Genomic DNA, 57,671 nt, shown 5'->3' with positions numbered 1-57,671 from the left:
CCCGGAGTAGATGCTCATCGGCAGTCCCGAGCGGGGCGGCGGGACCGCGCCGTGCGACGGCCGCGCCATGACGTCCTGCTGCGGCTTCGGCTCGAACACCACCGGCAGTTCCACCAGGTGCCGCGAGGCGATCGACGTCGTCCAGCGCAGGTCCTCCTCGTCGCAGTCGAGTTGGATGTCCGGCAGCCGCATCAGCAGCGCGTCCACGCCGACGTCGGCGATGGCGCGGCCGATGTCCTGGCCGGGGCACTCGTGCGGACCTCCGCCGAAGGCGAGGTGGGAGCGGTTGCCCTGCATGTTCGCGGACAGGTCGGGGCGCACCCGCGGGTCGAGGTTGCCCGGCGCGGGCGCGAAGAGCAGACCGTCCCCCCTGCGGATGCGCTGACCGCCCAACTCCGTGTCCTGCTTGGCGAAGTAGCCGAGGACGGTGCTGAACGGCGGTTCGTCCCACAGCGTCTGCTCGACCGCCTCCGGCACCGTCATCTGCCCGCCGTTGAGCCGTGCGACGAACCGGTCGTCGGTGAGGACCATGCGCAGCGCGTTGGACAGCAGGTTGACGGTGGCCTCGTAGGCGGCGAAGAGCAGGAGGCGCAGGTGCTCGCGGACCTCGTCGTCGTCGAGGTTCGCCGGGTCGTTGATGAGGTGGCTGGCGAGGTCGTTCCCGGGCCGGGCGCGGCGGCGGGCGGTCAGCCGGCTCAGCGCCTCCATGACGTAGGTGTGGCTGGCGATGGCGGTCTCGGTGCCCTTGAGCGCGTCGCGGGCCGCCTGGACCATCCGGTCGCTGTACTCGTCGGGCATGCCGAGGACATGGCACATCACGGCCATCGGGAGGTGCTCGGCGAACTGGCCGACGAGCTCGGCCTCGCCGACCTCGCAGAAGCCGTTGACCAGGTGCTGACTGGAGCGGTTGATGTACCGGCGCAGACTGCGTTCGTTGATGGTCTGCACGGCCGCGGTCACCGCGCCGCGCAGCCGCTTGTGCTCGTCGCCCTCGGCGTGGGCGCAGATCGGCTGCCAGGCGATGTGCGGCATCAGCGGGTGGTCGGGCTTGACCAGGCCCTCCAGGAGCGGGGTCCAGATGCGGCTGTCCCGGCTGTACTGCGAGGGGGTGCGGACCATGTGCAGGTTCTCGGCGTGGCCGAGGACCACCCACATCGGGACGTCGTCGTGGAGGAGGACGGGCGCCACCGGGCCGTGCTGGTCCCGCAGTTCCTCGTAGAGGGTGCTCAGGTCCTCCGCGCCGGGGCCGTAGAGGCGTTGCAGTCCGCCGGGTCCGCGGCCGTGCGCGGGACAGCCGGGAGGCGGGTCGAGGGCGAGGTCGCGCGGACCTGTCGTGGTGGGGTGTTCAGGCGTCACAGGGGGTCGCTCCGGGGGCCGGGGGATCCGGTGTCGGGGGTGGGGGTCAGGTGAGGCTGCCGGTCAGGTGCAGCGTCTGGAGGAAGGCCACCAGGGTGGTCAGCACGTCACGGCTGGAGGCCCGACGGCGCACGTCGCACTCCACGATCGGCAGGTCGGCCGGCAGGTCGAGGGCGGCGCGCAGGTCCTCCAGGGGGTAACGGGGCCCGTCGGGGAAGGTGTTGATGGCGACCACGAAGGGCACGCCGCGCTCCTCCAGCCGCCCCATGACCTCGAAGCTGACCTCGAGACGGCGGGTGTCGACCAGGACGACCGCGCCCAGCGCGCCTTCGAACAGGCCGTCCCACAGGAACCAGAACCGCTCCTGGCCCGGCGTGCCGAAGAGGTACAGCACGATCTCGTCGGTGATGCGGATGCGGCCGAAGTCCATCGCCACGGTGGTGGCGGTCTTCGAATCGGAGCCGTAGTTGTCGTCGACGCCGATGCCGGCCTGCGTCATGGTCTCCTCGGTGGTCAGCGGTTTGATCTCGCTGACCGACCCGACCATGGTCGTCTTGCCGACGCCGAAACCGCCCACGATGACGATCTTGGCCGCCGCCTGGGTGGAGTGCGGCAGATGGTCCTCGGCCCGTGGGCCGGGGATCGTGTCAGAGCCGTTGAAGTCCATGCATCACCGCTTCGAGAAGGGAACGGTCGGGGAGGTGCTGCCGGACGATCGGGGCGCGCGCCTGGACGAGGTCGGCCGCCAGCATCTCGGTGAGCAGCACCGTCACCACGCTGAACGGCAGGCTGAGGTAGGCCGACACCTCGGCCACCGACAGCGGGGACCGGCACATGCGCAGCACCGCGATCTGCTCCGGGGTGGCCGAGGAGGGCGGTTCGGCGTGCGCCACGACCAAGGTGACCAGGTCGACGGCCGCGCGATCGCCGTCGCCACCCGAGATGACGTACAGCCTTTCGAGGTCCTTGTCCTTCCCGCCCTCCTTCGCGGGTTGCTCGGTCACGTCCGGCAGGGGCTGTCGCCGTTGGCGCTGGGGAGGCGTCATACGCTCTGCCCGTTGCGCCGGGGCGGGCTGGTCAGGTGGGCGCCGATGCGCACCACGAGGTCGCGCATGGAGCCGCTCATCCGGCCGGGCTCGCAGCACACGTCGGCGAGCACCGCCAGGTAGGCGTTGGCGCCGGCGGCCATCAGGTAGAAGTAGCCCCCGTCCATCTCGATGACGACGAGGTTCATGTCGCCCTCGACACTGTGGATCTCCTGGGCGACGGCGCTCGCGAGGCTCTGCAGACCGGCGCAGGCGGCGGCGACGCGGTCGGCGGCGTCGGGGTCGCCGGCGTAGCGGGCGATGCGCAGTCCGTCGGCCGACAGCACCACGATCATCTCGATGCCCGGGACTCCGTCGTAGAGCTCCTTGAGCATCCAGTCGAAGTTGGCGCGCTGCTGGATCACGTGAGGTCCCCCTCGTCGTCGGCCTGGTTCTCGGCCTTGTCTTCGATCAGGTGCAGGTATGCGGTCGGGTTGCGGGTGAAGTCGGTCGGGTGGACACCCGGGTTGCCCTTCTTGAGCCCCTCCCAGAAGGCCTCGAACGCCACTCCGGGCTCGGCCTTCTTCCGCTCGGGCTGCGGCCTGTCCTCGGCCTCGGGGCGGGCCTGCCTGAACGGGTCCGGCTTGCCCTCGCGCTCGGCGCGTTCGGCGGCGGCGGCCTCGGCGTAGCGCTGGGTGAGGGAGATCTTCATCTTGCTGCGGCGCTGCGGCAGACCCTTGTCGGTCCACTCGGTGACCTCGGGCACGTCGTCCTCGAACGAGACGCCGGCGGGGATGCGCGGACTGGTGGGGCGGCGCTTCTTGGGCGGGCGCTTGGGGCCCTCGACCGCGTCCTGGAGGGTGATCTGCGGGACGGCGGTGGCGCCGATGCCGTGCGCGAAGCCGGGGGCCGGCTCGGTGGTCATCATCTCGCTCGGCACGATGAGCACGGCGCGGACACCGCCGTACGCCGACTTGCGCAGCGCCACGTCGAGCTTGTGCGAGGTGCACAGCCGGCCGATGACCGCCAGACCCAGGCGCGGGTTGCCGCCCATGTCCTGGATGTCGATGCCCTCCTTGGCCTCCGCCAGCATGCGCTCGACCCGGGCGCGGCTCTCCTCGCTGAGGCTGACGCCGGCGTCCTCGATCTCGATGGCGATGCCGGTCTGCACCTCGACGGCGTTGACGTGCACCTTGCTCTGCGGCGGCGAGTAGCGGGTGGCGTTGTCGAGGAGCTCGGCCAGCGCGTGGATGAGCGGTTCGACGGACAGACCGCGGATGTTGACCTTGGCGATGGAGTCCAGCTGGATGCGCCGGTACTCCAGGATCCGGGACATGGCACCGCGCAACACGCTGTACAGCGGGATCGGTCGGGACCAGCTGCGGCCGGGGCGGCCGCCGCCGAGGACGCCGATGGAGTCGGCGAGGCGCCCGATCAGCGCGTTGCCGTGGTCGATGCGCAGGAGGTCGTCGAAGACCTCGGGGTTGCGGCCGTGGTCCTCCTCCATCTCCCGCAGTTCTTTGGCCTGTTGGTGGACGATGGCCTGGACCCGCCGGGCGATGCTGACGAACGAGCGCTGGGCGGAGTCGCGCAGGGCCTGCTCGTACTCGATGACCTCGAACAGCTTGTAGCACAGCCGCCGTTGTCCCTCACCGAGCTCGCGGAACGCGGGCTCGGTCTCGTCGAGGTGGTCCATCACCTCGCGGGGCGACGCTCCCCGGCGCATCCAGGCGACCGCCGGAGGGATGAACTCCGCAGCGATGCTGTGGTTCTGCTCGTCCTGGGCGGCGAGGCGTCGCTCCAGATAGGCGACCCGTCGGTCCTTCTCCGCGCGCAGGTCCCGCAGGGTGCGGCCGCGGCGTACCGCCTCGGCCCCGGCCGCGATCACCAGGAGGGTGCCGAGGGCTCCGCAGGCGCCGACGGCGAGCCGGGCCGGTACCGCCACCAGGGCGACGGCGGCTCCGGACGCCGCGGCCATCAGTATCGCCGGCAGCAACAGCAGGCGTACGTACGCCAGTTCTCGACGGCCGGGCGGGGACTGAACTCGCACCATGTGGGCACCCTCTGTAGGGATCTGTCGGCATCTTCCGAACCTTTGGGAACAAGCGCACGAATTCGCCTCAACTCGGTGCGCCGCGGGCGAGCTTAGTCCGACGGGATCATCGCCGTGTCATATTCGGCAACCGCCTGAAACCGGGCGGACACCTCCAGTAATGTCGTCCCCATTTACACGCTGTGTTTATATTCGAACACGTCGAGTAACTACGAATGGGTATACGAAAACAGTTCACCGGGACGGGTGAACATGGGGGTGGGCAGACCTCAGGGGCGCGCGGTCGGGAGCTGGCGCCGTGAGGGCGCGTTCTCAGGAACTGCCGCCTTGAGGGCGCACTCTCGGAAGCTGAAGCCCCGAGCGCGCCTCCTCCTCAGAGACTCCCGCCCGAACGCACCCTCGCCGAGGCCGCCGCCCCAACGGCGCCTCCGCAAGGGCCGCCGTCGCAAGGCGCCTTCTCCACAGCCGACAGCCGTCGGACAGCGGTGTGGGGCCGCGCGAGCAACCCGCACAGCCCCACACCACGACCGACGACCGACGACCGACGCGGCCGGGGGTGTCACCCCACCGACGAGTAGGCGACGACTCCCCGCAGCAGTTGTTCGACCGCCTTGCGGGCGGCCTTCGCCACCGACGGCCCCTCGCCGGAGGCGGGCGCCGCGGCGGAGATCTGGCCCAGCACGTCGATGACCTGCTTGCACCAGCGCACGAAGTCCCCGGCAGGCATCTCCGCCTCCCGCAGCACCTCGTCGAGCCCCTTCCCCGAGGCCCACATGTACGCGGCCCAGGCGAAGCCGAGGTCGGGCTCGCGCTGCCCGACGCCCTCCGTCTGGCTGATCCGGAACTCCTCCTCCAGGGCGTCCAGCCGCCCCCAGATCCGGACCATCTCGCCGAGCGCCGCCTTCGCCTTGCCCGAGGGCAGCTTCGGCGCCATCGCGTCGTCGCCGGCGCGGGCCTCGTACACCAGCGCCGAGGCGCAGGCCGCGAGTTCGGCCGGAGCCAGCCCTTCCCAGACACCGGCCCGCAGGCACTCGCTGGCCAGCAGGTCCAGCTCGCCGTACAGGCGGGCCAGCCGCTTGCCGTGCTCCGTCACCTCGTCGGCGCGCAGGTAGTCCAGCTCGGTCAGCAGTGCCACGATCCGGTCGAAGGTCCGCGCGATGGTGTTGGTGCGCCCCTCGATGCGCCGCTCCAGCTGCGAGGTGTCGCGCAGCAGCCGGTGGTAGCGCTCGGCCCAGCGGGCGTGGTCCTCGCGCTCCGCACAGCCGTGGCACGGGTGCGCGCGGATCGCGGTGCGCAGACGGGCGATCTCCCGGTCGTCGGCGGCCTGGGAGCGCTTGTTGCGGGCGCGCTCCGGCGGGATGTGCCCGGCCTTGCTGCGCAGGGCGGAGGCGAGGTCCCGGCGGGACTGCGGCGAGCGGGGATTGAACGTCTTCGGGATCCGCATCCGCTCCAGCGCCTCGACCGGCACCGGGAAGTCGATCGAGGCGAGCCGCTTGACCTGCCGCTCTGCGGTCAGCACGAGCGGGCGCGGCCCGTCGTGGTGGTCGAAGCCGCGGTGGCCGTTGGCGCGCCCGGCGGGCAGACCGGGGTCGAGCACCAGGGCCAGCCCGGCGTACTTGCCGGTCGGCACGTGGATGACGTCACCCGGCTTCAGCTTCTCCAGTGCCACCGCCGCCTCGGCCCGCCGCTGGGCCGCGCCCTGCTTGGCCAGCTCCGTCTCGCGGTCCTTCAGCTCGCGACGCAGCCGCGCGTACTCCTCGAAGTCGCCGAGGTGGCAGGTCATGGAGGCCTTGTAGCCCTCGAGCCCCTCCTCGTTGCGCTGCACCTGCCGGGAGATCCCGACGACCGAGCGGTCGGCCTGGAACTGCGCGAACGACGTCTCCAGCAGCTCGCGCGAGCGGTGCCGTCCGAACTGCTCGACGAGGTTGACCGCCATGTTGTACGAGGGCTTGAAGCTGGAGCGCAGCGGATACGTCCGCGTGCCCGCGAGACCCGCCAGGTGGTCGGGGTTCATGCCGCGCTGCCACAGCACGACGGCGTGCCCCTCGACGTCGATGCCGCGCCGCCCGGCGCGCCCGGTGAGCTGGGTGTACTCGCCGGGGGTGATGTCGGCGTGTTGTTCGCCGTTCCACTTGACGAGCTTCTCCAGCACCACCGAGCGGGCGGGCATGTTGATGCCCAGCGCGAGGGTCTCGGTCGCGAAGACGGCCTTGACCAGGCCACGCACGAACAGCTCTTCGACGACCTCCTTGAAGGTCGGCAGCATGCCCGCGTGGTGGGCGGCGATGCCCCGCTCCAGGCCCTCCAGCCACTCGTAGTACCCGAGGACGTGCAGGTCCTCGGTCGGGATCGAGGCGGTGCGCTCCTCCACGAGGGCCCGGACCCGGGCCCGCGCCTCGTCGTCGTTGAGCCGCAGCCCGGCGTACAGGCACTGCTGGACGGCGGCCTCGCAGGCGGCGCGGCTGAAGATGAAGGTGATGGCGGGCAGCAGGCCCTCGGCGTCGAGTCGCTCGATCACCTCGGGGCGGCCCGGCGTCCACACCCGGGAGCGCTGGCGGCGCTCGCGCTCGCGGTCGGCCTCGCGCAGCCGCCCGCGCCGGCGGTCCTGGTACGACGGCCGGCTCGCCTCCATGCGGGCCAGCCGGGCGAGGTCGGGGTTGACCGCTCTGCGGTGTCCCTCGCCCTCCTCGAAGAGGTCGTACATCCGCCGCCCGGCGAGCACGTGCTGGAACAGCGGCACGGGCCGGTGCTCGGAGACGATCACCTCGGTGTCGCCGCGGACGGTGTCGAGCCAGTCGCCGAACTCCTCGGCGTTGGACACGGTCGCGGAGAGCGAGACGAGGGTGACCGACTCGGGGAGGTGGATGATCACCTCCTCCCACACGGCACCGCGGAAGCGGTCCGAGAGGTAGTGCACCTCGTCCATCACCACGTAGCCGAGGCCGAGGAGGGTCTGGGAACCGGCGTACAGCATGTTCCGCAGCACCTCGGTGGTCATCACGACCACCGGGGCGTCGGAGTTGACGCTGTTGTCGCCGGTGAGCAGACCGACCTTGTCGGCGCCGTAGCGACGGCACAGGTCGGAGTACTTCTGGTTCGACAGCGCCTTGATGGGTGTCGTGTAGAAGCACTTCTTGCCCTGCTGGAGGGCGAGGTGGACGGCGAACTCGCCGACGATCGTCTTGCCCGAGCCGGTGGGTGCGGCCACCAGGACGCCCTTGCCCGCCTCGAGTGCCTGACAGGCCTCGATCTGGAAGGGATCGAGGCCGAAGTCGTACATCTCGCGGAAGGAGGCGAGTGCGGTGGCCTGCTCGACTGCGCGCCTGCGCGCAGCCGCGTACCGCTCGGCCGGTGAGAGGTCCTCTGTCATCGTGCTTTCGAGCGTACCGGGCCCCACTGACAACAGGACGATCATTATCCGGATCGGATGCCGTTAAACCCGAGATAAACGCAGCTCACGGCCCCACGACCCGGACCGCCCCGGGCACGCAGCGCGCGGTCAGCGGCAGCGGCCCCAGCCGCTCCCCGTCGGCGTACCCCGTGATGCCCTCCGCGGCGATCTCCACCTTGGCCGCGCGGTGCACGGTGACCTTGGGGTGCTCGACGTGGGTCCCGCGGTACACCCGCGGGAACACCCGCAGCAGCGTCGCCCGCCCGCAGTCCCCGACGACGGTGACGTCGAACAGCCCGTCGGTGAGGTCCGCGCCGGGACAGATCCGCATGCCACCTCCGTACGACGACCCGTTGCCGACGGCGACGAGGGTCGCCTCGGTCTCGCGCACGGCGCCGTCGTCGAGCGTGATCCGGTAGGGGAACGGGCGGAAGGCGGCGAGTTCGGCGATCATCGCGAGGTCGTACTTGACACGTCCGGCGGGCCGTCTCATGCGGTTGCCGCGGTCGTTGACCCGGGAGTCGAAGCCGGAGGCGAGGACGGTGCCGAACCAGCGGCCGCCGGCCCGTCCGAGGTCGACGTCGCGGATCCTGGCCGTCCTGAGGGCGTCGGCGATCAGCCGACCCGCGGCGGCCGGGTCGCGCACGGGCAGCCCGAGGGCGCGGGCGAAGTCGTTGCCGGTGCCCACGGCGACCAGGCCCAGCGGCGTGCGGGTGCCGGCGACGGCCTGGAGCGCGAGGTGGACCAGCCCGTCGCCGCCGACGGCGATCAGCGCGCCGGTGCCCTCCGCGACGGCCGCACGCGCGCGGGCGAGGGCGTCCTCGGCGTCCTCGCCGAGGACGGTGCGCACCGAGTAGCCGGCCGCCCGCAACGCCGAAGCGGCCGGCAGCGCCGCGTGGGCGCCCCGGCCGCGGCCCGCGGTGGGGTTGACGAAGAGGGTGATCTCGCTGGTCACGCAGTGACCCTACGAGTCCCGGCGCGGTCCTCAGGTCACGTCGTCATAACCGTTGACCCGCTCCGTGGTCGACTGCTCCGGCAGCGCGCGGCTGGCGGTCACCGTCTCGATCTCGCCGATGTCCTCGGGGTTGAGGTCCAGCTCGGAGGCCTCGTCGTCGGCGGGGCCGAGGGCCTCGCGCCGGCTCCTGCGGCGGTCGTTCAGCAGGGAGAAGGCGACGGCGCCGAAGTACATGATCCAGATCGGCCCGGCGAGCGCCAGCATCGAGATGGGGTCGGTGCTCGGCGTGGCCACGGCGGCGAAGACCGTGATGCCGATGATCATGCCGCGCCACCAGTTGGCCATACGTTTGCCGGTGATGACCCCGGTGAGGTTGAGCATGACCAGCAGCAGGGGCAGCTCGAAGGAGAGACCGAAGACCACGACCATGCGTGTGACGAGCTGCAGCAGGTCGTCCAGGGGCAGCAGGTTGTCGACGCCGGTCGGGGTGAAGTCCATGAGCACCTTGGCGGTGGTGGGCAGCACCCGGTAGGCGAAGTAGCCGCCGCCGAGGAAGAGCGGGACGCCGGTGCCGACGAAGGCGTAGGCGTACTTGCGCTCGTGCTTGTGCAGGCCGGGCGCGACGAAGGCCCACAGCTGGTAGAGCCAGACCGGCGAGGCGAACACGACACCGGCCATCAGGGACACCTGGAGGGCCAGGGTGAAGGGGGCGAGGAGGCCGTTGATCGTGATGCGAGCGCACTGCTGCGACTTGTCGCTCGCGTTGGCCAGTTCTTCGAAGGTCTTCGCGCAGCCGACCGAGTCGAGGATCGGCTGGGTGAGGAAGTTGATGATGTCGTTGTAGAAGAAGGCGGCGACGACCGTCACGAGGACGATGGCGAGCAGCGCCTTCGCGAGCCGGTTGCGAAGCTCACGAAGGTGCTCCGCGAGGGGCATCCGCCCCTCGGGATCCTTCTCCTGTTGGCGGGCAGACTTCAGCAACCCACGTTCCCATCTCGTGCGGCGGGCCGGAGGTCACCGGCCCTGCGTCAGCGCTTGGTCGTGTCCGTCGGTTCGGTGACCGGTCGGGAGCTGGTCACGTCACCGGGGGCGGCCTGGATGGTGCGCTGCGCCGGGGGCTGCTCGCCGTTGTTGGGCGGGCCGGCCGGGGTCGCGGAGTTGCTGCCCTCTTCCTTCATCGCCTTGGCCTCGCTCTTGAGGATGCGCGCGGACTTGCCGAGCGAGCGGGCCATGTCCGGAAGCTTCTTCGCGCCGAACAGCAGGATGATGACGACGAGGATGAGAATGATCTCGGGGGCGCCGAGCCTTCCGAACATAAGTCTTTACCTTCTCACCGAGGCGGCTGGGTGGGTGCTGTCCGACCGGTCGGACATGTGTCCGAACGATCGGGTTGGCAGCGATCGTAACGCTCAGGGGTAAACGCGAGGCAATCCCCTTGCGTACTCCCGGTCAGCGATCCGAGCCTCGTATTCCGGACCGCGACCAGCAGCGTACCTGCCGGACACGCCGGGGCGGGAGGGCGAAGTGGCCCAAAACGCATTCCGTACCGGACTCACAGGACGGCGACGGCGGGACTCACAGGGTGTCGACGGCGCGGGCGGCGCTCAGGGACGCCCGCTCCAGGTCCTCGGCGGCCCTGTTGATACGACGCGTGGACTCCGCCACCTGGCGCCCCAGGCGCTGCGCCTCCAGGAACACCCGGACGGCGAGCACCGCGAGAACGGCGAGACCCACAAAACCCACGGCTACCGCGAACATCGGCCAGAACATGAAGCGAGCCTAGACCCACCTACGACGTCGAATGCAGCCGCAGGGTGCGCACGCCACCGCCCGTGAGCAGTTCGACGATCCGCTCCCCGGCCGGCTTGCGCACGGCCGCGCCGCAGTCGGGGCAGGTGAAGGAGTAGAACGTGGTGCTGCTGGAGGCGCCGATGGCCAGCCGCAGGGCGCTCGCGGCGAGTTCGAACCGGCCCCGGCAGTCGGGGCACCCGGCCCGGAACATCACCGGAGCCACATTCCTCATCCCCGCGAACGCGGCGGCCACGGAGATGCCCCGCCCCCCTGGGGGCCCCGGCTCCGTCACGTCCCCGCTCCCGCCCGTCGAACCGCCCCTGCGCCCCACGGCGTCGGCCGCGCCCCGGTTCACACCGCGCCCCGCACGTCGACCGGGCCGCTGACGGGACCGCCGGCGATCCCCGACTCGGGTGCGCCGGCGCCCGGCGCCTCCCGCGCCTCGACCCCGTCGTACGCGGCCAGCGCCTCGCGGGCCGCACTGCGGGCGCTGGCGGCGAGGACCTCGGGGGCGACGATCCGGCCGTCGCGGCCGAGGCGGAGCGCCAGACGGCGCAGGGAGGCCGGGTCGGGGGTGCGCAGGGTGATGCGCAGGCCGCCGTCGGGCAGTTCCTCGGCGGTGTCGTGGGGGTAGTACTCGGCGACCCAGCGGCCGCCCGGCCCGACCTCGACGACGACCTCGGGGTCCTCGGCGGCCGGCTGCACCAGGCCCTCCGAGAGGTCCCGCAGCTCGATCTCGGGCGGCGCGGACGGCTCGTCCAGGATGCGGATCTCGGCGACCCGGTCGAGGCGGAAGGTGCGGCGCGCCTCCGAGCGGCGGCACCACGCCTCGACGTAGGTGTGTCCGACGCTGACGAGGCGGATGGGGTCGATCTCGCGCTCGGTGACCTCGTCACGGGCGGGCGAGTAGTAGCGGATCCACAGACGGCGCCGCTCGGAGATCGCCCGGTCCACGTCGGCGAAGACACCGCCCTCGGACTCGAAGGTCACCGAGAGCCGGGAGCTGGCGCCGGCCGCCTCGCCGGCCGCGGCCTCCACCTTGGCGGTGGCGCGCAGCAGCGCCTGCCGGTCGCCCTCGCGCAGGCCGGGCAGGGTCGCCACCGCGCGGGCGGCGACCAGCAGCGCGGTCGCCTCGTCGGCGGCCAGCCGCAGCGGCTCGGCGGCGTCCGCGCCGAGCGCGGCCGGGTTGTGCCACCAGATGCGCTCGCCGTCGGTGTCGATGTCGAGGAGGTCGCCGCCGCGGAAGCTGGTGCCGCACATGGGCAGCACGTCGAGGTCGGAGACCAGTTCGTCCTCGGTGATCCCGAAGGCGCGCGCCACGTCCTCGATGCGCGCCCCGGGTCGCTCCCGCAGATAGGTCACCAGGGAGAGCATCCGGCGGGTCTGGTCGATCGCGTTCGCCGGCCTGACCGGTTTGCCTGCCACTGTGTTGCTCGCTCCCCCTCAGCCCTTGGCCACGGCACGCAGCCGGTCGACCACGTCGGCCCGCAGCTCGGCGGGTTCCAGGACCACCACGTCCGGCCCGAACTCCACCAGCCACGCGTCCAGCCCGTGCCCGTACGGAATCTCCAACTCGTCCCAGCCGTCGCCGAGTTCCCGCACGGCCGTGGCCTTCGCCCGCAGGGGGTACCCGGCGCCCGAGCGCAGTCGGATCAGCGCGCTGCGGTCGGCGGTCTCCCCCGCCCAGCTCGCGACGGTCTCCCGGACGGTGACGACGTCGGGGACGGGCGCGGTGAAGCTCGCCCCCCGCGAGCGGACCCGGCCGGTGATCCGGGACAGCCGGAACACCCGCTCGGCGCCCCGGTCGCGGTCCCAGCCCGCGAGGTACCAGTGGCCGCGCCAGCATTCCAGCGCCCACGGCTCGACGTGCCGGGGCTCGGGGCGGGCGGCGGTGGCCTTGCGGTACTCGAAGACCACCGGACGGCGGTCGCGGCAGGCCAGCATCAACGGCTCGAAGGCGGCCTCGTGCACCGGGATGCGCGGCTCCAGCGCGCCGTGCGCCTCGTAGGGGTCGACGTCCTCGGGCAGTCCGGCCGCGCGCAGTTTCTGCAGGGCGCCGCTGGCCGCGCCGGCGAGCCGGGCCTGCTGCCAGACCTTGGCGGCCAGCCCCAGCGCGGCGGCCTCCTCGGCGTCGAGGGTGATGGGCGGGAGGCGGTTGCTGTCGCGGCGGGCGAGGTAGCCGACCTCGCCGTCCAGGCTCTCCACGGTCTCGATGACCAGGCCGAGCTCACGCAGGTCGTCCTTGTCCCGCTCGAACATGCGGTTGAAGGAGTCGTCGGATGCCGCCCCGCCGTTCCCCGGCCTGAAGGCCTCGACGTAGGCCTCGATGGAGTCGCGCAGTTCGCGCTTGCTGAGCGGCCGCCGCGTCCCGAGCAGACACAGCGCCAGGTTCATCAGCCGCTCGGCCTTGGCAATGGCCATCGACGCCCTTCGCCTCCTCATGATGCTTAGACGGATGACCGTACCGCTCCGCGGTGCCCCGGCAAAAGCCGAGGGCCCACGCCCGGACAGGCATGGACCCCAGGTGATCGGCTCCGGTCGGATCCCGCTCGGACCTCGAGCGGGTTTCAGACCCCGAGCAGGTCCACGACGAAGATCAGCGTCTCGCCGGGCTTGATCGCCGGGGTGGGGCTCTGGTTGCCGTAGGCGAGGTGGGCCGGGATGGTCAGCTGGCGACGGCCGCCGACCTTCATGCCCTGCACGCCCTGGTCCCAGCCCTTGATGACGCGGCCGCCGCCCAGCGGGAAGCGGAACGGGGTGCCGCGGTTCCAGCTGGCGTCGAACTCCTCACCGGTGCTGAAGGCGACGCCGACGTAATGGACGGTGACGGTCTGGCCGGCCTGGGCCACCTCGCCGTCGCCCTCCCAGATGTCCTTGATCTCGAGGTCCGCCGGGGGCTCGCCGCCCGGGAAGTCGATCTCGGGCTTGTCGATGCTCACGTCTGTAGCTCCTGCTAGTTCTCGATAGGGCAACGTGCACAGTCTTGCACCTCGGGCGGGGTCACACCGCCGCGAGGATGTCCACCGAGAAGACCATCGTGGAGTCCTTCCCGATCCCGCTGCCACTCGGCGGGTTGTCGCCGTACCCCAGCTCCGGCGGGACGACGATGACGACGCGGCTGCCCACCTTCTTGCCGGTCAGCCCCTGCGCCCAGCCCTTGACCACCTGCTGGAGCGAGAACGACGCGGGTGCGCTGCGGGTGTAGGAGGAGTCGAACTCCTTGCCGGTGTCCCAGACGACGCCCTTGTACTGCACGACCAGGCTCGCGTCCGCCGCGACCTCCTCGCCGTCCCCCTCGATGACGTAGTTCGCCACGAGCTCCTTCGGCGGGTCGGCCTTGGGGATCTCGAGGGAGGGCGCCTTGCCGTCGGTGTTGGTGCCGACCTTCGGCAGCGCCGCGTCCTCCTGCGGGACGTCCTTGCCCTTGGCGGAGCTCTTGCCGCTGAAGGTGCCCTGGAGGTCCACCACGAACACCAGCGTGTCGGTGCCCTTGATGCCGGCCTGCGGCTGGCCCTTGGAGCCGTAACCCCAGGTCGGGGGGACGGCGAGCTCGACGCGGCTGCCGACCTTCTTGCCCGTGAGGCCGTAACGCCAGCCGTCGATGATGCCGCCCGGGGCCAACTGGATGAACAGCGGCGTCTTGCGGTCGTAGGAGTTGTCGAAGACCTTCGCCGTGTCCCAGACCTGACCGAGGTAGTGGGCCCAGATGTAGTCGTTCTCCGCGACGGTCTGACCGCTGCCCGCGATGAGCGTGCGGACCGCGAGCTGGTCGGAGGGGGTGCCGCTGCCCCTGGCGACGGTCGGCTTCTCACCGAACCCGGTACCCGCCGTGACGGCCGGCAACGGACCGTCGACGATCTTGGGCGCGGGGGCCGCGGAGGTGGGCGAGGCGGAGGGCGACGCATTGCCGTCGGCGGCGCTCGAGGAGTCGGACTTGTCGTCCCCGCATCCGGCGAGTGTGACCAGGCCTGCGGGAACGGCGGCGAGAAGAAGTGAGCGTCGGCGCACGGTGGGGGCCTCGTAATCGGTCGATCTTGTGGATGGCGTGCGCGCAACTCTACGGCGTGACAGGGGCGCCGTACGGGAAACGTACGGCGCCCGTGTTGCGTTCCGACGACGTGGCCGGAATCGCATGGCTCACATGCCGGCGATGAGCTTCTCCACCCGGTCGTCCACCGAACGGAACGGGTCCTTGCACAACACGGTGCGCTGTGCCTGGTCGTTGAGCTTGAGGTGGACCCAGTCGACCGTGAAGTCGCGGCGCTGCTCCTGGGCCCGCCGGATGAAGTCGCCGCGCAGGCGCGCCCGAGTGGTCTGCGGGGGGACCGACTTGCCCTCGAAGATCTTCAAGTCGTTGCAGATCCGGGTGGCTTGGCCCTTCTTCTCCAGCAGGTAGTACAGGCCACGACGGCGGTGGATGTCGTGGTAGGCGAGGTCTATCTGCGCCACGCGCGGGTGCGACATGGTCATGTTGTGCTTGGCCCGGTAGCGCTCGATGAGCTTGTACTTCATCACCCAGTCGATCTCGGTGCCGATGCGGTCGAGGTCCTCGGTCTCGATCGCGTCCAGCGTGCGGCCCCACAGCTCCAGGACCTGCTCGACGGTGCCGGTGCGGATGCCCCGGCGCTCGCAGAAGTCCACGGCCTTCTCGTAGTACTCGCGCTGCACCTCGAGGGCGGAGGCCTCACGGCCGCTGGCCAGGCGCACCTTGCGCCGGCCGGTGATGTCGTGGCTGACCTCGCGGATCGCCCGGATCGGGTTCTCCAGGGTGAGGTCGCGCATCACCGTGCCCGCCTCGATCATGCGCAGCACCAGGTCGGTGGCGCCGACCTTGAGCAGCATGGTCGTCTCGGACATGTTCGAGTCGCCCACGATGACGTGCAGCCGGCGGTAGCGCTCGGCGTCGGCGTGCGGTTCGTCGCGGGTGTTGATGATGGGCCGTGAGCGGGTGGTCGCCGAGGAGACGCCCTCCCAGATGTGCTCGGCCCGCTGGCTGACGCAGTAGACGGCCCCGCGGGGCGTCTGGAGCACCTTTCCGGCGCCGCACAGCAGCTGCCGGGTCACCAGGAAGGGAATGAGGATGTCCGCGAGCCGGGAGAACTCCCCGTGCCGGGCCACCAGGTAGTTCTCGTGGCAACCGTAGGAGTTGCCCGCCGAGTCGGTGTTGTTCTTGAAGAGGTAGACGTCGCCCGCGATTCCTTCCTCGTGCAGGCGTCGTTCCGCGTCCACCAGGAGTCCTTCGAGAATGCGCTCGCCGGCCTTGTCGTGGGTGACCAGTTCGGTCACGTTGTCACATTCGGGTGTCGCGTATTCCGGATGCGATCCCACGTCGAGATACAGGCGGGCGCCGTTCCGCAGAAAGACATTGCTGCTTCGGCCCCATGACACGACACGGCGGAAGAGGTAGCGCGCCACCTCGTCAGGCGACAGGCGGCGCTGTCCCCTGAACGTGCACGTGACGCCGTACTCGTTCTCCAGCCCGAAAATGCGGCGGTCCATGAGTGAACATTACGCCCGATCCCCTGAACTGAAACGGGGTTCGGCGGCACGGTTCGGATCATTTTCCGATGAAGAAGCAACCACCGCACTCGCGGCGGGAACTGCGAGTACCCGCCCCGTGGCCAGCAGAACCAGCAGGGACACGGCCCCCGCGACACCGGGTACGGCGAAGCCCCACAGGGCGCCACCCGCCTCGACGACCGGTCCCGCCACGCCGGTGCCGAGCGAGTGACCCACGGTGAAGGTGGTCACCAGCCAGGAGAACGCCTCGGTGACCGTGCCGCGCGGCGCGTGCCGGTCGACGATGACGAAGGCGCAGGCGATGGCGGGGGCGAGGAACACACCGGCGAGCACGGTGAGCGCCACCATGGCGACCGCGCCCGGCATCAGCATCAGCGGCAGATAACACACCGCCAGGAGGGCCACGAGGGCACGCAGTCGCCGCTCCGGCGCGCCGGGCCAGGTCCGCGCCCCGTACACCACGCCGCCGAGCAGCGCGCCCAGGCCCAGCGCGGCCATCAGCCAGCCGTACACGACGTCGCCGCCGTGGTCGTCCGCGTACGGCACGGAGGCGACCGTGATGGAGCCGAGGGCGATGCCGACGAACAGGAAGGCGGCCAGCAGGGCGAGCAGCCCGGCTGAGCGCAGGGCGCCCAGCCAGTGGGCCTCGCGCGGGGCGGAGCGCCACGCGCGCGCGGGGGGCGACAGCACCACGGACAGGGCGCCGAGGACGCCGACGGCGTTCACGACGAGCAGCGCGGCCTGCGCGGACCACAGCGACACGCACAGGGTCACCAGCAGCGGACCGACGGTGAACATCACCTCCTGGGCCACCGCGTCCATGGCGTACGCCGTGTGCACCTGGTCCTCGCGGCGCAGCACCGAGGGCCACAGGGCCCGCAGGCCGCCCTCCAGGGGTGGTGTGAACAGCCCGGCGGCCCCGACGGCGAGGTACGCCAGAGGCAGCGGGCCGGTGCCGGCGAGGGCGAAGACCGCCATGGCGAGGGCCGAGGCGAGCGCGGCGGGCAGCTGCACCCGCGGCTGCCCGCGCAGGTCCACGAGGCGTCCGAGCACCGGCTGGCCGACGGCGTTGGCGACGCCGTAGACGGCCGCCAGGGCCCCCGCGAGGCTGTAGGTGCCGCCCTCGGCGCGCACGAACAGCAGGATCGCGATGGCGGCCGTGGCGTTGGGCAGCCGGCCCACGAGCGTGCCCGTCAGCAGGCGCGCCGCGTGCCTCGCCCTGAGGATCTCCAGGTATCCCGCGGCCAATGTCCCGCCTCCGTCGGCTCGCCCGAGGCGGTGCGCCCGGGGCGCCACGCTCGGGTTTTACGTATAACGTGTCTTGTCATACGTACCATGTGCGCTGTTCGCCAGTCCAGAGCGCACGCGTCAGACGAAGGAGCAGGCCCCCGGTGGGACGAGCCAGTACGCGCCCGACGAGCCGTGACGTCGCCCGGGCGGCGGGTGTGTCGCAGGCGGCGGTCTCGCTCGTCCTCGGGGACAAGTGGCGCGGCCGGGTCTCCGAGGCCACGGCGGAGCGGGTCCGCGAGGCCGCCCGGGAGCTCGGCTACCGGCCCAACCTCGCCGCCCGCAACCTGCGGCTCGGCCGCACCCGCACGGTGCTGCTGGTCGTCCCGGCGCTGACCACCGAGTTCTTCGCCGGCGTCTACACCGGCGCGGCCCGGGTCGCCGCCGAGCACGGCTTCGGCGTCGTCCTCTACCCCTCCCCCGAGGGGGTCGGGCCCGCCCGCGACCCGTTCGCCTCCGCGCCGGCCGCGCTGGACGGCGTCCTGGCCTCGTCCATGGCCGCCGACGCCCTGACCGCGATCCGCGGCGACCAGCTGCCGCTGGTCATGCTGGACAGCGACCCCGCCGGCAGTCTGGGGGCGGCCACGGTCAACCTGGACATCGCCGACGGCGCCCGCCGGATCGCCGACCACCTGCTGGGCCTCGGCCACCGGCGTTTCCTGCACCTGGCGGCCGACGTGCCGTCCTGGACGTTCGAGGTCCGCGCGCGGGAGCTGGAAGCACGGGTGGGCGCGGTGCCCGGGGCGTGGGTGCGCACCGCCCGCACCCCGATGACCATCGAGGGCGCCCTGGCCGCCACGGAGGCCGCCCTGGCCGCCCCGGGCCCCCTGCCCACCGCCGTGGTCTGCGACGACGACAAACTGGCGGCCGGCGTGTACAAGGCACTGCGCCGGCGCGGGCTGCGCGTCCCCGACGACGTCTCGGTCACCGGTGTCGACGACATCGCCCTGGCCAGCGCCCTCGACCCGGAGCTGACCACCGTCCGGCTGGACGCCGAGCTGTTCGGGGAGCGGGGCATGCGGGCCCTGCTGGACGTCCTGGAGGGCCGTGAGAGCCCGGCCGGGGACATTCCGGTCGAGTTGGTCGTACGGGGCTCCACGGCGGCACCTGGGGCCTCGTGAGACGCCTGTGCCCCGGCCGTGGAACCCGGCCGGGGCACCTCGCGACGGGGTGGGTCAGTCCTCGTCGGACTCCTCGGAGCTCTCCGCCTCGGTGGTCGCGCCGCCGCTCTCCAGCAGCCGGGCGAGCTGGCGGCCGACGATCCGCTTGAACTTGCGCTGCTGCGGCCGCGTACGGTCCAGCACCGCGACCTCCAGCCGCTCGGCGGGGATCTCCCGCTGCGTGCCGTTGGTGTCCCGCGACAGGGCCTGGACGGCCAGCTTGAGGGCCTCGGCGAGGCTCATGCCGTCCTGGTGGCGCTGGTCGAGGTAGCCGCTGATCTGCTCGGCGTTGCCGCCGACCGCGACCGAGCCGTGCTCGTCGACGATCGAGCCGTCGTGCGGCAGCCGGTAGATCTGGTCGCCGTCCGGCGTCTCCCCGACCTCGGCCACGACCAGCTCCACCTCGTAGGGCTTCTCGCCCGCCGAGGAGAAGATCGTGCCCAGGGTCTGGGCGTAGACGTTGGCCAGGCCGCGCGCGGTCACGTCGTCCCGGTCGTAGGTGTAACCACGCAGGTCGGCGTAGCGCACACCGCCGATGCGGAGGTTCTCGTACTCGTTGTACTTGCCGGCGGCCGCGAAGCCGATCCGGTCGTAGATCTCGCTGAACTTGTGCAGCGCACGGGACGGGTTCTCGCCGACGAAGACGATGCCGTCGGCGTACTGCAGCACGACCAGGCTGCGACCGCGGGCGATGCCCTTGCGCGCGTACTCCGCGCGGTCGGCCATCGCCTGCTGGGGTGAGACATAGAACGGCGTCGACACCGGTTATCCGTCCCTTTCTGTGGAAGTCACTCGATCACCTTGCCAAGAGGGGCGGCCGGCTACAGCAGCGCGGCCCGCGGGCCGTCCGGCTGCTCGAGACGGCGCTCCAGGATGGAGCGGGCGATCCCGGAGGACTCGTCCTCGGTGAGCCGGCGGAAGCCGTCCTCGGTGATCACGGTGACGATGGGGTAGATCCGGCGGGCGACATCGGGACCGCCGGTCGCCGAGTCGTCGTCTGCCGCGTCGTACAGGGCCTGCACGACGAGCGTCGTGGCCTGCTCCTCGGTCAGGTCCTCGCGGAACAGCTTCTTCATCGCGCCGCGCGCGAAGATCGAGCCGGAGCCCGTCGCCGCGTAGTGGTGCTCCTCGGAGCGGCCGCCGGTGACGTCGTAGGAGAAGATCCGGCCCCTGCCGCGGTCCACGTCGTACCCGGCGAAGAGCGGGACCACGGCCAGGCCCTGCATGGCCATGCCGAGGTTGGAGCGGATCATCGTCGACAGCCGGTTGGCCTTGCCCTCGAGCGAGAGCTGGGCGCCCTCGACCTTTTCGAAGTGCTCCAGTTCCAGCTGGAAGAGCTTGACCATCTCCACGGCGAGACCGGCGGTGCCGGCGATGCCGACGGCCGAGTACTCGTCGGCCGGGAACACCTTCTCGATGTCCCGCTGGGCGATGACGTTGCCCATCGTGGCGCGCCGGTCACCGGCGAGCACCACGCCGCCGGGGAACGTCACCGCGACGATCGTCGTGCCGTGCGGGGCCTCGATCACGCCCTGGGTGGGGGGCAGTTGCCGGTTGCCGGGCAGCAACTCCGGCTGCTGCTCCGACAGGAAGTCCATGAACGAAGAGGATCCAGGCGTCAGGAAGGCTGCCGGCAGACGCCCGACGCCGCGAGAGTTGGCTTCCACGAGGTTCCTTCCGGATGGGCCGAATTCACAGTTGAAGCATCGGTATGCGAGGGACCTTACCCGGCTCGCGACGGTGATCCACATGTCCGGCCGAAGCCTTCGGGGAGATCACGCGGCACCTCGTCCGGAGCGCGAGGACCGGTGAGCCCGAGTCAGGTCGCGGGCCCACCGGTCACTCACACCCCCGCACCTTCAAACCTTCGATTCGAAGAGAAGGAAGCCTTACTGTCCACCCTTCTGAACGAAGGACCGCACGAAGTCCTCGGCGTTCTCCTCGAGGACGTCGTCGATCTCGTCCAGCACGGAGTCCACGTCGTCCGACAGCTTCTCCTGGCGCTCCTTGAGGTCCTCGGAGGCCTGCGCCTCCGCCGCCTGCTCCTCGACCTCCTCCGTGGAGCGCGTCGCCTTCTGCTGGCCGCCGCCGGTGTCCTTGGTCGCCATAACCCTCACCCCGCTCAGTTCGCCCGACATGGTCGACAGGTCGGCATTCCTGCCGATCGGTGATGATCAGACCCTACAAGCCGGGTCCGACATCGGCCCCGCAGTTACCGGAACGTACGGGAGCCATCTCGATGATTCCCGGGCGACGGGGTTTCCACCCCGCCCGCCCGGGTCCGGCCGAGTACCCGTTCAGCCGCCCGACAAGACCCTGACCAGGTCTTCCGCCGTACGGCAACGGTCCAGGAGCTCCTTGACGTGATTTCGCGTTCCGCGAAGCGGTTCCAGGGTTGGGACGCGCTGGAGGCTGTCGCGGCCGGGAAGGTCGAAGATCACCGAGTCCCAGGAGGCCGCCGCGACGTCGTCCGCGTACTGCTCCAGGCAGCGTCCGCGGAAATACGCGCGCGTGTCCTCCGGAGGCTTGCTCCTGGCCCGCTCGACCTCACTCTCGTCCAGGAGCCTCTTCATCCTGCCGCGGGCCGCGAGACGGTTGTAGAGGCCCTTGTCGGGCCGCACGTCGGCGTACTGGAGGTCGACCAGGTGCAGCCGGGCCGCGTCCCAGTCGAGCTCGTCACGGCGCCGGTAGCCCTCCATCAGCTCGCGCTTGGCGACCCAGTCCAGTTCGCCGGCCAGGCTCATCGGGTCGTTCTCCAGGCGCGTGAGGGTGTCCTCCCAGCGCGCCAGGACGTCTTTGGTCTGGTCGTCGGCGTCCGCCCCGAAGCGTTCCTCCACGTACTTGCGGGACAGCTCGAAGTACTCCATCTGCAACTGGACCGCGGTGAGTGTGCGACCGCTGCGCAGCGTGACCAGACGCCGGAGCGTCGGGTCGTGCGAGACCTGGTGCAACGTGCGCACCGGCTGGTCGACGGCCAGGTCCACCGCGATGAAGCCGTCCTCGATCATCGACAGGACCAGGGCCGTCGTGCCGAGCTTGAGATAGGTCGAGATCTCGGAGAGGTTGGCGTCGCCGATGATCACGTGGAGGCGGCGGTACTTCTCCGCGTCGGCGTGCGGCTCGTCGCGGGTGTTGATGATCGGGCGCTTGAGGGTCGTCTCCAGGCCGACCTCGACCTCGAAGTAGTCCGCGCGCTGACTGAGCTGGAAGCCGTGCTCGTGGCCGTCCTGGCCGATGCCGACGCGGCCCGCGCCGGCGAAGACCTGGCGGGAGACGAAGAAGGGCGTGAGGTGGCGCACGATGTCCGAGAAGGCGGTCTCCCGCTTCATCAGGTAGTTCTCGTGCGTGCCGTAGGAGGCGCCCTTGTTGTCGGTGTTGTTCTTGTAGAGGTGGATGGGCTGGGCTCCGGGGAGCGCGGCGGCGCGCTCGGCGGCCTCGGCCATGATCCGTTCGCCGGCCTTGTCCCAGAGGACGGCGTCGCGCGGATTGGTGACCTCGGGGGCGCTGTACTCGGGGTGTGCGTGGTCGACGTAGAGGCGGGCGCCGTTGGTGAGGATCACGTTGGCGAGGCCGATGTCCTCGTCGGTGAGCTGGCTGGAGTCGGCGGCCTCGCGGGCGAGGTCGAAGCCTCGCGCGTCCCGCAGCGGATTCTCCTCCTCGAAGTCCCAGCGAGCCCGGCGGGCCCGGTGCATCGCCGCCGCGTAGGCGTTGACGATCTGGGACGAGGTGAGCATGGCATTGGCGTTCGGGTGGCCGGGGACGGAGATCCCGTACTCCGTCTCGATGCCCATTACTCGCCGTACGGTCATGCGGCCCTCCTTGCCCGGCGGCTCCCTCGGTCGTGGGCGCCGCTCAGATACCGCTGGTGCTCCGGTGCGTGCGAGGTGCCCGTCCCCGCACTGCGACCGGCGGTACGGAAGAGCCTAGAACGCCTCTGCGCCCGCGGGGAGATCATTTGCGTCATTGCACTGCTCCAGCCGTGGCCCGAAAAGCAGTCGGCTGCGGGTACCCGGAAAGGGCACCCGCAGCCGCCCTGTTTTTTACAGGTACTGTCCGGTGTTCGCCACCGTGTCGATGGAGCGTCCGGTGTCGGAACCCTGCTTTCCGGTGATCAGGGTGCGGATGTAGACGATCCGCTCGCCCTTCTTTCCGGAGATCCGGGCCCAGTCGTCCGGGTTGGTGGTGTTCGGCAGGTCCTCGTTCTCCTTGAACTCGTCCACGCAGGCCTGGAGGAGGTGGGAGACGCGCAGGCCCTTCTGGTTCTTCTCCAGGAAGTCCTTGATCGCCATTTTCTTGGCGCGGCCCACGATGTTCTCGATCATGGCGCCGGAGTTGAAGTCCTTGAAGTAGAGGACTTCCTTGTCACCGTTGGCGTAGGTGACTTCCAGGAAGCGGTTCTCCTCGGATTCCGCGTACATGTGTTCCACTGCCGTCTGGATCATGCTCTGGACGGTGGTGGTCTTGTCGCCGCCGTGCTCGCCGAGGTCGTCCCCGTGGAGCGGGAGGCGCTCGGTGAGGTACTTGCCGAAGATGTCCTTGGCCGCCTCGGCGTCCGGACGCTCGATCTTGATCTTCACGTCCAGCCGGCCGGGCCGCAGGATGGCCGGGTCGATCATGTCCTCACGGTTGGAGGCGCCGATCACGACCACGTTCTGCAGGCCCTCCACGCCGTCGATCTCGGCGAGCAGCTGCGGGACGATGGTGTTCTCCACGTCCGAGCTGACACCGGAGCCGCGGGTGCGGAAGAGCGACTCCATCTCGTCGAAGAAGACGATGACGGGGGTGCCCTCGCTGGCCTTCTCACGGGCCCGCTGGAAGACGAGGCGGATCTGCCGCTCCGTCTCACCGACGTACTTGTTCAGCAGCTCGGGGCCCTTGATGTTGAGGAAGAAGCTCTTGCCGGCGGCCTGGCCGGTGACCTCGGCGACCTTCTTGGCCAGCGAGTTGGCGACGGCCTTGGCGATCAGCGTCTTGCCGCATCCGGGGGGCCCGTACAGCAGGACACCCTTCGGCGGCCGCAGTTCGTGCTCCTTGAACAGGTCCGGGTACAGGTACGGCAGCTCGACCGCGTCGCGGATGGCCTCGATCTGGCCGCCCAGGCCGCCGATCTGCTCGTATCCGATGTCGGGGACCTCTTCGAGGACGAGTTCCTCGACCTCGCTCTTCGGAACGATCTCGTAGACATAGCCGGAGCGGGGTTCGAGCAGCAGGGCGTCGCCGGGGCGGATGGTGACGTCCAGCAGCGGCTCGGCGAGCCGTACCACCCGTTCCTCGTCGGTGTGCCCCAGCACCAGGGCGCGCTCGCCGTCCTCGAGGATCTCCTTGAGGGTGACGATGTCCCCGACCCGCTCGAACTCCATGGCCTCGACCACGTTGAGCGCTTCGTTGAGCATCACTTCCTGGCCGCGCCGGAGATCGTCGAGCTCGACGCCGGGGCTGACGTTCACCCGGAGCTTGCGGCCCCCGGTGAAGATGTCGGCCGTGCCGTCCTCGTTCGCCGCGAGGAAGACACCGAAGCCGGCCGGCGGCTGGGCGAGCCGGTCGACCTCCTCCTTGAGGGCCACGATCTGGTCGCGGGCCTCACGGAGCGTGTTGGCGAGTCGCTCGTTCTGGGCGGACACGCCGGCCAGGTTGGTCTGCAGCTCGACGATCCGCTCTTCGAGAATCCTCGTGTGTCGCGGAGAGTCGGCGAGCTTGCGTCGCAGGACGGCGATCTCCTGCTCAAGGTAAGCGATCTGCCCGGCCGGGTCGTCGGACCCTCGTCCCGGGCGGATGCCGCGGTTCATGTCGTCGTCGTGGGCTGCCACGGTCCTCACCTCCTCCAAGGGGAGCTGGACGCTTCCAGACCCTACCTGGGTGGGTGTCGATTGAAACCCCTAGATCACAAACACTGTCGGGGTGTGTCCGATCTTCACCCTTGCGCTCTCCCTCACGCCAGGGGGATACCCACCGAACATGATTGGAAAGCTGCCGGAGGTAGGGTCGAAGTGTTCAACACCCGTCAGAGCCTGCATCGTTCCCGTGCGGCTCGGCAGTAAACGGCAGGAGACATGAGCGTGCAGCAGGAGGCCGGTGTCGGCGACGAGGCGCTGGAGGTCTGGATCGACCAGGATCTCTGTACCGGCGACGGCATCTGCGCCCAGTACGCGCCAGAGGTGTTCGAGCTGGACATCGACGGCCTGGCCTACGTCAAGAGCCCTGAGGACGAGCTCCTGCAGGACAAGGGGGCGACGACACCGGTTCCGTTGCCGCTGCTGACGGACGTGGTGGACTCGGCCAAGGAGTGTCCGGGCGACTGCATCCACGTGCGACGGGTTTCGGACGGGGTCGAGCTCTACGGGCCTGACGCGGAGTGAGCGGTCACGCGCGGTCTGTCATGGCTGTCTGATTTCTCACAACCTCCGGTACATCCGTCAGACGCTGTGGGCTCCCGCGGGCGTGGTGCGGACGAACGCGTCATCCTTCCACCGCCACTTGGCGCCGTCCTTGACGTCGGGGCAGCAACTGGGCACGTCGGCCGAGGAGTAGCCGAGCAGCGAGGCGAGGACGGCGCCGTCGCCGACGGAGAGGCTCGTGACCGTGAGGCGGTCCTTCGGGTCGACGAGCGTGGCCACCACGCGTGCGTGGCCCGCGTCGGCGGACCGCGTGAGCACGTAGACGCCGTCGGGCGGGGTGCCCATGGGGGCGTCGCAGTGGACGGCGGCGACCGTCTCGGGCCTGCCGTCGCCGTCCAGGTCTCCGGAGGCCTGTTTCACCACCACCGTCTCGACGGGGCCGCATTCGATCGGGAAGTCGACGCCGGTGGTGGCGGGAGCCGCGACGGTGGCCGGGGCCGGCTTCGTCTCGGGGCCGGACGCCTGGGCGGCCGTCGCCGGGTCGGGCTGCAGGACCGAGGAGAGGGCCAGCACACCGGCCAGAGCCGTGGCGGTGGCGACCCAGTGGATCGGCCGGGCGTGGGTGTGGGCCGGTTCCGGGACGGCGGATTGCTGCACGAGGAAGCGTCTCCTGTGAGGGCTGTGCCGGTGGGGTGGGAGGCCAGCATCGTGCCACACGTCACACGAGGGGGGAACGGCGGGGTGCGAGGTTCACCCCCGCGGTGAGCCAAGGCGACGGCGTCGTGGCCGAGTTCCCGGTCCGTTCCGGGAACTCGGCCACGACGCCGGTCGGTTGCGGCGCCGGGACCACCGCGGACCGGCCGCCGGCCGGTCCGCGCCGCCCCCGCTTCCGCGGCGGGCACGCGCGGGGCGGCGCGCCCCGACCGTCGGTTCAGCGGCCGCTGCCCCCGTCGGCGTTCGGCCCCGCGTAGTCCTCGCCGTAGGCGCCCTTCGCGGGGCGGCGGCGGCGCATGGGGGGCTCGACGCCGTCGGCGAGGCGGCGGGCCGTAAGGAGGAAGCCGGTGTGGCCGATCATCCGGTGGTCCGGGCGGACGGCGAGGCCCTCGATGTGCCAGTTGCGGATCATCGTCTCCCAGGCGGTCGGCTCGTTGAAGCAGCCGATCTCGCGGATGGACTCGACGGTCCGGGCGAGCTGGGTGGTGGTCGCCACGTAGCAGCACAGGATGCCGCCGGGCACGAGCGCCTTGGAGACGGCCTCCAGGCACTCCCAGGGGGCGAGCATGTCGAGGATGACGCGGTCGACGTCGGTGTCGGACAGGTTGTCCTGGAGATCGCCGACGGTGAGCTGCCAGGCGGGGTGGGGTCCGCCGAAGTAGCGCTCCACGTTCTGCTGCGCGATCTCGGCGAAGTCCTCGCGGCGCTCGTAGCTGTGCAGCATGCCCTGGTCGCCGATGGCGCGCAGCAGGAAGCTGCTGAGCGAGCCGGAGCCGACACCGGCCTCCACGACGCGCGCGCCGGGGAAGATGTCGGCGAAGGCGAGGATCTGCCCCGCGTCCTTGGGGTAGACCACGGCGGCACCGCGGGGCATGGACAGGACGTAGTCGGGGAGCAGGGGGCGCAGCGCGAGGTAGGCGACGTTCCCGGTGGTGCGGACAACGCTGCCCTCGGGAGCACCGATCAGTTCGTCGTGCGGGAAGGAACCCTTGTGGGTGTGGAAGTTCTTCCCGGCCTCGAGCGTGAACGTGTAGTGGCGGCCCTTGGGGTCGGTCAGCTGAACCTGGTCCCCGACCTTGAAGGGCCCGCGCCTGCGGGCGGCACCGGTCGGTTCGGACATGTGACCAGCCTACCGGGGTTTACGGGGGCCGCCGACCACTGGGTCCTGCCCGAACGACGGGCCCTATGAGGGCCGGGCCATCGCCTTCACGAAGGCCCGCTCGACGTCGGCCGCGGACAGCACGCCGTAGATCTCCCCGGTCTCCTCGACGACGAGGTACTCGGTGGCGGGTGTCTCGCGCAGGGCGTCCAGCAGGTCCTCCCCCGCCAGCTCGGCGGAGACGCGCATGCCGTCGGTGAGTTCCTGGGCGAGTCCGCTGACGGCGACCCACGGCCGGCGGTGTTCGGGTACGCCGACGATGGCGGCCTCGCGCACCAGGGAGAGGGGCTCGCCGTGGGCGTCGACGACCACCAGGGCGCGGGCGCCGGCGTCGTTGGCGCGGCGCAGGGCCTCGGAGAGCGGGGTGTCGGACTCGACGGGGACGGCGCGGCGGGTGAGGTTGCGGGCGCGCAGCTCGGGCAGGTGCTCGCGCAGGCGGGCCATGCGCAGGCTGTTGCCGGCGCCGGTCCAGATGATCGCCGCGAGGATGGCGGCGAGCAGGGCGTCCATGACGGTGTCCATGCCGACGCTGTCCTCGGCGGAGGCGCCGAGCGCCCCGGACTGGGTGAGCAGCGGCAGTCCGACGAGGACGGAGACGGCGAGGGCGCGGCCGACCCAGGCCGCGGCGATCGTGCCGCTCATGGGCTTGCCGGTGATCTTCCAGACGACGGCGCGGAGCATGCGGCCGCCGTCCAGGGGCAGGCCGGGGAGGAGGTTGAAGACCGCCACGATCAGGTTGGAGATCATCAGGCCGGCCAGCAGCACGCCGGGGACCGTGCCGCGCTCGACGGACTGCAGCGCGAGGTAGAAGAGGCCGGAGAGGGCGAGGGAGAGGAGCGGGCCGACGAAGGCCAGCCAGAACTCGCGGCCCGGGGTCTCGGCCTCCTTCTCGATCTCGGAGACGCCGCCGAAGAACTGGAGCCGGATGCGGCGGACCGGGAGCTTGAAGCGCAGGGCGGCGACCGTGTGGGCCAGTTCGTGGACGAGGACGGACGCGTAGAAGGCGACCGCGAAGAAGAGGGAGACCAGGTAGCGGGCCGCGCCGAGTTCGGGCAGCACGCGGTCGAGCTGGCCGCCGAACACCCAGGTGATCAGCGCGGCGACGAGGAACCAGCTGGGCGCGACGTAGACGGGGACGCCGAAGGGGCGGCCCATGAGCAGCCCGCCGCGGGGCTCCGGGGGACGGTGGGGCGGCCGGTTCCTGCCGGGGCGCGTGGTGGGGGCGGTCGGGGCCCCGGTGCGGTCCTCGGGGTCGGGTGTCGCTCCGGAAGGCGCCTGCGGGTCGGCGGGAGGCTCCTCGGGGGCCGGGGCGTCGGGCAGGGGCGCAGGTGTCGTGGGTCGCTCGGCCGACTCGTCGCTGTCCGGCCGCGGCCGCCCGCTCCCGCCGCTTTCCACCACGATGTCCCCTTGTTCGAAGCGTCTCCCGCTCCAGCCGGGCGGAAGGGTCTGTGACCGATGGTATGCGGCCGTCGGGGTGTGGTACGCCCCGGCACCCCCTGTGTTCCGCCGGTCGCCGGCGGTGCCGGATCGCGACTGGGTGACTGTCGGTGGCGGGCCGTATGGTCTGGGGCATGGAGAGCAGCAGCGAGGGTGCCGCCCCGGCGGGCGGCGGGGATGTCGTGGAGGCGCGGCCGCAGCCGGCGGTGCCGGAGGCGGTGACGGCCGTGCCCGGACAGGCCGCGGCCGGACCGGCGGCCGATGAGCGGGTCGTCGTCGCCATACCGCCCGCCTCGCTGTCGCCCTCGCGGGCGGGTGACTTCATGCAGTGTCCGCTGCTGTACCGGTTCCGGGTCATCGACCGGCTGCCGGAGAAGCCGAGCGCGGCGGCCACCAAGGGGACGCTGGTGCACGCGGTGCTGGAGCGGCTCTTCGACGCGCCTGCGGCCGAGCGGACCGCTCCGCGGGCGAAGTCGCTGATCCCCGGGCAGTGGGACCGGCTGCGCGAGGCGCGGCCCGAGGTCGTGGAGCTGTTCGCCGACGACCCGGAGGGCGAGCGGCTCGCCGGCTGGCTGGCGGAGGCGGAGCAGCTGGTCGAGCGGTGGTTCACGCTGGAGGACCCGACGCGTCTGGAGCCCGCCGAGCGGGAGCTGTTCGTGGAGGCCGAGCTGGAGTCGGGGCTGACGCTGCGCGGGATCATCGACCGGGTCGACGTGGCGCCCACCGGGGAGGTGCGGATCGTCGACTACAAGACGGGCAAGGCGCCCCGGCCGGAGTACGCCGAAGGCGCGCTGTTCCAGATGAAGTTCTACGCGCTCGTGGTGTGGCGCCTGAAGAGGGTGATCCCGCGGCGGCTGCAACTGGTGTACCTGGGCAGCGGGGACGTGCTGACCTACGACCCGGTCCGCGCGGACCTGGAGCGGGTGGAGCGCAAGCTGCTCGCGCTGTGGGAGGCGATCCGCCTGGCCACCGAGTCGGGTGACTGGCGGCCGCGGCCGACGAAGCTGTGCGGCTGGTGCGACCACCGAGCGCACTGCCCTGAGTTCGGCGGCACTCCCCCGCCGTACCCGCTGCCGGTGAGGGCGGCCGAGTCGCGGGAGGCGGAGCAGGGCAGAATGGGGCCGGGCTAGAGAAGGAGACTTACGTGGCCATCCGCGTCCTACTGGTCGACGACCAGCCGCTGCTGCGCACCGGCTTCCGGATGATTCTGGAGGCCGAGCAGGACATCGCGGTCGTCGGCGAGGCCGGAGACGGCCTCCAGGCCCTCGACCAGGTGCGGGCGTTGCAGCCCGATGTCGTACTGATGGACATCCGCATGCCCCGCATGGACGGCGTGGAGGCGACGCGGCAGATCACCGGTCCCGGGCGGGACGGCCCGGCGAAGGTCCTGGTGCTGACGACGTTCGATCTCGACGAGTACGTGGTGGAGGCGCTGCGCGCCGGGGCCAGCGGCTTCCTGCTCAAGGACGCTCCGGCCGTCGAGCTCGTGCAGGCGATCCGGGTGGTCGCCGCCGGTGAGGCGATGCTCGCGCCGAGCATCACGCGCCGGCTGCTCGACAAGTACGCCACGCATCTGCCGTCGGGTGACGAGCCGGTGCCGGACACCCTGCACACGCTCACCGACCGTGAGGTGGAGGTGCTGAAGCTGGTGGCGCGCGGGCTGTCGAACGCCGAGATCGCCGCCGACCTGTTCGTCAGCGAGACCACCGTCAAGACGCACGTGGGGCACGTCCTGACCAAGCTGGGGCTGCGTGACCGGGTGCAGGCCGCGGTGTACGCGTACGAGAGCGGACTGGTGCGTCCCGGCGCGCAGTAGTGCGGCGGGACGACAGCGCGCGGAGGGCGCCCCTGGTGACCAGGGGCGCCCTCCGCGCGTGTGGTCGTGCTCCGCCTCAGGCCTTGCTGAGTTCCCAGAAGCGGAAGACCGTCGAGGCGTCCAGGCAGTTCTCGAGGCCGTAGACGTCCTCGTGGACGACGGCGTACTGCTTGGCCTGCCAGACGGGCAGGACGGGCAGTTCCTCGGCGACGAGGTCCTGGAGCTTCCCGAAGTCCGCGTCGGTGGAGGAACGGTTCGTCTCGGCGGCGGTGCGCGGGATGAGCGTGCCGGTGATGGCGGCGTTGGCGTAGTTGTTGCCGAGCACGTTGCCCTCGCCGAAGAACGGCGCGGTGAAGTTGTCGGCGTCCGGGTAGTCGGGCACCCAGCCCTTGACGTACACGCCGTACTTGCCGGCGGCGATGTCCTTCTCGTACTGGTCGTAGGCGACGGACTTCACGTCGGCGGTGAACAGGCCGCTCGCGTTGAGCTGGGCGGCGATGGCCTTCAACTCCTGGTCGGTGGCCGGGCCGTAGCGGGACGGGGTGGACCACAGAGTGAGCTTCACCTTGCCGGTGACACCCTCCTCCTCGAGCGCGGCGGCGGCCTTGGCCTTGGAGGGGCTGGAGCCGTAGCGGTCGAAGAAGGCGGTGTTGTGGCCCGCGATGCCGGCCGGGACGATCGAGTACAGCGGGTCGGCGGTGCCCTGGTAGACGTCCTTGATCAGGGCCTCGCGGTCGATCAGGTGGGCGATGGCCTTGCGGACGCCGAGCTTGCCGGCCACCGGGTCGTCCATGTTGAAGACCAGGTGCTGCACCTCGGCGCTGCTGCCCTCGACGACCTCCACACCGGAGTCGCCGGTGCTCTTGTCGACGTCGGCGATGTCGGTGGCGGTGAGGCCCCGGTAGGCGATGTCGATCTCGTCGGCGAGCAGGGCCTGCTTCAGGGCGCTCTGGTCGCCGTCGAAGAACCTCAGGGTGACGCCGCTGTTGTGGACCTCGGCGCTGCCCTCGTAGTTCTCGTTGACGGTGAAGACGGCTTCCTCGTCGCTGAAGGACTCCAGCTTGTAGGGGCCCGAGCCGGCCGCCCTGCCGTCCTCGCGCAGACCGTCGGCGTCGTACTCGCGGTGGTTCACGATCGAGCCGGCGCCCGAGGCGATCTTGCTGGGGAAGGTGGCGTCGGGGACCTTCAGTTTGAACACGACGGTCTTGTCGTCCGGCGCCTCGACCGAGCCGAGCATGGGGAACATGATCGCGGGGCCGGCGTCGTCGCCGATCTTCAGCATGCGGTCGAAGGAGAACTTGACGTCCTCCGAGGTGAGCGCGTCACCGTTGCTGAACTTCAGGCCGTCCTTGAGCGTGCACTCGTAGACCTTGGTCTGCGCGTCGGTGAAGGAGCACTGTTCGGCCGCGTCGGGCTCGGGCTCCGTGCCTCCCTTGGGGAAGCTCAGCAGGGACTGGAAGACGTTGTTGAACAACAGCCATGAGCCCGGGTCGTAGCCCGAGGCGGGGTCCGTGGCCAGGACGTCGTCGGACATCCCGACGATCACGGAGGAGCCGTCGCCGCCGGAGTTCCCCTGCTCCGAGCCGCAGCCGGTCAACAGGCCGGAGGCCAGCCCCGCCACGATCGGCAGGACCGGCCACTGGTTGCGCATGTTCACGTGCGTGTGCCTTGTCGTCGTTCTCGTACCCCGGGGCCGCGGTCACCGGCCGCCGGGCGGAGGTGGTGCGTCAGCCGCTCGTGCCGCGGGAGAGCTCCCACAGCTGGAGGGTCGCTGAGGAGTTGAGGACGTACGCCGAGCCCGTGACGCCGTCGCGGGAGGCGACGTACTGCCTGCCCTGCCACAGCGGCAGGACCGGGACGTCCTTGGCGACGATGTCCTGAATCTCCGTCAGGCTCTTGGCCGCGGCGAGACGGTCGGCCTCGCGGCGGGACTCCGGGATCAGGTTGTCGATGATGTCGGAGTTGGCGTACGGGGACTTGAGGAAGTTGTCCTTGTCGAGGAACGGCGCGACGAAGTTGTCGGCGTCGGGGAAGTCGGGGAACCAGCCCATGCCGTAGACCGCGTACTCACCCTTGCGCTCGGCGGGGACGAAGGCCTCCCAGGGCGTGCCCTGGATGGAGACGTCGAACAGGCCGCTGTCGTTGAGCTGCTTCCTCAGCTGCTCGAACTCCTTCTTGGTGGCCGTGCCGTAGTGGTCCGTCGTGTAGTTGAGCGTCAGCTTCACGGGCGTGCTGACGTCCGCCTCCTCCAACAGCTTCTTGGCCTTGGCGGGGTTCGGGTCGCCGTAGGTGTTGAAGAACGAGTTGGAGTGGCCGGTGACGGAGGCCGGGACCAGCGAGTACAGCGGTTCGGCCTGGCTGCCGTAGACCTCGGAGACGAGGCGGCCGCGGTCGATGATCTGGGCCATCGCCTGGCGGACGGCCTTGTCCTTGACGGTCGGCGCGGAGGTGTTGAAGGCCAGGTAGCGGATTTCCAGGCCGGCCAGCTCGGTGATGTCGACGGCGTTGTCGCTGGAGGTGTCGGAGAGCTTGTCGATCTGCTCCGGCGTCATGGTGCGGGTCATCAGGTCGATGTCGCCCTTGTCGAGGGCGGTGCCCATCTCGTCGGCGTCCCGGTAGGAGACCATCTCGACCTTGTCGTTCTTCACGTCGAGCGTCCCCTTGTAGTGGGGGTTCTTCGTGAAGACGGCCCGGGTCATCTCGTCGCCGTCGGTCTCCGCCTGGAGCGTGTACGGGCCGGAGCCGTCGACCGCGAAGCCGTCGCGCAGCTTGCCCTTGTCGTAGTCGTCGGGGTTGACGATGCCGGCGACCGGGGTGGACAGCTTGAAGGGGAAGGTGGCGTCGGCGGTCTTGAGGTGGAAGATCACCTCGTCGTCGCCCTGCGTCTCGACCGTGTCGATGGTGGACAGCAGGGCGAACACGCCGGAGTCGGCCTTGATGGCGCGGGCGCGGTCGATGGAGAACTTCACGTCCTCGGCGGTGACGGGGTCTCCGTTGGAGAACGTGAGCCCGGAGCGCAGCTTGCAGGCGTAGCGCTCGTTGCCGCTGTCGGTGAAGCCGCAGCTCTGGGCGGCCTCCGGGACGGGGTCGCCCTCGCCCTTGGGCTGGACCATCAGGGTCTGCACGGTCTGGCGCAGGATGTTCCAGGTGCCGACGTCATAGGAGTACGCCGGGTCGAGCGGTGCCGGGGCGTCCTTGGTGGCGGTGAACCGGTCGGTGGTGCCCACGACGATGGCGTCGCCGCTGCCGCTGCCGCCGTCGGTCCCGCCGCAGGCGGCGAGGACGGGCGCCAGCAGACCCACCACGGCCGGCAGCACCAAAGTCTTGCGGTTCATGCTCGAGTTTCTCCACAGCTGTTCGGTCCGTGTACCCGGCATGCAGGGGTGTCGCGGCGGATCACGGGGGTGAGGCGATGTTCTCGCGATGAGATTAGTCCGCACCGGCACACGGGTTCGCAGGCGCCGGAGTTGAAACCTCATCACGCAGCGAAACCGGGTGTGGACAGACCGAAAGGCCGCCAGCGGAATGATTCGTGCAGCGTTCCATGAATCGGGACACAAGGTCACGCCGACACCCCCCGAACGAGGGGGGCAGGCACGCGACAGCGCACCTGTCGATCCTTGGGGGCGTGGGGAAGCTCACATGCGCACGCAGGTGTACGACGAGCGGAATTCGGCCGTCGACGAAGATCGGAATTCACCCGCCCCCCGCGTGCCGATTTCTTGTTCGTTATCGGCGGTGCACGCTCGGTGAACGGCTATCGCATATTGTCATCGCGTGATCACGGGCGTTCTCCGGGGGCTCATGAGGCGGCCATCAGACCGCGCAGAAATGCCAGGTCGACCTGTTCCAGGCTGGGCACGACGGTTCGCCGGGCGGCCGGTGAGATGGGGGCCACGGAGGGCACGGCGACGACCTGGCAGCCCGCCGCCTCGGCCGCCGCGACACCGGTCGCGGTGTCCTCGATGACGGCACATCTGGCCGGATCCGCTCCGAGACCTGCGGCGGCCGCCAGATAGGGGTCGGGGTGTGGCTTGGTGCGCGCGACCTCGTCGCCGGCCACGGTCAGGGCGAAGTGCTGGGGGCCGAGCGAGGCGAGGACGCGGTCGATGATGCGCCGGTGCGAGGCGGAGACCAGGGCCGTGGGCACCTCGTGCTCGGCCAGTTCCGCGAGCAGTCGGGCGGCCCCGGGCATCAGCGGCAGGGCACGGGTGATGCGGTCCTCGAAGCCCTCGTTGAGCAGGACGGTGAGTTCGGCGAGAGTGATGTCGGCACCGGTCGCCTCGATCAGGAAGCCGGCGCTGCGGCTCATGGGGCCGCCGACCACGACGTGACGCCAGGAGTCGTCGAGGGTGTGGCCGAGGCCGGCGAAGACCTCGACTTCGACGTCCCACCAGAACCCTTCGGTGTCCACCAGGGTGCCGTCCATGTCGAGGAGTACCGCCTGCAGGGCGGAGCCCTCGGTCGTGCGGGTTCCTGGCGCGGAAACCGTGCTGGTCATCCACGTACCTCCTTGAGGGACGAGCAGGCCGGCCGCCTCCTTCTCCCAAGAGGCAACCGGCCTGCGGTGGACCGACCAGTGTACGGCTTGTCCGATCGGAGTGCCGGGTGGGGCGCGCCTCAGCGTGCGCGGGGCCTCACCGGGCGTTGAAGTACTTCGCCTCCGGATGGTGGAGGACGATCGCGTCGGTGGACTGCTCGGGGTGCAGCTGGAACTCCTCGGACAACTGGACGCCGATCCGTTCCGGCTGGAGCAACTCGGCGATCTTGGCGCGGTCCTCCAGCTCGGGGCAGGCGCCGTAACCGAGGGAGAAGCGGGCGCCGCGGTACTTCAGGGCGAACATGTCCTCGATGTCGGCGGGGTCCTCACCGGCGAAGCCCAGCTCGGAGCGCACGCGTGCGTGCCAGTACTCGGCGAGTGCCTCGGCCAACTGCACGGACAGGCCGTGCAGTTCGAGGTAGTCGCGGTAGGAGTTCGACTCGAAGAGCTTGGCGGTCTCCTCGCCGATCCGCGAGCCGACGGTGACGACCTGGAGGCCGACCACGTCGGTCTCGCCGGACTCCTGCGGACGGAAGAAGTCCGCGAGGCACAGCCGGCGGCCGCGGCGCTGGCGCGGGAAGGTGAAGCGGGTGCGCTCGTTGCCGTGTTCGTCCAGGAGGATCAGGTCGTCGTCCTTGGAGACGCAGGGGAAGTAGCCGTAGACCACGGCGGCTTCCAGCAGGTTCTCCGTCTGGAGCCGGTCCAGCAGGCCGCGCAGCCGGGGGCGGCCCTCGGTCTCGACGAGCTCCTCGTACGTCGGTCCGTCGCCGGTGCGGGCCTGCTTCAGGCCCCACTGGCCCTTGAACAGGGCGCCCTCGTCCAGCCAGGAGGCGTACTCCTTGAGCTGGATGCCCTTGACGACGCGGGTGCCCCAGAAGGGCGGGGTGGGGATCGGGTTGTCGGTGGCGACGTCGGAGCGGACGTGCCCCTCCGCGGGGCGCTCCTCGGCCTCGACGGTGGCGCTCGCACGCACCCTGCGCTGCTTCAGCTCGGGCAGCTTGGCGCCGGGCACGCCGCGCTTGACGCCGATGAGGGCGTCCATCAGGCGCAGACCCTCGAAGGCGTCGCGGGCGTAGCGGACCTCGCCCTCGTAGATCTCGTGCAGGTCCTGTTCGACGTAGGCCCGGGTGAGCGCGGCGCCGCCGAGGATGACGGGGTAGTCGGTGGCGAGTCCCCGCTGGTTGAGCTCCTCCAGGTTCTCCTTCATGATCACCGTGGACTTGACCAGGAGCCCGGACATGCCGATGACGTCGGCGCGGTGCTCCTCGGCGGCGTCGAGGATCGCGGAGACCGGCTGCTTGATGCCGAGGTTGACGACGTTGTAGCCGTTGTTGGACAGGATGATGTCGACGAGGTTCTTGCCGATGTCGTGCACGTCGCCGCGCACGGTGGCGAGCACGATGGTGCCCTTGCCCTCGGCGTCGGACTTCTCCATGTGCGGTTCGAGGTGGGCGACGGCCGTCTTCATCACCTCGGCGGACTGCAGGACGAACGGCAGCTGCATCTGGCCGGAGCCGAACAGCTCGCCGACGACCTTCATGCCGTCCAGGAGGGTCTCGTTGACGATGTCGAGGGCGGGGCGGGCGAGCAGTGCCTCGTCGAGGTCGGCCTCCAGGCCGTTGCGCTCGCCGTCGATGATGCGGCGCTTGAGGCGCTCCTCCAGCGGCAAGGCGGCGAGCTCCTCGGCCTTGCCGGCCTTAAGGGACTTGGTCGTCGCCCCCTCGAAGAGCTGCATGAGCTTCTGGAGCGGGTCGTAGCCCTCGCTGCGGCGGTCGTAGATGAGGTCCAGCGCCGTGCGCACCTGCTCCTCGTCGAAGCGGGCGATGGGGAGGATCTTGGAGGCGTGGACGATCGCGGAGTCCAGGCCCGCCTTGACGCACTCGTCCAGGAAGACGGAGTTCAGCAGGATGCGGGCGGCCGGGTTGAGGCCGAAGGAGATGTTCGACAGGCCCAGGGTGGTCTGGACGTCGGGGTGGCGGCGCTTGAGTTCGCGGATCGCCTCGACGGTGGCGATGCCGTCCTTGCGCGACTCCTCCTGACCGGTGCAGATGGTGAAGGTCAGGGTGTCGATGAGGATGTCCTCCTCACGGATGCCCCAGTTCCCGGTGAGGTCGGCGATGAGCCGTTCGGCGATCTCGACCTTCTTCTCGGGGGTGCGGGCCTGGCCCTCCTCGTCGATGGTCAGGGCGATCAGTGCGGCACCGTGCTCCTGGGCCAGACGGGTGACCTTGGCGAAGCGGGACTCGGGGCCGTCGCCGTCCTCGTAGTTGACGGAGTTGATGACCGCGCGCCCGCCGAGCTTCTCCAGGCCGGCCCGGATGACCTCGACCTCGGTGGAGTCCAGGACGATCGGCAGGGTGGAGGCGGTGGCCAGGCGGCCGGCCAGTTCCTCCATGTCGGCGACCCCGTCGCGGCCGACGTAGTCCACGCAGAGATCGAGCAGGTGGGCGCCCTCGCGGATCTGCTCGCGGGCCATCTCCACGCAGTCGTCCCAGCGGCCCTCCAGCATGGCCTCGCGGAACTTCTTGGAGCCGTTGGCGTTGGTGCGCTCGCCGATGGCCAGGTAGGACGTGTCCTGGCGGAAGGGGACGCTCTGGTAGAGGGAGGCGGCGCCGGGCTCGGGGCGCGGGTCGCGCTCGACGGGGGTGAGGTCCCGGACGCGCTCGACGACCTGGCGCAGGTGCTCGGGGGTGGTGCCGCAGCAGCCGCCGACCAGGGACAGGCCGTAGTCGCGGACGAAGGTCTCCTGGGCGTCGGCGAGCTCCGGCGCGCTCAGCGGGTAGCTGGCGCCGTCCTTGCCGAGGACGGGCAGGCCCGCGTTGGGCATACAGGCCAGCGGGATGCGGGCGTTGCGGGCCAGGTAGCGCAGGTGCTCGCTCATCTCGGCGGGGCCGGTGGCGCAGTTCATGCCGATCATGTCGATGCCGAGCGGCTCCAGGGCCGTCAGGGCGGCGCCGATCTCGGAGCCGAGCAGCATGGTGCCGGTGGTCTCGACGGTGACCGAGACGATCAGCGGCACGTCCAGGCCGGAGGTCTGCCGGGCGCGCTGGGCGCCGAGCACGGCGGCCTTGGTCTGGAGCAGGTCCTGGGTGGTCTCGACGATGAGCGCGTCGGCGCCGCCGGCGATGAGCCCTTCGGCGTTCTGCTGGTAGGCGTCGCGCAGGGTGGTGTAGCCGACGTGGCCGAGGGTGGGCAGCTTGGTGCCGGGGCCGATCGAGCCGAGCACCCAGCGGGTGCGTCCGTCGCGGGCGGCGAAGGAGTCGGCCGTCTCGCGGGCGATGCGGGCGCCGGCCTCGGACAGCTCGTGGACCCGCTCGGGGATGTCGTACTCGGCCATCGCGGCGAAGTTGGCACCGAAGGTGTTGGTCTCGACGCAGTCCACGCCGACCTCGTAGTAGGCCTCGTGGACGGAGCGGACGATGTCCGGACGGGTGACGTTGAGGATCTCGTTGCAGCCCTCGAGGTTCTGGAAGTCCTCGAGGGTGGGCTCCTGTGCCTGGAGCATGGTGCCCATGGCTCCGTCGGCGACCACCACGCGGGTGGCGAGGGCCTCGCGGAGCGCGGACACACGGGTCCGGCTGTCGGCGGAAGGGGTCGGCGGCTCGAAGGCCATGAAGGGGCTCCCTTTGGTGCGACGGCTGTCGGCTTCGCGTGACCGCGGGAGGCGTACGGGACCGCCGCCCGAGGAAGGCGCACGCCGCCAGCGTAGCCGGGACCGTGGGCTTATGGTCAGGGCGTCCACGGGGCGGACGAGGACGCCGTCCGGGTCAGCCGGGACGGACGGGTGACGGAACCGGTGTCGACCGACCATTAGCGAGAGGTCGCCATGGACCGGTAGTGTTCGACATTGCCGAACGGCGGTGGCGCAGGCCGCCCGTGGACGGTCGAAGGGGACGGAGGCAGGACGGCGATGGCACGGAACATCCAGTCGCTCGAACGGGCGGCCGCGATGCTGCGGCTGCTCGCGGGCGGCGAGCGGCGGCTGGGCCTGTCGGACATCGCCTCGGCGCTGGGCCTGGCCAAGGGCACCGCCCACGGCATCCTGCGCACCCTGCAGCAGGAGGGCTTCGTCGAACAGGACGACGCCTCCGGGCGCTACCAGCTGGGCGCGGAACTGCTGCGCCTGGGCACCACCTACCTGGACGTGCACGAGCTGCGCGCGCGGGCCCTCGTCTGGACCGACGACCTGGCCCGCTCCAGCGGCGAGAGCGTCCACCTGGGCGTGCTGCACCAGCAGGGCGTGCTGATCGTCCACCATGTCTTCCGGCCCGACGACAGCCGGCAGGTGCTGGAGATCGGCGCCATGCAGCCGCTGCACTCCACGGCCCTGGGCAAGGTCCTGTCGGCCTACGACCCGGTCGCGCACAGCGAGGCCCTGGAGGCCGACCGCAAGCCCTTCACCGAGCGCACGGTGTGCGAGCTGGAGGACTTCGAGCACATCCTCGACGTCACGCGCGCGCGTGGGTACGCGGCCGACGTGGAGGAGACCTGGGAGGGCGTCGCCTCCATCGCCGCGCCGATCCACGACCGGCGGCGGATGCCGGTGGGCGCGGTGGGCATCACCGGCGCCGTGGAGCGCCTGGGCCGGGAGGGCGAGCTGCGCCCCGAGCTGATCGCGGCGGTGCGCGACTGCGCCCGCGCGGTCTCGCGGGACCTGGGCGCCGCCCGGTTCTGACGTCCGGCGGCCGCCGAGGACGACGGGAGAGCTCACCGGGACGCCGGACGGCGTTCCGGGGCTTCGCCATACCCTGAAACGGACATACCGAGCGAAGACTCTCACCTCGGGCCCGCGTCCGACCTCCGGAACCGATAGCCCACAGCGATCAATAACGATCGTACTTTCGATAACAGAACTCTTGACGCACACGTGGCGCCGGACAAGACTCCCGTCCATCGGTCGGCATTGTCGAACACCTACCGGCAATACGCGCTAGAGTGTGACAGGGCCAGCGACCGGCATCGCTCTCACCCCCGAGGGCGCCAGACCCCCGGAGGGACCCGGGGTTCGGTTTCCCTGGACGAAGGACAAAGGAGTCGCGGGTGTCCAGCTCCGACATCTTCATCGGCGAGACCATCGGTACCGCCATACTCATCCTGCTCGGCGGTGGCGTCTGCGCCGCCGTCACGCTGAAGGCCTCCAAGGCCCGCAACGCCGGCTGGCTCGCCATCACCTTCGGGTGGGGTTTCGCCGTTCTGACGGCCGTCTACACCTCGGCGCCGCTCTCCGGCGCCCATCTGAACCCGGCCGTGACCCTCGCACTCGCGATCAAGGACGGCGACTGGAGCAACGTTCCGACCTACTGGGCCGGACAGGTGCTCGGCGCCATGATCGGTGCGGCTCTGGTCTGGGTCGCCTACTACGGCCAGTTCCAGGCGCACCTCACCGACAAGGAGATCGTCGGCGGTCCGGGTGCGCAGGCCACGTCGGCCAAGGCCGTGGAGGCCCGGGAGAAGGGCGCGGGCCCGGTGCTCGGCATCTTCTCCACCGGCCCGGAGATCCGCAACGCGGTGCAGAACCTCGCCACGGAGATCATCGGCACCGTGGTGCTGGTGCTCGCCGTGCTCACTCAGGGCCTGAACGACAAGGGCAACGGCCTCGGCACCCTCGGTGCCCTGGTCACCGCACTCGTGGTGGTGTCGATCGGTCTGTCCCTGGGCGGCCCGACCGGCTACGCGATCAACCCGGCCCGTGACCTCGGTCCGCGCATCGTGCACGCCCTGCTCCCCCTGCCCAACAAGGGCGGCTCCGACTGGGGCTACGCCTGGATCCCGGTGGTCGGTCCGCTGATCGGCGGCGCGATCGCTGCGGGTATCTACAACGTCGCATTCGCTTAGAGACAGCCGGCTCACGCCGCACCGCAGGCACGCGCCGTACGTACGGCCCTCACCCACGGAACTCCAGGAGCACACAGTGACCGACGCCCACACCGCCGGCCCCTTCATCGCCGCCATCGACCAGGGCACCACCTCGTCCCGCTGCATCGTCTTCGACCGGGACGGCCGGATCGTCTCCGTCGACCAGAAGGAGCACGAGCAGATCTTCCCCAAGCCGGGCTGGGTCGAGCACAACGCCAACGAGATCTGGACCAACGTCCAGGAGGTCGTCGCCGGGGCCATCGCCAAGGCCGGCATCACCCGCGACGACATCAAGGCCATCGGCATCACCAACCAGCGCGAGACCACGCTGCTGTGGGACAAGAACACCGGTGAGCCCGTCCACAACGCCATCGTCTGGCAGGACACCCGCACCGACGCCCTGTGCAGAGAGCTCGGCCGCAACGTCGGCCAGGACCGCTTCCGCCGCGAGACCGGTCTGCCGCTGGCCTCCTACTTCGCCGGACCCAAGGCCCGCTGGCTGCTGGACAACGTCGAGGGCCTGCGCGAGCGCGCCGAGGCCGGCGACATCCTCTTCGGCACCATGGACACCTGGGTCATCTGGAACCTGACCGGCGGTGTCGACGGCGGCAAGCACTACACCGACGTCACCAACGCCTCCCGCACCATGCTGATGAACCTCCACACCCTGGAGTGGGACCCGAAGATCTGCGAGTCCATCGGCGTCCCGGCCGCGATGCTCCCGGAGATCCGCTCCTCGGCCGAGGTGTACGGCGAGATCACCGGCGGCAAGCTCGGCGACCTGCTGGGCGGCATCCCCGTCGCCTCCGCGCTCGGCGACCAGCAGGCGGCCCTGTTCGGCCAGACCTGCTTCTCCGAGGGCGAGGCCAAGTCGACGTACGGCACCGGCACCTTCATGCTGATGAACACCGGTGAGAAGATCATCAACTCCTACTCCGGCCTGCTGACGACCGTCGGCTACCGGATCGGCGACCAGGCGCCGGTCTACGCCCTGGAGGGCTCGATCGCGGTCACCGGTTCGCTGGTGCAGTGGATGCGCGACCAGATGGGCCTGATCTCCACCGCCGCCGAGATCGAGACCCTCGCGCTCTCCGTCGAGGACAACGGCGGCGCCTACTTCGTGCCGGCCTTCTCCGGACTGTTCGCCCCGTACTGGCGCTCCGACGCCCGCGGTGTCATCGCCGGTCTCACCCGGTACGTCACCAAGGCGCACCTCGCGCGCGCCGTCCTGGAGGCCACGGCCTGGCAGACCCGTGAGATCACCGACGCCATGACGAAGGACTCCGGCGTCGAGCTCGCGGCCCTCAAGGTCGACGGCGGCATGACCTCCAACAACCTGCTGATGCAGACCCTCTCCGACTTCCTGGACGCGCCGGTGGTGCGCCCGATGGTCGCCGAGACCACCTGCCTCGGCGCCGCCTACGCCGCCGGCCTCGCCGTCGGCTTCTGGACCAGCACCGACGACCTGCGCGCCAACTGGCGGCGGGCCGCCGAGTGGACCCCCCGCATGGACGCGGAGACCCGCGACCGTGAGTACAAGAGCTGGCTCAAGGCCGTCGAGCGGACCATGGGCTGGCTCGAGGACGAGGAGTAAGAAACCGCATGACCAGTCAGTCCACCCTGCAGTCCGTGCCTGCCCTGGGGACGCGCCCGGCCTCCGGCTCCAACCCGAGCCGCGCCGAGACCCGGGAACAGCTCGCCAAGGCGTCGTACGACCTTCTCGTGATCGGCGGCGGCATCCTGGGCATCTCCACCGCCTGGCACGCCGCGCAGTCCGGCCTCAGGGTGGCTCTGGTGGACGCCGGTGACTTCGCCGGCGCCACCTCCTCCGCCTCCTCCAAGCTGCTCCACGGCGGTCTGCGCTACCTGCAGACCGGCGCGGTGAAGCTGGTGGCGGAGAACCACTTCGAGCGCCGTGCGGTCTCCCGCCAGGTGGCCCCCCACCTGGCCAACCCGCTCACCTTCTACCTCCCCGTGTACAAGGGCGGGCCGCACGGCGCGGCCAAGCTCGGGGCGGGCGTCTTCGCCTACTCCGCGCTGTCGGCCTTCGGCGACGGCGTCGGGCACCTGCTCTCGCCCGCCCGGGCGGCGCAGGACGTGCCCGAGCTGCGCACGGACAACCTCAAGGCCGTGGCCGTCTACGGCGACGACCAGATGAACGACGCGCGCATGGCGCTGATGACCGTCCGCGCGGCCGTGGAGTCGGGCGCGGTGGTCCTCAACCACGCCGAAGTCACCGGCCTGCGCTTCACCAAGGGCCGGGTGACGGGCGCGGAGCTGCGCGACCGCCTCACCGGTGACGAGTTCGGCGTGAACGCCCGGCTCGTGCTCAACGCGACCGGCCCGTGGGTGGACCACCTGCGCCGGATGGAGGACCCGGGCGCGGCGCCGTCCATCCGCCTGTCCAAGGGCGCCCACCTGGTCCTCAAGCGCACCTCCCCCTGGAAGGCGGCGCTGGCGACCCCGATCGACAAGTACCGCATCACCTTCGCCCTCCCCTGGGAGGACATGCTGCTGCTCGGCACCACCGACGAGGAGTACGAGGGCGACCCGGCGGACGTCGCCGTCAACGACAAGGACATAGCCCAGATCCTGGACGAGGCCGCGTTCTCCGTCCGGGACCAGCAGCTCGACCGGGGCCTGATCACGTACGCCTTCGCGGGCCTGCGGGTGCTGCCGGGCGGACCCGGTGACACGGCCAAGGCCAAGCGCGAGACCGTGGTGACCGAGGGCAGGAGCGGCATGCTGTCCGTCGCGGGCGGCAAGTGGACCACCTTCCGGCACATCGGCCGTACGGTGATGCAGAAGCTGGAGGCGCTGCCGGGTCACCCGCTCGGCGACGACTTCGAGCCGGTCTCCTCGCTGCCGAAGAAGCTGCCGCTGCCGGGGGTCGCCAACCCGCGCGCGGTCGCCCACCGGCTGCTGGTCGACCACCCGGCGCCCGGCCCGCGCATGGCCGCCGACACCGCCCGGCACCTGGCCACCCACTACGGTTCGCTGGCCTTCGACATCGCGCGTCTGGCGAACGAGAACCCGGAGCTGGCGGAGCGCGTCCACCCGGACGCCCCCGAGATCTGGGCGCAGGTCGTCTACGCCCGCGACACCGAGTGGGCCGAGACGGCGGACGACGTGCTGCGCCGCCGGACGACGCTGACGATCCGCGGTCTGGCCACGGACGACGTCCGCGCGAAGGTCCAGGACCTGCTCGACAAGAAGTAGACCTCCGCCGGCCCACTCCCAGACCGGGGCCGGCGCCGGGGAACGGCCCCCTCCGCACCGGGGCCGGCACCACGAGAGGGGCGGCTCCCCACCGACGGAGCCGCCCCTCTCGTGTCGCACGGACGGCCCCCCGCCTGCGTCGTCGACGGCCTCGGCCGCTGCCGGACACGACGCCGACGGTGCCCGCCGAGCCTGCCACGGCCCGCGACGGGAGGCACTTCCGTCAGCAGCCCGCATAATGACGACTGGACATCCGATGTCTGGGCGAGGAACCACGGGAGGCCGGTCATGGCAGTCACCGACGAGGCGATCGAGAAGATCAAGGGCATGATCGTCTCCGGTGCGCTGCGCCCCGGGGAACGGCTGCCCAAGGAGAGCGAACTCGCCGCCGAGCTGGGCCTGTCCCGCAACTCCCTGCGGGAGGCGGTGCGCGCCCTGTCGCTCATCCGGATCCTGGACGTGCGGCAGGGCGACGGCACCTATGTGACGAGCCTCGATCCGCAACTGCTGCTGGAGGCGCTGAGCTTCGTCGTCGACTTCCACCGCGACGACACCGTCCTGGAGTTCCTGGCGGTGCGCCGCATCCTGGAGCCGGCCGCGACGGCGATGGCCGCCCTGCGCATCAGCGAGCAGCAACTGGACGCCCTGGAGGCCCTGTTGCAGAAGCTGGGCACCGCTCCCTCGGTGGAGGAGTTGGTCGCCAGCGATCTGGAGTTCCACCGGGGGATCGTGCACAGCGCCGGCAACACGGTGCTGTGCTCGCTGCTCGACGGTCTGTCGGGGCCCACCACCCGGGCCCGCATCTGGCGCGGACTGACCCAGGAGGACGCGGTCAGCCGCACCCTGCGCGAGCACCGCGCGATCCTCGCCGCGCTGCGCGACCGAGACGCGGAGGCAGCCCGCTCCTGGGCGACCGTGCACATCGCGAGCGTCGAGCAGTGGCTGCGGTCGAGTCTGTGAGCGACTTCGGCCGGGGGGTGTTCCCGGGTGGCGAACGGGGCAGTGATCCGTCCACCACCCCGTACGAGGGGACTGCGGTCGCCCCCGCCGGACGCCGTAAGGTTGGGTGGTCAGGCGAGGGCACGTCGGAAGGAGGCGCTGGGTGATCGAGCTCGAGGGGGTTCCCGAGCTGATCGACCCGGTCATGGTGGCCGCGTTCGAGGGCTGGAACGATGCCGGCGACGCAGCCTCCACCGCGGTCGCGCACCTGGAGAGGGAGTGGAAAGGCGAGGTGTTCGCGGCGCTGGACGCCGAGGACTACTACGACTTCCAGGTGAACCGCCCCACGGTGTTCATGGACGGCGGCGTGCGCAAGATCACGTGGCCGACGACAAGGTTGTCGGTGGTGCGGGTCGGCGGGGAGAAGCCGCGCGACCTGGTGCTCGTGCGGGGCATCGAACCGTCCATGCGGTGGCGTTCGTTCTGCAACGAGCTGCTCGGCTTCGCGCACGAGCTCGGTGTGGAGCTGGTGGTCATCCTGGGCGCCCTGCTCGGCGACACCCCGCACACGCGCCCCGTCCCGATCAGCGGCACCACCTCCGACACGGACCTGGCCCGGCGCATGGATCTGGAGGAGACCAAGTACGAGGGCCCCACGGGCATCGTCGGCGTCCTGCAGGAGGCGTGCACGCACGCGGGCGTGCCGGCGGTCAGCCTCTGGGCGGCCGTACCGCACTACGTCTCGCAGCCGCCCAACCCGAAGGCGACCCTGGCGCTGCTCAACCGTCTGGAGGACCTGATCGACGTGCGCATCCCGCTGGGCGAGCTGCCCGAGGACGCGCGCGCGTGGCAGGTCGGTGTGGACCAACTGGCCGCGGAGGACAGCGAGGTCGCCGAGTACGTGCAGACGCTGGAGGAGGCCCGGGACACCGCGGAGCTGCCGGAGGCGTCGGGCGAGGCGATCGCCCGCGAGTTCGAGCGGTACCTGCGGCGCCGGGACGGCGGCGGTCCGCCCGCCCCGGGGGAGCGCACCCGGCCTCCGAAGCCGCCGAAGCCGACCGGGGAGACCGCCGACGACGAGGATTCGTCGGAGGACTGAGCGAGCGGGAGGGCCGGTGGGGCCCCGGGTCCGCGTCCGGGTACCGGGACGGGTGCGGGCCCGGCCCTGGAGGACCCACGAGGGCGGTGCGCCGACGGGCACCGCCCTCGCGCCGTCAGACCTGCCGGACGGCCACCACGTCGTACTCGGTGTCGGGGGTTGGCTCCACGTTGAAGCGCGCGTTCGGCAGGTAGAGCCGGTCGCCCCAGGCCGCCACCGTCGTCGGGATGCGGAAGCGCGGGTCGGTGATCCGGGTGACGGCGGTGCCCCGGGTGCCGGCCGTGTTCAGCCGGAACACGTCGATCGCGTTCTGCTGCTGCTGGACGGCGTAGAGGGTGCGGCCGAGCAGCAGCAGCCCGTCGCCGTTGGGCAGTTTCGCCCCGCCGAGATCGACCGCGCGGGCGACTCCGGTGCGCGGGTCGACGCGCATCAGGCCGCCGCCGTTGGCGAAGGCGTTGACGACGAGGAGGGCACTGCCGTCGGGCGTGCGCTCGATGCCGTTGGCGGTGAAGTTGTCGCCCTGGACCCAGTCGCCGCCGAGCGGCACGGTCTCCACGCCCCGCGGGGCGCCGCCGCGGTCGAGGGAGAGCCGGTAGAGCTGTGGCTTGAAGGAGTCGGTGAACCAGGCGGCTCCGGGCACGAGGACCACGTCGTTCACGAACGTGCCACCGGTGGCGTACACCTGCTCGATCCTGCCGGTGCGGGCGTCGGCGGTGCGGATCTCGCCGCTGTCGCCGCCCGCGAGGAAGAGCCGGTCGCGCCGGTCGATCTTCAGGCCCACGGTGGGGTGCCCGGCGCCGAGGCCCCGGACGGCGACGGAGCCGCGGCCGGTGGCGAGGCTCGCCCGGTACACGTCGCCGTCGGCGAGGGAGCCGAGGTAGGCGAAGGGACGGGTGCCGACGGCGATGCCCTCCGGCTGGAAACCGTCGGGCAGGGGGAACCCGGTCGGCCACGCCGCCCCGGGTGTCCTGGGTGTCCCGGCGGCGTGAGCGGTCGCGGTGCCGCCGAGCAGTGCTGCCCCGGAGAGGGTGGCGGCCCCGGTCAGGAACCTGCGGCGGTCGAGGGAACGAGCTGCGGGTGTCACTGTGCGTCCTTCCGTGAAGGGACCGGCGGTGGCCGGCGGAACGGTGACGAACACTCACACCCCATCACATGAGCCGCGTCTGCGCGTGCCGATGACGACCCCGCAGGTGAGGGGCGCCTCCTCCCCGACGGAGGAAGCGCCCCCCACCTGCCGTGACAGCCGCTACTGCCGCGATGGCGGCCGTTACGCTACGGCCGCGGTGACGGCGGTCACGGCTACAGCGCGACGCCCAGCAGGGCGTCCACCGCTCGCGACACCACGCCGGGCGCCCCGGTGTCCGTGCCGCCCTGTTGCTGCTGCAGGGCGGCCCAGCGGTCGACGGCGGCCAGGGCGGCCGGGGCGTCGAGGTCGTTCGCGAGGGCCTCCCGGATCTCCTCGACGAGGGCCTCGGCGGGCGGCCCGTCGGGCCGGGAGACGGCCGCGCGCCAGCGCCCGAGCCGGTCCACCGCGTCATGGAGCACCTGGTCGGTCCATTCCCAGTCGGCCCGGTAGTGGTGGGCGAGCAGGGTGAGCCGGATCGCGACCGGGTCGACGCCGTCGCGCCGCAGCTGCGAGACGAAGACCAGGTTGCCCTTGGACTTGGACATCTTCTCGCCGTTCAGGGCGACCATTCCGGCGTGCACGTATGCCCTGGCCATGGGGAACTCGCCGGTGAGCACCTGGGCGTGGGAGGCGCCCATCTCGTGGTGCGGGAAGGCGAGGTCGGAGCCGCCGCCCTGGACGTCGAAGCCCATGCCGAGGTGGTCCAGGGCGATGGCGACGCACTCGATGTGCCAGCCGGGACGTCCGCGGCCGAGCGAGCCGCCGTCCCAGCTGGGCTCGCCCTCCCGGGCGGCCATCCACAGCATCGGGTCGAGCGGGTTCTTCTTGCCGGGCCGGTCGGGGTCGCCACCGCGCTCGGCGGACAGCAGCCGCATGGCGGCCGCGTCGAGGCGGGAGACCTTGCCGAAGTGCGGGTCGGCCTCGACGGAGAAGTAGATGTCGCCGTCGAGTTCGTAGGCGGCGCCCGCGTCCCGCAGGCGCTCCACGAGCGGCACGATGCCCGGTATGGCCTCGACGGCGCCTATGTAGTGGCGCGGCGGCAGCATCCGCAGGGCGGTCATGTCCTCGCGGAAGAGGGTCGTCTCCTTCTCGGCGAGGGCGGCCCAGTCGAGGCCGTCGCGCTGCGCGCGCTCCAGGAGCGGGTCGTCGACGTCGGTGACGTTCTGGACGTAGTGAACCTGCCGCTTGGTGTCGAGCCACACGCGCTGCACGAGGTCGAACGCGTTGTAGGTCGCCGCGTGCCCCATGTGGGTGGCGTCGTACGGCGTGATGCCGCACACGTAGATACGGGCGACGGGACCGGGGTCGAGGGTGACCGGGCCGCCGGTCGCGGTGTCGTGGATCCTCAGGTCGCGGCCCTGACCAGGCAGGGCGGGGACCTCGGAAGCGGGCCAGGCATGCATGTCATGAGCGTAACCGGAGGGAACTTCCGCATACGAACCGGAGCCGACCGGATGGCCGGGAAGGCGGTCTTGCGCGCTCCCGACCGGTGTGCGCTCACCCCGCCCCGGCCAGGGCCCTTCTGATGGATCTCCGTGGGAGAAGGAGCGGCGTCCGGGGCGTGCTTCTCGGCGTGCGGCGCGGAAGTCCTCGTAGCGGCGCTGCTTGGGCTTTCGCGCGGTGCGGCGAGAGTGCGTGCCGGGCGTCGCGACGCCGCGGAGATCCATCAGAAGGGCCCTAACGGCCACCGCCGGGCACGACCCGCGCTCAGGTCACGTCCACGCACGGCCATGTCCGCTCGGACCCCGTGCCGTACGGCCCCGCCGCGTTCGGCCCGCACGGCTCCCGTCGTGGGCCCCGCCCGGCAGCGGACGCACTCGGCCCCCGCCGCACTCGGCCCGCCCGCACGGCCGCGACCGCCCGGCCCTTCCCCTCCGCGACGCCGGCTCCCGGCTGGGCCGTGGCGAGGCGGCTCCCGTGACACCGCGGCCACGCCACCGGCACGGCCGCACCCGCGGCCGCAGCCGCAGCGCACGCGCACCGCACCCGCACCCGCACCCGCAGCGTGTTACACCGGCGGCCAGGGGATCGCCGGCCACTCTCCGCCCGGCTCCGGGTGCGTCCCCGACTCCAGCAGCGCGGCCACACGCGCGCGCGTGGCGTCGATCTCGGCCGGGGTGATCAGTGGCGCCAGGACGGCCGCCAGGGCACCGCCCTCCGCCAGTTCCGCCCCGAGCCTCGTCAGGACCCGCGTCGCCTCCCCGGTGAGGGGCTCCCCCGCCCAGCCCCACAGCAGCGTGCGCAGCTTGTCGTCGACGTTGAAGGTCACGCCGTGGTCGATGGCGTACAGCCGGCCGTCGGCGGTGGTCAGCAGGTGGCCGCCCTTGCGGTCGGCGTTGTTGACGACCGCGTCGAGGACGGCGAGCCGCCGCAGCCGCTCGTCGTCGGCGTGCACCAGCAGCGCGGTCCGCCCCTCCCCGACCTCGGCGAACCCGATCGCCTTCCAGCCCGCTCCCGGTTCCTCCCCCTCGACGAGGGCGAGCAGCCCGTCGTCCGGGGCCGCCTCGATCCACAGCTGGCACATGCCCTCGCCGTAGGGGCCGTCGCGCAGGACGGTCGGCGGGACGAGCCCCCAGCCGGTCATCTCGGAGACCGCGTACGCGGCGACCTCGCGCCCGGCGAGGGTGCCGTCGGGGAAGTCCCACAGGGGCCGCTCCCCCGCGACCGGCTTGTAGACGCAGGCGGCCTCGCGGCCCTCGTGGGCGACGGTGCAGTACAGGGCCGCGTTGGAGGCGTCACGGATGCGTCCGCGCACGGTCAGCTCACCGTGGGCGAGCAGGTCGTCCCATCCGGCGGAGGAGGGGCCGGTGGTCGTCACGCCCCGCGGCGGTATCCGTTCTGGCGCGGACATACGTGTCCTTCCGGGTCGAGCGGCAGGCTGCACAGCGGGCAGGGCGGCCGGCCGGCGTTGACGACGTCGAGTGCTCTCTTGGCGAAGGCTCTGGCCTGCGCGCCGGTGAGCCGGACCCGCAGCATCGGGGGCCCGTTCTCCTCGTCCTGCAGCAGCCGCTCCTCGGCCTCGGCGAGGTCCTCCTCGGAGTCGGCCTCGAGTTCCACGAGGGCCTGCGCCTCGACGATCATGCGCTGCTCCTCGCCGTCCCAGGCGAGGGCCATGGTGCCGACCCGGAACTCCTCCTCGACCGGGGTGTCGAGGGGGGCGGAGTCGCTGATCTCGGTGGGCGCCACCGCGGGTACGGCGGCGCTGCCGCCGCTACGGCGTACGACCTCGTCCAGCAGCTCGTCCATGCGCTCGGCGAGCGCGGCGACCTGGGTCTTCTCCAGGGCCACACTGGTCACTCGGGATCCGGCGGTGGCCTGGAGGAAGAAGGTACGGCGCCCGGGCAGTCCGACCGTACCGGCCACGAAGCGGTCCGGGGGGTCGTAGAGGAACACCTGACGGGACACGTCCTGTCTCCCTGGGAGTCGTGGGTACGGGTACGTCCATGCGTGAACGTGCGTGTGCGGACCGGTTCACCCTACTGCGGGCGACGATCACGGTGCGCCCGCCTCGCCCCCGACCGTGGCGTCCCCGGCCGGCGGCTCCTGGCGGGGCACGAGCGAGGCGAAGTCGCCGGTGTCGCCGAGGCGCACGAGAAAGGGCCGCAGACGGGTGTAACGGATCGCGGTGATGGAACACGGTTCCACGGAGATCCGCTGGAAGAGGTCGAGATGAAGTCCGAGGGCGTCGGCGACGAGCGACTTGATGATGTCGCCGTGCGAGCACAGGAGCCAGACGGCGTCGGCGCCGTGGTCGCGCTCCACGCGCGCGTTCCACTCGCGCACCGCCTCGGCGGCGCGGGTCTGCATGGCCCGCATCGACTCACCGCCGGGGAACGCGACCGCGGAGGGGTGCGTCTGCACGACCTCCATCAGCGGTTCGTCCTTGAGTTCGGCGAGCTTGCGGCCGGACCAGTCGCCGTAGTGGGCCTCCCCGATCCGTTCGTCGGTGTGGACGGACAGGCCGGGGCGGGCGGCGACGAGGGGCTTGATCGTCTCCTGGCAGCGTTGCAGCGGGCTCGCGACGACCTCGGCGAGGGGCAGTCCCTCGAGCCGCCCGGGCAGTGCGGCGGCCTGCTCGACGCCGCGCTCGTCGAGGGCGACGCCGGGCGTCCAGCCGGCGAGCACTGCGGAGGTGTTGGCGGTGGAACGTCCGTGCCGGACGAGGATCAGCGTGGGCATGCCGCCCAGGGTAGGCGCACGTGCGTGTGCGCAGAGGAACGGCCGAAAGGGGAATGCGCTCCGTGATCGTCGACTGCGCCGTCTACCGTGACGGACACCGTACGGAAGGCCCACAGGACTTGTCCGACGCCCTGGACGCGGCGCGCGCCGCGGGCGACTTCGTCTGGATCGGGCTGCACGAGCCGACCGAGAAGGAGTTCGAGCACGTCACGCAGGAGTTCGCGCTGCACCCGCTGGCCGTGGAGGACGCGCTGAAGGCCCATCAGCGGCCCAAGCTGGAGGTCTACGACGACTCGCTGTTCCTGGTGCTGAAGCCGGTGGTGTACGAGCCGGACAGCGACACCGTCTCCTCCGGCGAGGTGATGGTCTTCCTCGGCGACTCCTTCGTGGTGACCGTCCGGCACGGCGAGGGTTCTCCGCTGGCGGCCGTGCGGCACCGGCTGGAGCAGGAGCCGGAGATGCTCGCGAAGGGGCCGACGTCGGTGCTGTACGCGATCGCCGACGCGACCGTCGACCACTACCTGGACGTGGCGACCGAGCTCCAGACGGACCTGGAGGAGCTGGAGACGGACGTGTTCTCGCCGGACGGCGGCGGCTCGCGGCACACCGCGTCGCGGATCTACACCTTCAAGCGGCAGGTCCTGGAGTTCCGCCGGGCGACCGGTCCGCTGACGGTGCCGATGGGGCGGCTGGCGGGCACCGGCGGGATCGGTTCGGTGCCCTTCGTGAACGACAGCGCGCGGCCGTTCTTCCGTGACGTCGGCGACCACCTCGCGCGCGTGAACGAGTCCGTGGAGAACCTGGACCGGCTGGTGTCGGACATCCTGTCGGCGCACCTGGCGCAGATGAGCGTGCGGCAGAACGACGACATGCGGAAGATCTCCGCGTGGGCGGCCATGGCCGCGGTCCCCACGATGATCGCCGGGATCTACGGCATGAACTTCGATCACATGCCGGAGCTGCGCTGGGCGTGGTCGTATCCGGCGGTGATCGCCCTCATGGCCCTTCTGGAGGTGCTGCTGTTCCGGCTGTTCAAGCGCCGGGGGTGGCTGTAGGTCAGGCGAACTCGGGGGCGGTGGTGGCGGGTCCGCCGAGGGCGTCGCGCCGTGCGGGCATCTCGAGGGACACCATCCGCCGCCAGCCGGCGACCCGCTCCCAGACGTACAGGACGTGGATGCCGGCGGCGAGGACGGCGGCCCTGGGCCGGGACCAGCCGAGCAGGCGGCCCATGTGGGCCATCACGGCGAGGCTGACGTCGCGGTAGACGCGGATCTCGGCGAGCGCGCACGCGCGCAGGGTCCGCTGGATGGCGCGGCCGTGTCCCGCGCGCGCGAAACGCAGCAGTTCCTCGTGGCAGTAGGCGAGGTGGTTGTCCTCGTCGTCGGAGATCATCCGCACCGCGCGGCCGAGACCGGGGTGGTCGCCGAAGTACCCGCGCAGCATCCGCATCTGCTCGGAGGCGCGCTGTTCGGTGACCCGGCTGTGCGCGAGGTAGGTGATGATGTCCTGCACGGTCAGGGGCCGGTCGCTCCTGAGCCTGTCGTGGGCGAGCCCGATGCCGTTCCGTTCCAGGAGCATCGTGTAGTCGGTCTCGGGCGGGACGGGGACGGGCCGCAGTCCGCGCTTCCTCATCAGGGCGTTGAAGATGCGTCCGTGTTTGTCCTCGTCGGCGCCGTGCCGGGTGATCTTGGGGGCCATCGCGCGTTCGTCCTCGGGGACGAGGGCGGCGATCCGGGCGTTCTCCCAGCCGCCCTGGGACTCCCCTCCGGCCGCGATGGAGCAGAAGAGCCGGAAGGACTCGTCGTGGTCGAGGATCTCCTGGAACAGACTCTTGGCCGAAAGCATCGTGGACACCTCTCCGCAGGATCGCGCAGCACTCCGCGAAGAACGAGTCAAGTGCCGTGCGAGGGGTGCGGCAACAGCTGTGTCGGACAACTGCGCCGAACGGATGACCCTTCGGCTGACGAGCGAGGCGTAACCGTGCGGTTCCCGGCGCGTTGTTCTCCGTGACGGCCGTGGCGGGGAAGACCCCCGAGCCCCCACCACGGCCGCTGAACAACTCCCCCGCCCGTCAGGCCAGACCGGCGAGCTCCAGCGCCTCGGTGCCCGCCCGCAGCGAGGCGAGCCGCTCGTCGAGGGTGAAGCCCGCCGGGGCGAGGGTGAGGGTGGTGACGCCGACGGCCGCGTAGGCCTTCATCCGGTCGGCGATCCGCTCCATGGAACCCAGCAGCGTGGTCCGGTCGATCAGCTCGTGCGGTACGGCGGCCGCGGCGCCCTGCTTGTCGCCGGAGAGGTACTTCTGCTGGATGTCGGCGGCCGCCTCCTCGTACCCCATGCGGCGCGCGAGCTGGTTGTAGAAGTTCTGCTTGAAGCTGCCCATGCCGCCGACGTACAGCGCGGTGTAGGGGCGGAAGGTGTCGGCGAGCTGCTCGACGTCCTTGTCGGCGCCGAGGGCCAGCGGCAGGGTGGGGCACACGTCGAAGCCGTCCAGCGTCTTGCCGGCCTTCTCCCGGCCGGCGCGCAGGTGCTTGATCGCGGTGTCCTCGAGGTGCTCGGCGGACGGGAAGATCAGCAGGGCGCCGTCGGCGATCTCGCCGGTCTGCTCCAGGTTCTTCGGTCCGATCGCGGCGATGTACAGCGGGATGTGCTCGCGCTCCGGGTGCACGGTCAGCTTGATCGGCTTGCCCGGGCCGCCCGGCAGCGGCAGCGTCCAGTGCTCGCCGTCGTACGACAGCCGCTCGCGCGTCATCGCCCTGCGGACGATCTCGACGTACTCGCGCGTGCGGGACAGCGGCTTGTCGAACGTGACGCCGTACCAGCCCTCGGACACCTGCGGGCCCGAGACGCCGAGGCCGAGGCGGAAGCGGCCGCCGGAGAGGGAGTCGAGGGTGGCGGCCGTCATCGCGGTCATCGCGGGCTGGCGGGCGGGGATCTGGAAGATGGCCGAGCCGACGTCGATCCGCTCGGTCTGGGCGGCGACCCAGGTGAGAACGGTGGCCGCGTCCGAGCCGTAGGCCTCGGCGGCCCAGCACACCGCGTAGCCGAGCCGGTCGGCCTCCTGGGCCACGGCCAGGTTGTCCGCGTCCATTCCGGCTCCCCAGTAGCCGAGGTTGATCCCGAGCTGCATGGCCGATTCCCCTTACTGATCAGTAACGACGCTGTTCCGGCAGACCTTAGCGCGGGCGCCGCGCCCGGGGAGGGCGATGTGGCGAGCGTCGCGCGCCCCGGCAGGGCCCCAACCTGCGCGGAACGCCCCGGCGCCGGCGGACTTCCGTTGTCCACAGGCAACCCACGGCCCAGTTCTGGCCAGTAATCTCGGCACCCATGGAGCAGAGGCATCTCGGCCGCACCGGCCTGCGTGTGTCCCGCATCGGGCTCGGCACCCTGACCTGGGGCCGCGACACCGACGAGCATGACGCCGCGGACCTCTTGAAGACGTTCTGGGAGGCGGGCGGGACCCTCGTCGACACGGCGGACGTCTACGGCGACGGCGAGGCGGAGTACCTTCTCGGGCGTCTCATAGAAGGCCTGGTTCCGCGCCGGGAGCTGATCATCTCGACGAAGGCGGGAAGCGTGCCCGACCCGGACCGCCGGTTCGACGGCTCGCGCGGCCATCTGCTCGCCGCCCTCGACGCCTCCCTCTGCCGGCTGGGCACGGACTACGTCGACGTGTGGCACGTGCACGCCTTCGATCCGGACACACCCCTGGAGGAGACCCTCCAGGCCCTCGACATCGCCGTCTCCAGCGGCCGCGCCCGCTATGCCGGCGTCTCGAACTTCTGCGGCTGGCAGCTCGCCAAGGCGGCGACCTGGCAGCTGTCCGCGCCGGGCACGCGCACCCGGCTGGCCAGTACGCAGCTGGAGTACTCACTGCTCCAGCGCGGTGTCGAGCGCGAGGTGCTGCCGGCCGCCCTGGACCTGGGCATCGGGCTGCTGCCCTCCTCACCGCTGGGCCGTGGCGTCCTGACCGGCAAGTACCGCGGAGACGCCCTCCCGCCGGACTCGCGCGGCGCCTCCGACCACTTCGCGCCCTTCGTCGAGCCCTACCTCGACGACACCGCGAGCCGGATCGTCGACGCCGTGACGACCGCGGCGGACGGGCTCGCGGTGACCCCGCTCCAGGTCGCGCTGGCCTGGGTGCGCGACCGGCCCGGGGTGAGCGCGCCGATCGTCGGCCCGCGCAACGCCCAGCAGCTCACGGCGGCGTTGTCAGTGGAGGCGCTTAGTCTTCCTGACGAGATCTGCCGGGCGCTCGACGACGTGTCGGCGCCCGTGCACCGCTATCCCGATCACGACTGGAGCACGCTGTGAGCACGGAGCCGGAGCCCGCCGAGACCAACCACCCCGGGCCGGGCACCCCGGACGAGGCCCCGGTGACGGACGCCGCCGACGCGGCGGACCCGAGCCTCGACGCCGACGGGAGCACGGCCGGCGCCGAGGGCACCGCGGACGCCGGGCCCACCGCGGACGCCGGGCCCACCGCGGACGAGGCCGACCCGGCAGCCGACGACGCCCCACAGCCGGCCGCCGGGAGCGGCGGGGACGACACCTCCCCCCGACTCTCCGAGGCCGAGGCGGAACTCGCCGCGCAGAAACAGGAGCGGGAGCGGATCGAGCGGCGGAAGGCCGAGAAGAAGGGGCCCATCGAGGCCGGCACCAAGCTCAGCGGACCGGCGGCCGATCTGCTCGCCGCCGTCCGGGCCGTGGAGGGCGGGGCCGCGCCCACCGCCACCGTCTTCGCCGAGCCCCGGCCCGTCCCGCGCCGCCCGGCCCCGGAGCCCGTGCGGCAGCCGCAGCCCGAGCCGGCCGCCGCCGCGCCGACGGCGCCCGCCGCGCACACCGTCGAGTCCGTGCGCCGGGTGCTGGCCGGCGGGGGCGCCCCCGAGTCGCTGGCGCCGCAGGTCGCCGCGGCCCTCGGCGAGGGCGCCGAGGAACTCCTGGCCGAGGACCCCTGGCAGTTGCTGCGCGTGTCCGGCGTGCGGCCCGAGCAGGCCGACGGCTTCGCGCGGGCACTGCTCGGCGCGGAGTGCGCCCCCGACGACGAGCGGCGGGGCCGCGCGGTGACGGTGTGGCTGCTGGAACAGGCCGCCCTCGCCGGGCACACGGCACTGGATCTGCCGGCGCTGACGGCCGCGCTCGCCCAGCGGGGCGTGCCGGACGCGGACGCGGCGGTGCAGCACACGCTCGCGGAGGGCGAGGCGCTCGCCTTCCAGGACGCGCTGGAGCAACCCGGCGCGGCGCAGGACACGGACGAGGAGCGTCCGGTACGGGTCCTGATCGGCCTGGAGCGGTACGCGCTCGCGGAGGAGAGCCTGGCCGACGGTCTGGCCCGCATGACCTCCTCCCTGGCCGAGGAATCCTCCCCTGGGTGGGGGTCGAGCGCGTCCGGCAGCGCGGCCGAGCTGGTCCGCGCGGTCGCCGGCCACGGCCTGGTGCTGCACACCGGCGGCGAGGCCGCCCGCGCCGAACCGGCGGCCCTGCTCACCGCCGCCCGGGCCCTGGGCCTGCGCGCCGTCGCGGCCTGCCACACGGCGGACGGCCGACGCCGGTTCGCCGCCCTTCTGACCGACGGCGCCGACGACGTTGACGCCGACGCCGGTGTCGTCACCCTCGCCGGCCTCCTCGCCGGCACCGAAGGGCCCGGCCGTGACGCCGACGGGGCGCTGGCCCTCGACCTGCTGATCGTCCTGGACGCGCCGCAACTCGACGTGGAGACCGCCGCCACCGTGGTCGAGTCGCTGCCCGACGGAGCCCGGCTTGTGCTCAGCGGGGATCCGGCGCTGCTGTGGTCGGCGGGCCCCGGCCGGGTCTTCGCCGACCTGCTCGCCGCGCGCACGTGTCCGCAGATCGCCTCGCGCACACCCGATCCCGGACCGCTCGGCGAGCTGGTCTCCGGGGTGGGCGTCGGCGAGCTCAACCAGGTGGACGCGCCCGGCAAGGAGATCGTGATCGTGCCGGTACGGGACGCGGGCGAGGCCGTGCACCGGACCGTGCAGCTCGTCGCCGACTCGGTGCCGCGGGCCTTCGGCGTCGCCCCGGGAGAGACGGTGGTGATCACGCCGGGCCACGGCGGCGCGGCCGGCACCCGGGTGTTGAATGCCGCCCTCAAGGAGCGGCTCAACCCCGGCCCGGGCCGCTTCGGCGGCTTCGACCCCGGCGACCTGATCGTCCACTCCCCCGCGCCGGGCCGTACGGTGCCGGGCCGGGTGGTGGGGGCCGACGCGGACGGGCTGCACCTGTCCTGCGCGGGCGTCCCCGTCGTCGTGCCGAGGGACCGGGTGGAGCAGTCCGTGCGGCACGGGTGGGCGCTGACCGCGCACCAGGCCGTGGGCGGCCGCTGGCCCGCGGCGGTCGTGGTGCTGCCCGGTGACGCCGCGCAGGCACTCACCCGGCCGTGGGTGTACACGGCCTTCGGCCGGGCCGAGCGGCATCTGTCCGTCGTGCACGGCGTCGAGCAGGCCCTGCCCAGGGCGGTCGCCGAAGTCCCGGCCAAGCCCCGCACCACCCGCCTGCCCGTCTTGCTGCGCGCCCAGGTGCCCGCGGCGCACTGAGGGGCCTTGCACCGTGCCCGCCCGGACCGCACGGCCTGATCAGGCGCTCATAGTGCAAGGGCCCCTGAGCGGACGCGGACGGCGGGGGGGGGGGGGGGGGGGGGACCCGGCCCCCCCCCCCCTCACTGTTCTAGGCTACTAGGATCCCAGGGTGGGTTTTGCC

At 71.3% G+C, this 57,671-nt stretch carries 49 protein-coding genes (1 of these 49 only partly in view); 13 read left to right on the top strand and 36 right to left on the bottom strand.

Annotation, left to right across the window (positions count from 1 at the left end):
- The 17 genes from ACZ4YY_RS24615 to ACZ4YY_RS24535 all read right to left on the bottom strand — a co-directional run.
- Positions 1–1,356 carry the 5' portion of a cytochrome P450 gene (locus ACZ4YY_RS24615; RefSeq protein ID WP_468294028.1) on the bottom strand. It extends 282 nt beyond the left edge of the window, so only the first 1,356 of its 1,638 coding nucleotides appear in the window; its start codon is at positions 1,354–1,356; the stop codon falls past the left edge of the window.
- 46 nt (positions 1,357–1,402) lie between these two features.
- Positions 1,403–2,023, bottom strand: a complete 621-nt coding sequence (locus tag ACZ4YY_RS24610; RefSeq protein ID WP_468294025.1) for a GTP-binding protein — start codon at positions 2,021–2,023, stop codon at positions 1,403–1,405.
- Positions 2,004–2,402 (bottom strand): DUF742 domain-containing protein, encoded by a 399-nt coding sequence (locus ACZ4YY_RS24605; RefSeq protein WP_468294022.1) that lies wholly within the window; start codon positions 2,400–2,402, stop codon positions 2,004–2,006. The genes ACZ4YY_RS24610 and ACZ4YY_RS24605 overlap by 20 nt, the downstream gene beginning before the upstream one ends.
- On the bottom strand, positions 2,399–2,806 hold the full coding sequence (locus ACZ4YY_RS24600; protein ID WP_468294019.1) for a roadblock/LC7 domain-containing protein: 408 nt from the start codon (positions 2,804–2,806) through the stop codon (positions 2,399–2,401). Before ACZ4YY_RS24600 ends, ACZ4YY_RS24605 begins: the two co-directional genes overlap by 4 nt.
- Positions 2,803–4,434 carry an ATP-binding protein gene (locus ACZ4YY_RS24595; protein ID WP_468294016.1) on the bottom strand — a complete coding sequence of 544 codons (1,632 nt, stop codon included), beginning with the start codon at positions 4,432–4,434 and terminating at the stop codon, positions 2,803–2,805. Before ACZ4YY_RS24595 ends, ACZ4YY_RS24600 begins: the two co-directional genes overlap by 4 nt.
- Positions 4,435–4,993: 559 nt before the next feature.
- A complete protein-coding gene (locus ACZ4YY_RS24590) occupies positions 4,994–7,849 on the bottom strand; it encodes a DEAD/DEAH box helicase (protein WP_468294013.1) in 2,856 nt (951 codons plus the stop codon).
- A gap of 40 nt (positions 7,850–7,889) precedes the next feature.
- Complete coding sequence (locus ACZ4YY_RS24585; protein ID WP_468294010.1) at positions 7,890–8,780, bottom strand: diacylglycerol kinase; 891 nt, start codon at positions 8,778–8,780, stop codon at positions 7,890–7,892.
- 30 nt (positions 8,781–8,810) lie between these two features.
- On the bottom strand, positions 8,811–9,761 hold the full coding sequence (tatC, locus tag ACZ4YY_RS24580) for a twin-arginine translocase subunit TatC (RefSeq protein ID WP_468294007.1): 951 nt from the start codon (positions 9,759–9,761) through the stop codon (positions 8,811–8,813).
- Positions 9,762–9,808: 47 nt separating this feature from the next.
- Entirely contained in the window at positions 9,809–10,096 is a 288-nt protein-coding gene (gene tatA / locus ACZ4YY_RS24575) for a Sec-independent protein translocase subunit TatA (protein ID WP_468294004.1), read from the bottom strand.
- 259 nt (positions 10,097–10,355) lie between these two features.
- Positions 10,356–10,550, bottom strand: a complete 195-nt coding sequence (locus ACZ4YY_RS24570) for a hypothetical protein (RefSeq protein WP_468294001.1) — start codon at positions 10,548–10,550, stop codon at positions 10,356–10,358.
- A gap of 19 nt (positions 10,551–10,569) precedes the next feature.
- The gene (locus ACZ4YY_RS24565) at positions 10,570–10,803 is read right to left on the bottom strand and encodes a hypothetical protein (RefSeq protein WP_468293998.1); all 234 of its coding nucleotides are present in this window, start codon (positions 10,801–10,803) and stop codon (positions 10,570–10,572) included.
- A gap of 119 nt (positions 10,804–10,922) precedes the next feature.
- Entirely contained in the window at positions 10,923–11,996 is a 1,074-nt protein-coding gene (locus ACZ4YY_RS24560) for a helix-turn-helix transcriptional regulator (protein WP_468293995.1), read from the bottom strand.
- A gap of 18 nt (positions 11,997–12,014) precedes the next feature.
- Entirely contained in the window at positions 12,015–12,992 is a 978-nt protein-coding gene (locus tag ACZ4YY_RS24555) for a helix-turn-helix transcriptional regulator (protein WP_468293992.1), read from the bottom strand.
- 146 nt (positions 12,993–13,138) lie between these two features.
- Positions 13,139–13,510, bottom strand: a complete 372-nt coding sequence (locus ACZ4YY_RS24550) for an FKBP-type peptidyl-prolyl cis-trans isomerase (protein ID WP_030835713.1) — start codon at positions 13,508–13,510, stop codon at positions 13,139–13,141.
- Positions 13,511–13,571: 61 nt separating this feature from the next.
- Positions 13,572–14,579 carry an FKBP-type peptidyl-prolyl cis-trans isomerase gene (locus ACZ4YY_RS24545; RefSeq protein ID WP_468293990.1) on the bottom strand — a complete coding sequence of 336 codons (1,008 nt, stop codon included), beginning with the start codon at positions 14,577–14,579 and terminating at the stop codon, positions 13,572–13,574.
- A gap of 129 nt (positions 14,580–14,708) precedes the next feature.
- On the bottom strand, positions 14,709–16,070 hold the full coding sequence (pafA, locus tag ACZ4YY_RS24540; RefSeq protein ID WP_055622880.1) for a Pup--protein ligase: 1,362 nt from the start codon (positions 16,068–16,070) through the stop codon (positions 14,709–14,711).
- Between the two features lie 9 nt (positions 16,071–16,079).
- The gene (locus ACZ4YY_RS24535) at positions 16,080–17,339 is read right to left on the bottom strand and encodes an MFS transporter (RefSeq protein ID WP_468293987.1); all 1,260 of its coding nucleotides are present in this window, start codon (positions 17,337–17,339) and stop codon (positions 16,080–16,082) included.
- A gap of 143 nt (positions 17,340–17,482) precedes the next feature.
- Between ACZ4YY_RS24535 and ACZ4YY_RS24530 the strand changes: the two genes are divergently transcribed.
- Positions 17,483–18,499, top strand: coding sequence for a LacI family DNA-binding transcriptional regulator (locus ACZ4YY_RS24530; protein ID WP_468293984.1), 1,017 nt, complete (start codon positions 17,483–17,485; stop codon positions 18,497–18,499).
- 54 nt (positions 18,500–18,553) lie between these two features.
- Here the strand turns inward: ACZ4YY_RS24530 and prcA are convergent, their stop codons facing one another.
- The 5 genes from prcA to arc form a co-directional block, all read right to left on the bottom strand.
- Entirely contained in the window at positions 18,554–19,300 is a 747-nt protein-coding gene (gene prcA / locus ACZ4YY_RS24525) for a proteasome subunit alpha (protein ID WP_468293981.1), read from the bottom strand.
- A gap of 59 nt (positions 19,301–19,359) precedes the next feature.
- The gene (prcB, locus tag ACZ4YY_RS24520; RefSeq protein WP_468293978.1) at positions 19,360–20,205 is read right to left on the bottom strand and encodes a proteasome subunit beta; all 846 of its coding nucleotides are present in this window, start codon (positions 20,203–20,205) and stop codon (positions 19,360–19,362) included.
- 222 nt (positions 20,206–20,427) lie between these two features.
- On the bottom strand, positions 20,428–20,646 hold the full coding sequence (locus ACZ4YY_RS24515) for a ubiquitin-like protein Pup (RefSeq protein ID WP_030244016.1): 219 nt from the start codon (positions 20,644–20,646) through the stop codon (positions 20,428–20,430).
- A gap of 189 nt (positions 20,647–20,835) precedes the next feature.
- Positions 20,836–22,347 (bottom strand): depupylase/deamidase Dop, encoded by a 1,512-nt coding sequence (dop, locus tag ACZ4YY_RS24510; protein ID WP_468293976.1) that lies wholly within the window; start codon positions 22,345–22,347, stop codon positions 20,836–20,838.
- Between the two features lie 231 nt (positions 22,348–22,578).
- Positions 22,579–24,345 carry a proteasome ATPase gene (gene arc / locus ACZ4YY_RS24505; RefSeq protein WP_468293973.1) on the bottom strand — a complete coding sequence of 589 codons (1,767 nt, stop codon included), beginning with the start codon at positions 24,343–24,345 and terminating at the stop codon, positions 22,579–22,581.
- A 243-nt stretch (positions 24,346–24,588) separates the two neighbouring features.
- On the opposite strand from arc, the gene ACZ4YY_RS24500 reads away from it, so the two are divergent.
- Positions 24,589–24,894, top strand: a complete 306-nt coding sequence (locus ACZ4YY_RS24500) for a ferredoxin (RefSeq protein ID WP_468293971.1) — start codon at positions 24,589–24,591, stop codon at positions 24,892–24,894.
- Between the two features lie 57 nt (positions 24,895–24,951).
- Here ACZ4YY_RS24500 and ACZ4YY_RS24495 read toward each other — a convergent pair whose 3' ends face one another.
- The 3 genes from ACZ4YY_RS24495 to ACZ4YY_RS24485 form a co-directional block, all read right to left on the bottom strand.
- The gene (locus tag ACZ4YY_RS24495; protein ID WP_468293968.1) at positions 24,952–25,530 is read right to left on the bottom strand and encodes a hypothetical protein; all 579 of its coding nucleotides are present in this window, start codon (positions 25,528–25,530) and stop codon (positions 24,952–24,954) included.
- A 274-nt stretch (positions 25,531–25,804) separates the two neighbouring features.
- A complete protein-coding gene (locus ACZ4YY_RS24490; protein WP_067031713.1) occupies positions 25,805–26,707 on the bottom strand; it encodes a tRNA (adenine-N1)-methyltransferase in 903 nt (300 codons plus the stop codon).
- Between the two features lie 63 nt (positions 26,708–26,770).
- Positions 26,771–28,144 carry a site-2 protease family protein gene (locus tag ACZ4YY_RS24485; protein WP_468293965.1) on the bottom strand — a complete coding sequence of 458 codons (1,374 nt, stop codon included), beginning with the start codon at positions 28,142–28,144 and terminating at the stop codon, positions 26,771–26,773.
- 173 nt (positions 28,145–28,317) lie between these two features.
- Between ACZ4YY_RS24485 and ACZ4YY_RS24480 the strand changes: the two genes are divergently transcribed.
- Together ACZ4YY_RS24480 and ACZ4YY_RS24475 are read left to right on the top strand one after the other, a co-directional pair.
- Positions 28,318–29,313: a RecB family exonuclease gene (locus ACZ4YY_RS24480; RefSeq protein WP_468293963.1), complete on the top strand. Its 996-nt coding sequence runs from the start codon at positions 28,318–28,320 to the stop codon at positions 29,311–29,313.
- 14 nt (positions 29,314–29,327) lie between these two features.
- The gene (locus ACZ4YY_RS24475; protein ID WP_044380401.1) at positions 29,328–29,999 is read left to right on the top strand and encodes a response regulator; all 672 of its coding nucleotides are present in this window, start codon (positions 29,328–29,330) and stop codon (positions 29,997–29,999) included.
- Positions 30,000–30,075: 76 nt separating this feature from the next.
- Here ACZ4YY_RS24475 and ACZ4YY_RS24470 read toward each other — a convergent pair whose 3' ends face one another.
- The 4 genes from ACZ4YY_RS24470 to metH form a co-directional block, all read right to left on the bottom strand.
- Positions 30,076–31,656 (bottom strand): ABC transporter substrate-binding protein, encoded by a 1,581-nt coding sequence (locus ACZ4YY_RS24470; protein WP_468293960.1) that lies wholly within the window; start codon positions 31,654–31,656, stop codon positions 30,076–30,078.
- Positions 31,657–31,726: 70 nt separating this feature from the next.
- Positions 31,727–33,334: an ABC transporter substrate-binding protein gene (locus tag ACZ4YY_RS24465; protein WP_468293957.1), complete on the bottom strand. Its 1,608-nt coding sequence runs from the start codon at positions 33,332–33,334 to the stop codon at positions 31,727–31,729.
- A gap of 467 nt (positions 33,335–33,801) precedes the next feature.
- Positions 33,802–34,500 carry an HAD family hydrolase gene (locus ACZ4YY_RS24460; RefSeq protein WP_468293955.1) on the bottom strand — a complete coding sequence of 233 codons (699 nt, stop codon included), beginning with the start codon at positions 34,498–34,500 and terminating at the stop codon, positions 33,802–33,804.
- A 136-nt stretch (positions 34,501–34,636) separates the two neighbouring features.
- On the bottom strand, positions 34,637–38,152 hold the full coding sequence (metH, locus tag ACZ4YY_RS24455) for a methionine synthase (protein ID WP_468293953.1): 3,516 nt from the start codon (positions 38,150–38,152) through the stop codon (positions 34,637–34,639).
- 297 nt (positions 38,153–38,449) lie between these two features.
- Here metH and ACZ4YY_RS24450 point away from each other — a divergent pair, with 297 nt between their 5' ends.
- From ACZ4YY_RS24450 to ACZ4YY_RS24425, 6 genes are all read left to right on the top strand, one after another.
- The gene (locus ACZ4YY_RS24450; RefSeq protein ID WP_468293950.1) at positions 38,450–39,214 is read left to right on the top strand and encodes an IclR family transcriptional regulator; all 765 of its coding nucleotides are present in this window, start codon (positions 38,450–38,452) and stop codon (positions 39,212–39,214) included.
- Between the two features lie 365 nt (positions 39,215–39,579).
- The gene (locus ACZ4YY_RS24445) at positions 39,580–40,374 is read left to right on the top strand and encodes an MIP/aquaporin family protein (protein WP_468293947.1); all 795 of its coding nucleotides are present in this window, start codon (positions 39,580–39,582) and stop codon (positions 40,372–40,374) included.
- 76 nt (positions 40,375–40,450) lie between these two features.
- Entirely contained in the window at positions 40,451–41,989 is a 1,539-nt protein-coding gene (glpK, locus tag ACZ4YY_RS24440; RefSeq protein WP_468293944.1) for a glycerol kinase GlpK, read from the top strand.
- Positions 41,990–41,997: 8 nt separating this feature from the next.
- A complete protein-coding gene (locus ACZ4YY_RS24435) occupies positions 41,998–43,614 on the top strand; it encodes a glycerol-3-phosphate dehydrogenase/oxidase (protein WP_468293942.1) in 1,617 nt (538 codons plus the stop codon).
- A 288-nt stretch (positions 43,615–43,902) separates the two neighbouring features.
- Positions 43,903–44,574 carry a FadR/GntR family transcriptional regulator gene (locus ACZ4YY_RS24430; protein ID WP_468293939.1) on the top strand — a complete coding sequence of 224 codons (672 nt, stop codon included), beginning with the start codon at positions 43,903–43,905 and terminating at the stop codon, positions 44,572–44,574.
- A gap of 142 nt (positions 44,575–44,716) precedes the next feature.
- Positions 44,717–45,652, top strand: coding sequence for a PAC2 family protein (locus ACZ4YY_RS24425; protein WP_468293937.1), 936 nt, complete (start codon positions 44,717–44,719; stop codon positions 45,650–45,652).
- Positions 45,653–45,767: 115 nt separating this feature from the next.
- On the opposite strand, the gene ACZ4YY_RS24420 is transcribed toward ACZ4YY_RS24425, so the two are convergent.
- The 5 genes from ACZ4YY_RS24420 to ACZ4YY_RS24400 form a co-directional block, all read right to left on the bottom strand.
- Positions 45,768–46,736 (bottom strand): SMP-30/gluconolactonase/LRE family protein, encoded by a 969-nt coding sequence (locus ACZ4YY_RS24420; protein WP_468293934.1) that lies wholly within the window; start codon positions 46,734–46,736, stop codon positions 45,768–45,770.
- 215 nt (positions 46,737–46,951) lie between these two features.
- The gene (gene mshC, locus ACZ4YY_RS24415; protein WP_468293932.1) at positions 46,952–48,181 is read right to left on the bottom strand and encodes a cysteine--1-D-myo-inosityl 2-amino-2-deoxy-alpha-D-glucopyranoside ligase; all 1,230 of its coding nucleotides are present in this window, start codon (positions 48,179–48,181) and stop codon (positions 46,952–46,954) included.
- 605 nt (positions 48,182–48,786) lie between these two features.
- Positions 48,787–49,629: an SCO1664 family protein gene (locus ACZ4YY_RS24410; RefSeq protein WP_468293929.1), complete on the bottom strand. Its 843-nt coding sequence runs from the start codon at positions 49,627–49,629 to the stop codon at positions 48,787–48,789.
- Entirely contained in the window at positions 49,593–50,183 is a 591-nt protein-coding gene (locus ACZ4YY_RS24405) for a DUF3090 domain-containing protein (protein ID WP_468293926.1), read from the bottom strand. The genes ACZ4YY_RS24410 and ACZ4YY_RS24405 overlap by 37 nt, the downstream gene beginning before the upstream one ends.
- 87 nt (positions 50,184–50,270) lie before the next feature.
- The gene (locus ACZ4YY_RS24400; protein ID WP_468293923.1) at positions 50,271–50,957 is read right to left on the bottom strand and encodes a histidine phosphatase family protein; all 687 of its coding nucleotides are present in this window, start codon (positions 50,955–50,957) and stop codon (positions 50,271–50,273) included.
- A 62-nt stretch (positions 50,958–51,019) separates the two neighbouring features.
- Between ACZ4YY_RS24400 and corA the strand changes: the two genes are divergently transcribed.
- Positions 51,020–52,012: a magnesium/cobalt transporter CorA gene (gene corA / locus ACZ4YY_RS24395; RefSeq protein WP_468294321.1), complete on the top strand. Its 993-nt coding sequence runs from the start codon at positions 51,020–51,022 to the stop codon at positions 52,010–52,012.
- Position 52,013: 1 nt separating this feature from the next.
- Here the strand turns inward: corA and ACZ4YY_RS24390 are convergent, their stop codons facing one another.
- Positions 52,014–52,802, bottom strand: coding sequence for a ferritin-like domain-containing protein (locus ACZ4YY_RS24390; protein ID WP_468293920.1), 789 nt, complete (start codon positions 52,800–52,802; stop codon positions 52,014–52,016).
- Between the two features lie 226 nt (positions 52,803–53,028).
- Positions 53,029–54,084, bottom strand: a complete 1,056-nt coding sequence (locus tag ACZ4YY_RS24385; RefSeq protein ID WP_468293917.1) for an LLM class F420-dependent oxidoreductase — start codon at positions 54,082–54,084, stop codon at positions 53,029–53,031.
- 197 nt (positions 54,085–54,281) lie between these two features.
- Here ACZ4YY_RS24385 and ACZ4YY_RS24380 point away from each other — a divergent pair, with 197 nt between their 5' ends.
- Together ACZ4YY_RS24380 and ACZ4YY_RS24375 are read left to right on the top strand one after the other, a co-directional pair.
- Positions 54,282–55,268 carry an aldo/keto reductase gene (locus tag ACZ4YY_RS24380; RefSeq protein WP_468293914.1) on the top strand — a complete coding sequence of 329 codons (987 nt, stop codon included), beginning with the start codon at positions 54,282–54,284 and terminating at the stop codon, positions 55,266–55,268.
- Positions 55,265–57,508: a helix-hairpin-helix domain-containing protein gene (locus ACZ4YY_RS24375; RefSeq protein WP_468293911.1), complete on the top strand. Its 2,244-nt coding sequence runs from the start codon at positions 55,265–55,267 to the stop codon at positions 57,506–57,508. Before ACZ4YY_RS24380 ends, ACZ4YY_RS24375 begins: the two co-directional genes overlap by 4 nt.
- Positions 57,509–57,671: the final 163 nt, after the last annotated feature.

This window comes from Streptomyces sp. NPDC030143 (assembly GCF_055573695.1).
This window is presented reverse-complemented; position numbering and strand designations above follow the sequence as displayed.

Bases quoted from the DNA above. Each gene is read 5' to 3' on its own strand.
- ACZ4YY_RS24610 (WP_468294025.1), bottom strand. From the start codon at position 2,023: ATGGACTTCAACGGCTCTGACACGATCCCCGGCCCACGGGCCGAGGAC.
- ACZ4YY_RS24605 (WP_468294022.1), bottom strand. From the start codon at position 2,402: ATGACGCCTCCCCAGCGCCAACGGCGACAGCCCCTGCCGGACGTGACC.
- ACZ4YY_RS24595 (WP_468294016.1), bottom strand. From the start codon at position 4,434: ATGGTGCGAGTTCAGTCCCCGCCCGGCCGTCGAGAACTGGCGTACGTA.
- ACZ4YY_RS24590 (WP_468294013.1), bottom strand. From the start codon at position 7,849: ATGATCGTCCTGTTGTCAGTGGGGCCCGGTACGCTCGAAAGCACGATG.
- tatA (WP_468294004.1), bottom strand. From the start codon at position 10,096: ATGTTCGGAAGGCTCGGCGCCCCCGAGATCATTCTCATCCTCGTCGTC.
- ACZ4YY_RS24570 (WP_468294001.1), bottom strand. From the start codon at position 10,550: ATGTTCTGGCCGATGTTCGCGGTAGCCGTGGGTTTTGTGGGTCTCGCC.
- ACZ4YY_RS24565 (WP_468293998.1), bottom strand. From the start codon at position 10,803: ATGAGGAATGTGGCTCCGGTGATGTTCCGGGCCGGGTGCCCCGACTGC.
- ACZ4YY_RS24555 (WP_468293992.1), bottom strand. From the start codon at position 12,992: ATGGCCATTGCCAAGGCCGAGCGGCTGATGAACCTGGCGCTGTGTCTG.
- pafA (WP_055622880.1), bottom strand. From the start codon at position 16,070: ATGGACCGCCGCATTTTCGGGCTGGAGAACGAGTACGGCGTCACGTGC.
- ACZ4YY_RS24515 (WP_030244016.1), bottom strand. From the start codon at position 20,646: ATGGCGACCAAGGACACCGGCGGCGGCCAGCAGAAGGCGACGCGCTCC.
- dop (WP_468293976.1), bottom strand. From the start codon at position 22,347: ATGACCGTACGGCGAGTAATGGGCATCGAGACGGAGTACGGGATCTCC.
- ACZ4YY_RS24500 (WP_468293971.1), top strand. From the start codon at position 24,589: ATGAGCGTGCAGCAGGAGGCCGGTGTCGGCGACGAGGCGCTGGAGGTC.
- ACZ4YY_RS24490 (WP_067031713.1), bottom strand. From the start codon at position 26,707: ATGTCCGAACCGACCGGTGCCGCCCGCAGGCGCGGGCCCTTCAAGGTC.
- ACZ4YY_RS24480 (WP_468293963.1), top strand. From the start codon at position 28,318: ATGGAGAGCAGCAGCGAGGGTGCCGCCCCGGCGGGCGGCGGGGATGTC.
- ACZ4YY_RS24465 (WP_468293957.1), bottom strand. From the start codon at position 33,334: ATGAACCGCAAGACTTTGGTGCTGCCGGCCGTGGTGGGTCTGCTGGCG.
- ACZ4YY_RS24460 (WP_468293955.1), bottom strand. From the start codon at position 34,500: ATGACCAGCACGGTTTCCGCGCCAGGAACCCGCACGACCGAGGGCTCC.
- metH (WP_468293953.1), bottom strand. From the start codon at position 38,152: ATGGCCTTCGAGCCGCCGACCCCTTCCGCCGACAGCCGGACCCGTGTG.
- ACZ4YY_RS24450 (WP_468293950.1), top strand. From the start codon at position 38,450: ATGGCACGGAACATCCAGTCGCTCGAACGGGCGGCCGCGATGCTGCGG.
- ACZ4YY_RS24435 (WP_468293942.1), top strand. From the start codon at position 41,998: ATGACCAGTCAGTCCACCCTGCAGTCCGTGCCTGCCCTGGGGACGCGC.
- ACZ4YY_RS24430 (WP_468293939.1), top strand. From the start codon at position 43,903: ATGGCAGTCACCGACGAGGCGATCGAGAAGATCAAGGGCATGATCGTC.
- mshC (WP_468293932.1), bottom strand. From the start codon at position 48,181: ATGCATGCCTGGCCCGCTTCCGAGGTCCCCGCCCTGCCTGGTCAGGGC.
- ACZ4YY_RS24410 (WP_468293929.1), bottom strand. From the start codon at position 49,629: ATGTCCGCGCCAGAACGGATACCGCCGCGGGGCGTGACGACCACCGGC.
- ACZ4YY_RS24400 (WP_468293923.1), bottom strand. From the start codon at position 50,957: ATGCCCACGCTGATCCTCGTCCGGCACGGACGTTCCACCGCCAACACC.
- ACZ4YY_RS24390 (WP_468293920.1), bottom strand. From the start codon at position 52,802: ATGCTTTCGGCCAAGAGTCTGTTCCAGGAGATCCTCGACCACGACGAG.
- ACZ4YY_RS24385 (WP_468293917.1), bottom strand. From the start codon at position 54,084: ATGCAGCTCGGGATCAACCTCGGCTACTGGGGAGCCGGAATGGACGCG.
- ACZ4YY_RS24380 (WP_468293914.1), top strand. From the start codon at position 54,282: ATGGAGCAGAGGCATCTCGGCCGCACCGGCCTGCGTGTGTCCCGCATC.